At 56.6% G+C, this 55,983-nt stretch carries 54 protein-coding genes and 1 tRNA gene (2 of these 55 running past the window's edge); 20 read left to right on the forward strand and 35 right to left on the reverse strand.

Features of this window, described 5'->3' with window-relative positions:
* On the forward strand, positions 1-323 hold the end of the coding sequence (locus EYC82_RS13260; RefSeq protein WP_279250019.1) for a DUF1330 domain-containing protein. Its footprint begins 1,303 nt before the window's first position; the window shows 323 of its 1,626 coding nt (coding positions 1,304-1,626); its start codon lies off the left edge, out of view; the stop codon is at positions 321-323.
* A 302-nt stretch (positions 324-625) separates the two neighbouring features.
* Here the strand turns inward: EYC82_RS13260 and EYC82_RS13265 are convergent.
* The 3 genes from EYC82_RS13265 to mutY all read right to left on the reverse strand — a co-directional run bounded on the left by EYC82_RS13265 (position 626) and on the right by mutY (position 2,212).
* Positions 626-701 (reverse strand) — tRNA-Phe (locus EYC82_RS13265).
* 150 nt (positions 702-851) lie between these two features.
* Positions 852-1,124, reverse strand: coding sequence for an oxidative damage protection protein (locus EYC82_RS13270; RefSeq protein ID WP_279250020.1), 273 nt, complete (start codon positions 1,122-1,124; stop codon positions 852-854).
* A 5-nt stretch (positions 1,125-1,129) separates the two neighbouring features.
* Complete coding sequence (gene mutY / locus EYC82_RS13275; protein WP_279250021.1) at positions 1,130-2,212, reverse strand: A/G-specific adenine glycosylase; 1,083 nt, start codon at positions 2,210-2,212, stop codon at positions 1,130-1,132.
* 161 nt (positions 2,213-2,373) lie between these two features.
* Here mutY and hisB point away from each other — a divergent pair, with 161 nt between their 5' ends.
* The 4 genes from hisB to hisF are packed head-to-tail and all read left to right on the forward strand — an operon-like array spanning position 2,374 to position 5,132.
* On the forward strand, positions 2,374-2,964 hold the full coding sequence (gene hisB, locus EYC82_RS13280; RefSeq protein ID WP_279250022.1) for an imidazoleglycerol-phosphate dehydratase HisB: 591 nt from the start codon (positions 2,374-2,376) through the stop codon (positions 2,962-2,964).
* Between the two features lie 16 nt (positions 2,965-2,980).
* On the forward strand, positions 2,981-3,631 hold the full coding sequence (gene hisH / locus EYC82_RS13285; protein ID WP_279250023.1) for an imidazole glycerol phosphate synthase subunit HisH: 651 nt from the start codon (positions 2,981-2,983) through the stop codon (positions 3,629-3,631).
* Complete coding sequence (gene hisA / locus EYC82_RS13290; protein ID WP_279250024.1) at positions 3,625-4,362, forward strand: 1-(5-phosphoribosyl)-5-[(5-phosphoribosylamino)methylideneamino]imidazole-4-carboxamide isomerase; 738 nt, start codon at positions 3,625-3,627, stop codon at positions 4,360-4,362. The genes hisH and hisA overlap by 7 nt, the downstream gene beginning before the upstream one ends.
* Positions 4,359-5,132: an imidazole glycerol phosphate synthase subunit HisF gene (gene hisF / locus EYC82_RS13295; protein ID WP_279250025.1), complete on the forward strand. Its 774-nt coding sequence runs from the start codon at positions 4,359-4,361 to the stop codon at positions 5,130-5,132. The genes hisA and hisF overlap by 4 nt, the downstream gene beginning before the upstream one ends.
* Before the next feature lie 24 nt (positions 5,133-5,156).
* On the opposite strand, the gene EYC82_RS13300 is transcribed toward hisF, so the two are convergent.
* The 3 genes from EYC82_RS13300 to gpmI all read right to left on the reverse strand — a co-directional run bounded on the left by EYC82_RS13300 (position 5,157) and on the right by gpmI (position 9,316).
* Positions 5,157-6,470: a S41 family peptidase gene (locus tag EYC82_RS13300; RefSeq protein ID WP_279250026.1), complete on the reverse strand. Its 1,314-nt coding sequence runs from the start codon at positions 6,468-6,470 to the stop codon at positions 5,157-5,159.
* 95 nt (positions 6,471-6,565) lie between these two features.
* Positions 6,566-7,723 carry a murein hydrolase activator EnvC family protein gene (locus tag EYC82_RS13305; RefSeq protein WP_279250027.1) on the reverse strand — a complete coding sequence of 386 codons (1,158 nt, stop codon included), beginning with the start codon at positions 7,721-7,723 and terminating at the stop codon, positions 6,566-6,568.
* Positions 7,724-7,756: 33 nt separating this feature from the next.
* A complete protein-coding gene (gene gpmI / locus EYC82_RS13310) occupies positions 7,757-9,316 on the reverse strand; it encodes a 2,3-bisphosphoglycerate-independent phosphoglycerate mutase (protein ID WP_279250700.1) in 1,560 nt (519 codons plus the stop codon).
* A 228-nt stretch (positions 9,317-9,544) separates the two neighbouring features.
* Between gpmI and EYC82_RS13315 the strand changes: the two genes are divergently transcribed.
* Genes EYC82_RS13315 through secB form a run of 3 tightly spaced genes read left to right on the forward strand, consistent with a single transcriptional unit; the run spans position 9,545 to position 10,778 of the window.
* Positions 9,545-9,958, forward strand: coding sequence for a rhodanese-like domain-containing protein (locus EYC82_RS13315; RefSeq protein WP_279250028.1), 414 nt, complete (start codon positions 9,545-9,547; stop codon positions 9,956-9,958).
* A 37-nt stretch (positions 9,959-9,995) separates the two neighbouring features.
* Entirely contained in the window at positions 9,996-10,265 is a 270-nt protein-coding gene (grxC, locus tag EYC82_RS13320) for a glutaredoxin 3 (protein ID WP_279250029.1), read from the forward strand.
* 27 nt (positions 10,266-10,292) lie between these two features.
* On the forward strand, positions 10,293-10,778 hold the full coding sequence (gene secB / locus EYC82_RS13325; protein WP_279250030.1) for a protein-export chaperone SecB: 486 nt from the start codon (positions 10,293-10,295) through the stop codon (positions 10,776-10,778).
* Positions 10,779-10,821: 43 nt separating this feature from the next.
* Here secB and EYC82_RS13330 read toward each other — a convergent pair whose 3' ends face one another.
* The 5 genes from EYC82_RS13330 to glnA form a co-directional block, all read right to left on the reverse strand.
* Positions 10,822-11,286, reverse strand: coding sequence for a tRNA (cytidine(34)-2'-O)-methyltransferase (locus EYC82_RS13330; RefSeq protein WP_279250031.1), 465 nt, complete (start codon positions 11,284-11,286; stop codon positions 10,822-10,824).
* Positions 11,287-11,379: 93 nt separating this feature from the next.
* Entirely contained in the window at positions 11,380-12,786 is a 1,407-nt protein-coding gene (ntrC, locus tag EYC82_RS13335; protein ID WP_279250032.1) for a nitrogen regulation protein NR(I), read from the reverse strand.
* On the reverse strand, positions 12,770-13,837 hold the full coding sequence (gene glnL, locus EYC82_RS13340) for a nitrogen regulation protein NR(II) (RefSeq protein WP_279250033.1): 1,068 nt from the start codon (positions 13,835-13,837) through the stop codon (positions 12,770-12,772). Before glnL ends, ntrC begins: the two co-directional genes overlap by 17 nt.
* A gap of 293 nt (positions 13,838-14,130) precedes the next feature.
* Positions 14,131-14,661: a DUF4124 domain-containing protein gene (locus EYC82_RS13345; protein ID WP_279250034.1), complete on the reverse strand. Its 531-nt coding sequence runs from the start codon at positions 14,659-14,661 to the stop codon at positions 14,131-14,133.
* Positions 14,662-14,812: 151 nt separating this feature from the next.
* Entirely contained in the window at positions 14,813-16,219 is a 1,407-nt protein-coding gene (gene glnA / locus EYC82_RS13350) for a glutamate--ammonia ligase (protein ID WP_279250035.1), read from the reverse strand.
* Between the two features lie 760 nt (positions 16,220-16,979).
* On the opposite strand from glnA, the gene typA reads away from it, so the two are divergent.
* Both typA and dtd read left to right on the forward strand, forming a co-directional pair.
* Positions 16,980-18,791 carry a translational GTPase TypA gene (typA, locus tag EYC82_RS13355; RefSeq protein WP_279250036.1) on the forward strand — a complete coding sequence of 604 codons (1,812 nt, stop codon included), beginning with the start codon at positions 16,980-16,982 and terminating at the stop codon, positions 18,789-18,791.
* 4 nt (positions 18,792-18,795) lie between these two features.
* Positions 18,796-19,242 (forward strand): D-aminoacyl-tRNA deacylase, encoded by a 447-nt coding sequence (dtd, locus tag EYC82_RS13360; RefSeq protein WP_279250037.1) that lies wholly within the window; start codon positions 18,796-18,798, stop codon positions 19,240-19,242.
* A 12-nt stretch (positions 19,243-19,254) separates the two neighbouring features.
* Here the strand turns inward: dtd and EYC82_RS13365 are convergent, their stop codons facing one another.
* Positions 19,255-19,704 carry a GNAT family N-acetyltransferase gene (locus EYC82_RS13365; protein ID WP_279250038.1) on the reverse strand — a complete coding sequence of 150 codons (450 nt, stop codon included), beginning with the start codon at positions 19,702-19,704 and terminating at the stop codon, positions 19,255-19,257.
* A gap of 191 nt (positions 19,705-19,895) precedes the next feature.
* Here EYC82_RS13365 and EYC82_RS13370 point away from each other — a divergent pair, with 191 nt between their 5' ends.
* Positions 19,896-20,720 (forward strand): cyclic nucleotide-binding domain-containing protein, encoded by an 825-nt coding sequence (locus EYC82_RS13370; RefSeq protein ID WP_279250039.1) that lies wholly within the window; start codon positions 19,896-19,898, stop codon positions 20,718-20,720.
* A 67-nt stretch (positions 20,721-20,787) separates the two neighbouring features.
* On the forward strand, positions 20,788-23,043 hold the full coding sequence (gene parC / locus EYC82_RS13375; protein WP_279250040.1) for a DNA topoisomerase IV subunit A: 2,256 nt from the start codon (positions 20,788-20,790) through the stop codon (positions 23,041-23,043).
* 16 nt (positions 23,044-23,059) lie between these two features.
* Here parC and EYC82_RS13380 read toward each other — a convergent pair whose 3' ends face one another.
* Entirely contained in the window at positions 23,060-24,310 is a 1,251-nt protein-coding gene (locus EYC82_RS13380) for a hypothetical protein (RefSeq protein WP_279250041.1), read from the reverse strand.
* 165 nt (positions 24,311-24,475) lie between these two features.
* Between EYC82_RS13380 and serB the strand changes: the two genes are divergently transcribed.
* On the forward strand, positions 24,476-25,690 hold the full coding sequence (serB, locus tag EYC82_RS13385) for a phosphoserine phosphatase SerB (protein WP_279250042.1): 1,215 nt from the start codon (positions 24,476-24,478) through the stop codon (positions 25,688-25,690).
* 6 nt (positions 25,691-25,696) lie between these two features.
* On the opposite strand, the gene EYC82_RS13390 is transcribed toward serB, so the two are convergent.
* Positions 25,697-27,511: a hypothetical protein gene (locus EYC82_RS13390; protein ID WP_279250043.1), complete on the reverse strand. Its 1,815-nt coding sequence runs from the start codon at positions 27,509-27,511 to the stop codon at positions 25,697-25,699.
* Positions 27,512-27,657: 146 nt separating this feature from the next.
* Between EYC82_RS13390 and efp the strand changes: the two genes are divergently transcribed.
* A complete protein-coding gene (gene efp, locus EYC82_RS13395; protein WP_279250044.1) occupies positions 27,658-28,230 on the forward strand; it encodes an elongation factor P in 573 nt (190 codons plus the stop codon).
* On the forward strand, positions 28,175-29,182 hold the full coding sequence (epmA, locus tag EYC82_RS13400) for an EF-P lysine aminoacylase EpmA (protein ID WP_279250045.1): 1,008 nt from the start codon (positions 28,175-28,177) through the stop codon (positions 29,180-29,182). Before efp ends, epmA begins: the two co-directional genes overlap by 56 nt.
* A gap of 62 nt (positions 29,183-29,244) precedes the next feature.
* Here epmA and EYC82_RS13405 read toward each other — a convergent pair whose 3' ends face one another.
* From EYC82_RS13405 to EYC82_RS13425, 5 genes are all read right to left on the reverse strand, one after another.
* Positions 29,245-30,597: an NAD(P)(+) transhydrogenase (Re/Si-specific) subunit beta gene (locus tag EYC82_RS13405; protein WP_279250046.1), complete on the reverse strand. Its 1,353-nt coding sequence runs from the start codon at positions 30,595-30,597 to the stop codon at positions 29,245-29,247.
* A gap of 6 nt (positions 30,598-30,603) precedes the next feature.
* A complete protein-coding gene (locus tag EYC82_RS13410; protein ID WP_279250047.1) occupies positions 30,604-30,924 on the reverse strand; it encodes an NAD(P) transhydrogenase subunit alpha part 2 in 321 nt (106 codons plus the stop codon).
* Positions 30,925-30,926: 2 nt separating this feature from the next.
* A complete protein-coding gene (locus EYC82_RS13415; protein WP_279250048.1) occupies positions 30,927-32,069 on the reverse strand; it encodes a Re/Si-specific NAD(P)(+) transhydrogenase subunit alpha in 1,143 nt (380 codons plus the stop codon).
* Between the two features lie 308 nt (positions 32,070-32,377).
* Positions 32,378-34,669, reverse strand: a complete 2,292-nt coding sequence (locus EYC82_RS13420; RefSeq protein WP_279250049.1) for an ATP-dependent DNA helicase — start codon at positions 34,667-34,669, stop codon at positions 32,378-32,380.
* Positions 34,662-36,323 carry a VRR-NUC domain-containing protein gene (locus EYC82_RS13425; protein WP_279250050.1) on the reverse strand — a complete coding sequence of 554 codons (1,662 nt, stop codon included), beginning with the start codon at positions 36,321-36,323 and terminating at the stop codon, positions 34,662-34,664. Before EYC82_RS13425 ends, EYC82_RS13420 begins: the two co-directional genes overlap by 8 nt.
* A 339-nt stretch (positions 36,324-36,662) precedes the next feature.
* Here EYC82_RS13425 and EYC82_RS13430 point away from each other — a divergent pair, with 339 nt between their 5' ends.
* Together EYC82_RS13430 and EYC82_RS13435 are read left to right on the forward strand one after the other, a co-directional pair.
* Positions 36,663-37,163 (forward strand): acyl-CoA thioesterase, encoded by a 501-nt coding sequence (locus tag EYC82_RS13430; RefSeq protein ID WP_279250051.1) that lies wholly within the window; start codon positions 36,663-36,665, stop codon positions 37,161-37,163.
* Positions 37,164-37,333: 170 nt separating this feature from the next.
* Positions 37,334-38,263, forward strand: a complete 930-nt coding sequence (locus EYC82_RS13435) for a hemerythrin domain-containing protein (RefSeq protein WP_279250052.1) — start codon at positions 37,334-37,336, stop codon at positions 38,261-38,263.
* Here the strand turns inward: EYC82_RS13435 and EYC82_RS13440 are convergent.
* On the reverse strand, positions 38,208-40,025 hold the full coding sequence (locus EYC82_RS13440; RefSeq protein WP_279250053.1) for an ABC transporter transmembrane domain-containing protein: 1,818 nt from the start codon (positions 40,023-40,025) through the stop codon (positions 38,208-38,210). The two genes, EYC82_RS13435 and EYC82_RS13440, sit on opposite strands and share 56 nt — an antisense overlap.
* Positions 40,026-40,210: 185 nt before the next feature.
* Here EYC82_RS13440 and EYC82_RS13445 point away from each other — a divergent pair, with 185 nt between their 5' ends.
* Positions 40,211-40,969, forward strand: a complete 759-nt coding sequence (locus EYC82_RS13445) for an SDR family NAD(P)-dependent oxidoreductase (protein ID WP_279250054.1) — start codon at positions 40,211-40,213, stop codon at positions 40,967-40,969.
* A gap of 41 nt (positions 40,970-41,010) precedes the next feature.
* Here the strand turns inward: EYC82_RS13445 and tatC are convergent, their stop codons facing one another.
* From tatC to EYC82_RS13515, 14 genes are all read right to left on the reverse strand, one after another.
* Entirely contained in the window at positions 41,011-41,775 is a 765-nt protein-coding gene (tatC, locus tag EYC82_RS13450) for a twin-arginine translocase subunit TatC (protein WP_279250055.1), read from the reverse strand.
* The gene (tatB, locus tag EYC82_RS13455; protein WP_279250056.1) at positions 41,772-42,104 is read right to left on the reverse strand and encodes a Sec-independent protein translocase protein TatB; all 333 of its coding nucleotides are present in this window, start codon (positions 42,102-42,104) and stop codon (positions 41,772-41,774) included. Before tatB ends, tatC begins: the two co-directional genes overlap by 4 nt.
* Before the next feature lie 7 nt (positions 42,105-42,111).
* A complete protein-coding gene (gene tatA / locus EYC82_RS13460; RefSeq protein WP_279250057.1) occupies positions 42,112-42,333 on the reverse strand; it encodes a twin-arginine translocase TatA/TatE family subunit in 222 nt (73 codons plus the stop codon).
* Between the two features lie 28 nt (positions 42,334-42,361).
* On the reverse strand, positions 42,362-42,700 hold the full coding sequence (locus tag EYC82_RS13465) for a phosphoribosyl-ATP diphosphatase (protein WP_279250058.1): 339 nt from the start codon (positions 42,698-42,700) through the stop codon (positions 42,362-42,364).
* Entirely contained in the window at positions 42,697-43,098 is a 402-nt protein-coding gene (gene hisI, locus EYC82_RS13470) for a phosphoribosyl-AMP cyclohydrolase (RefSeq protein WP_279250059.1), read from the reverse strand. The genes EYC82_RS13465 and hisI overlap by 4 nt, the downstream gene beginning before the upstream one ends.
* 53 nt (positions 43,099-43,151) lie before the next feature.
* The gene (ubiB, locus tag EYC82_RS13475) at positions 43,152-44,765 is read right to left on the reverse strand and encodes a ubiquinone biosynthesis regulatory protein kinase UbiB (RefSeq protein WP_279250060.1); all 1,614 of its coding nucleotides are present in this window, start codon (positions 44,763-44,765) and stop codon (positions 43,152-43,154) included.
* Between the two features lie 3 nt (positions 44,766-44,768).
* On the reverse strand, positions 44,769-45,395 hold the full coding sequence (locus EYC82_RS13480; RefSeq protein ID WP_279250061.1) for a ubiquinone biosynthesis accessory factor UbiJ: 627 nt from the start codon (positions 45,393-45,395) through the stop codon (positions 44,769-44,771).
* 1 nt (position 45,396) lies between these two features.
* Positions 45,397-46,146 carry a bifunctional demethylmenaquinone methyltransferase/2-methoxy-6-polyprenyl-1,4-benzoquinol methylase UbiE gene (gene ubiE / locus EYC82_RS13485; protein WP_279250062.1) on the reverse strand — a complete coding sequence of 250 codons (750 nt, stop codon included), beginning with the start codon at positions 46,144-46,146 and terminating at the stop codon, positions 45,397-45,399.
* Positions 46,147-46,271: 125 nt separating this feature from the next.
* On the reverse strand, positions 46,272-46,661 hold the full coding sequence (locus tag EYC82_RS13490; protein WP_279250063.1) for a gamma-butyrobetaine hydroxylase family protein: 390 nt from the start codon (positions 46,659-46,661) through the stop codon (positions 46,272-46,274).
* A gap of 6 nt (positions 46,662-46,667) precedes the next feature.
* Complete coding sequence (gene hslU, locus EYC82_RS13495) at positions 46,668-47,990, reverse strand: ATP-dependent protease ATPase subunit HslU (protein WP_279250064.1); 1,323 nt, start codon at positions 47,988-47,990, stop codon at positions 46,668-46,670.
* Between the two features lie 8 nt (positions 47,991-47,998).
* Positions 47,999-48,538 (reverse strand): ATP-dependent protease subunit HslV, encoded by a 540-nt coding sequence (gene hslV / locus EYC82_RS13500; protein ID WP_279250065.1) that lies wholly within the window; start codon positions 48,536-48,538, stop codon positions 47,999-48,001.
* A 95-nt stretch (positions 48,539-48,633) separates the two neighbouring features.
* The gene (locus EYC82_RS13505; RefSeq protein ID WP_279250066.1) at positions 48,634-49,218 is read right to left on the reverse strand and encodes an SPOR domain-containing protein; all 585 of its coding nucleotides are present in this window, start codon (positions 49,216-49,218) and stop codon (positions 48,634-48,636) included.
* Positions 49,219-49,221: 3 nt separating this feature from the next.
* Entirely contained in the window at positions 49,222-50,907 is a 1,686-nt protein-coding gene (gene argS, locus EYC82_RS13510) for an arginine--tRNA ligase (protein ID WP_279250067.1), read from the reverse strand.
* Between the two features lie 120 nt (positions 50,908-51,027).
* Positions 51,028-53,223: a primosomal protein N' gene (locus EYC82_RS13515; RefSeq protein WP_279250068.1), complete on the reverse strand. Its 2,196-nt coding sequence runs from the start codon at positions 53,221-53,223 to the stop codon at positions 51,028-51,030.
* 201 nt (positions 53,224-53,424) lie between these two features.
* Here EYC82_RS13515 and rpmE point away from each other — a divergent pair, with 201 nt between their 5' ends.
* Together rpmE and EYC82_RS13525 are read left to right on the forward strand one after the other, a co-directional pair.
* The gene (gene rpmE / locus EYC82_RS13520; protein ID WP_279250069.1) at positions 53,425-53,640 is read left to right on the forward strand and encodes a 50S ribosomal protein L31; all 216 of its coding nucleotides are present in this window, start codon (positions 53,425-53,427) and stop codon (positions 53,638-53,640) included.
* Positions 53,641-53,805: 165 nt separating this feature from the next.
* A complete protein-coding gene (locus tag EYC82_RS13525) occupies positions 53,806-55,053 on the forward strand; it encodes a malic enzyme-like NAD(P)-binding protein (protein WP_279250070.1) in 1,248 nt (415 codons plus the stop codon).
* On the opposite strand, the gene EYC82_RS13530 is transcribed toward EYC82_RS13525, so the two are convergent.
* Positions 55,050-55,983 carry the 3' end of a penicillin-binding protein 1A gene (locus EYC82_RS13530; protein ID WP_279250071.1) on the reverse strand. Its footprint extends 1,505 nt past the window's final position, so only the last 934 of its 2,439 coding nucleotides appear in the window; its start codon lies off the right edge, out of view; the stop codon is at positions 55,050-55,052. The two genes, EYC82_RS13525 and EYC82_RS13530, sit on opposite strands and share 4 nt — an antisense overlap.

The raw sequence follows: 55,983 nt of genomic DNA on the forward strand, positions 1-55,983 counted from the left end.
CCGGATCTGGGCTAAATGGCGCGGCACCCTATGAGGGAAACTTTGTCAGCCGCAATACGGTATGGCACTACGTGGCCGGGCGACAGGTTTACGAGCTTGAAAACCCCGACGGTGTCCGCTATCGCATGCAGTCTTTCACCCGGGGTCAGGACCCCGACCAGCAGCTCGTGGACCTGCAGCGATTGGAACAAAAACTCGAGCTGCCAATGGGTTGGTCATTTCATGTGCGCCTGCTGGAGGAAGACTCTGAGCTACTCACGGTGGAGGGCATCGCCGAGGTCATCGTTGATGATCTTGGTAACACTTACCAGCGGGTGCCCTGATCGCCATACGGTTCCCGCTGGAGTTTGATGCAGTGCAGGAGTCTGGCGCGACCTGATTGCGCGTTCCGGGGTCGACACCTGTGGCGGCATTGAGGAAGCGGTGCCCAGAGACAGAATAGATCCGGCCGGCGTTCCGGGGTCGACACCTGTGGCGGCATTGAGAAAGTGGTGCCCAGGGACAGAATAGATCCGGCCGGCGTTCCGGGGTCGACACCTGTGGCGGCATTGAGAAAGTGGTGCCCAGAGACAGAATAGATCCGGCCGGCGTTCCGGGGTCGACACCTGTGGCGGCATTGAGAAAGTGGTGCCCAGAGACAGAATCGAACTGCCGACACGGGGATTTTCAATCCCCTGCTCTACCGACTGAGCTATCTGGGCGTGAACTGGAAAAGCCGCGGAATACCGCGTGGCGCGTATTAAACCCGTCCAGACGTTGCGAGTCAAGTTGGGCCCCGAGTGTTGTGGAATCGCACTCCAGGTGGGCATAAGCCCGGCACCCAACACCTGTAAATGCCCCCTGAGGCGCGCTTATTCCGAGGGAGGTACGTACCCCTCAGCCTTGTCGTAGTCCTCCCCGGCGAAGTACTTGTCCATCTCGCCCTGCAGGTATTTCCGCGCTTCGGGATCAACGAGGCTCAGGTGCTTCTCATTGATCAGCATGGTTTGGTGTGCCTGCCAATCCTGCCAAGCCTGTTTGGAGACGTTGTCGAACACGTCCTGCCCCTTGATGCCCGGGTAAGGGGGCTTGTCGAGCCCTGCCATCTCCTTCTGGTACTTCTTGCAAAACACTGTCCGTGACATAGGTGTTACTCCGCGTCGCTAGTGAGTGGACGGTTGATCGACCCCAGTTTTGATAATAGTTCGGCTACGGGGGCCGCCAGCCCGACCTGCGGTGGTCGCTGCAGGTTATACCAGAGCTGCCCTGTCGCTTCCATAACGGCGTCTGGGTCTTTGCCAAGCTCGATGAACACGGGCGTGATATCCAGATGATAGTGACTGAAAGTATGGCGGAATGGTTCACCTGTCTCGATGTTCTCCGCTGCCAGGCCCCACAGGCCGAGCGTGCGGGTGGTGTGATCGTCCGGCTGGTCGATTTCGGGAAAACACCACAATCCGCCCCAGATGCCGCGCCCTGGTCTTTTTTCCAGCCAGACATCGCCGCTCCGGTTGCGCGCTATGAGGAAGCAGGTCGTTTTCACCGGCAGGCTTTTTTTCGGCTTTTTGCCCGGGTACTGTGTCTGATCGCCGTACAAGCGCGCTTCGCAGTCGCGGCGAACGGGGCAGTCTTCGCAGGCGGGAGCACTGCGAGTGCATAGCGTGGCGCCCAGATCCATCATGGCCTGTGAGTAGTCTGCACAGCGCTCCGCGGGGGTGTACTGTTCGGCAATATCCCACAGACTTTGGTGAACTGCCGATCGGCCCGGCCAGCCCTCAACCCGGTGGTATCGAGCCAACACGCGTTTCACGTTACCGTCGAGAATGCTGGCGCGCTGGCCGAGGGCGATGCTGAGAATTGCGCCGGCAGTGGAGCGCCCTATCCCAGGCAGATCACATAAACCTGCCAGTGTCGTGGGAAACTGTCCGTCCAGCTCGTGGGCCACCCGCTGAGCGCTGCGATGCAGGTTACGTGCCCGGGCGTAGTAGCCCAGCCCGGCCCACAGGTGTAAAACCTTGTCCTCTGGCGCCTCTGCCAGTGCCTGTACCTGCGGTAGGGCGGCCATAAAGCGCTCGAAATAGGGAATAACCGTTTTGACCTGAGTCTGCTGCAGCATGATCTCTGATACCCAGACTCGATAGGGGGTGGTATCCCGCTGCCAGGGCAGATCCTTGCGGCCGTGCTGGTCAAACCACTCGAGTACGCGCGCGGCAAAGGTTTCGGGGGTTGGCATCAGGCGTTTCGAGTTGTTCAACGGCCCGACAGGGTAATACGCGGCTCCTCTCGGTTCCAGTCAAAGTGCCAGCGTTTGAGCCTGAATTTAGCGCCCTCTTACCCTATACTAGGCGCCTTTTCCGGGCTCCTAAGGGCCCGAATGGATTAATGGAGATTCCCATGGCGCGCAAGGCTACCGTATCGCGCGATACGTTGGAGACCCAGATTACCGCAGAGGTAGACCTGGATGGCTCTGGCACGGTCGAGTTCGATACCGGCATTCCTTTCCTCGAACACATGCTGGATCAGGTGGCGCGCCACGGTATGATCGATTTACGTATCAAAGCCGTGGGCGACCTGCACATTGATGACCACCACACGGTTGAGGACATTGGTATAACCCTGGGCCAGGCGGTGGCCAAGGCAGCGGGCAGCAAGACGGGTATCTTTCGCTACGGCCACGCCTATGTGCCGCTGGATGAAGCCCTTTCGCGGGTGGTGGTCGATTTTTCCGGTCGCCCGGGACTAACCTATCAGGTGCCGTTTACGCGGGCATCTATCGGGGGGTTTGACGTTGATCTTTTTCTCGAGTTTTTTCAGGGCTTCGTCAATCATGCATTGGTTACGCTGCATGTGGATAACCTGCGCGGCGACAACAGCCATCACCAGGCCGAAACCGTGTTCAAGGCATTTGGTCGTGCCATGCGAATGGCGCTCACCACCGATCCGCGTATGGCGGGCATAATGCCGTCCACCAAGGGTGTGCTGTAGGCCGGGAACAGAGTTTATGAGTGGTCTTGTCGCCGTTATTGATTACGGTATGGGTAACCTTCACTCGGTCGCCAGTGCCCTGCACCATGTGGGCGCTGACGAGGTGGTGGTGACTCATGATGCTGAACTGATCCGCAAGGCGGATCGTGTTGTGTTTCCGGGCGTGGGTGCAATCCGCGATTGCATGGGTGAAATCAAGCGCTTGCAGTGTGATGAGCTGCTGACGCAAGCGCTTACTGAGCAGCGTGTTCCCGTGCTGGCGATTTGTGTCGGTCTGCAGGCCATGATGAGTTGCTCGCAAGAAAATGGTGGCGTCGATTGCCTCGATATTATTCCCGGGGAAGTCCGCTATTTTGGCAATCCACTTTCGGATGCAGAGGGCAATCGGCTCAAGGTCCCCCACATGGGCTGGAACGCCGTATGCCAGAAAAGACAGCACCCTCTGTGGCAGGGTATTGCCGACATGACCCGCTTCTATTTCGTACACAGTTATTATGTGCACGCCGAAGACCGCAGCCTGCTGGCGGCCAGCGTTGAGTACGGTGTCAGTGCCGATGCAGCGCTGGCCCGCGATAATCTTTTCGCCGTGCAGTTTCACCCGGAGAAGAGTGCAGGCGCGGGCCTGCAATTATTACGTAACTTTATAGGGTGGAACGGTACATGCTGATTATTCCCGCGATCGACCTCAAGGATGGTCAGTGTGTGCGCCTGCGCCAGGGGATGATGGACGACAGCACGGTGTTTTCCGATGATCCAGTGGCGGTGGCAGCCCGCTGGGTAGACGCCGGTTGTCGCCGCTTGCACCTGGTGGATCTCAACGGTGCTTTTGCCGGTGAGCCTGTCAATGGTGATGTTGTTACAGCCATAGCCGCTGCTTACCCGAACTTACCGATACAGATTGGCGGGGGTATCCGCAATCTCGATACTATCGAGCACTATGTTCGCGCCGGTGTCAGTTACGTCATCATAGGAACCAAAGCCGTGAAAGAACCTGCCTTTGTGGCAGAGGCCTGCGCAGCGTTCCCCGGAAGGGTGATCGTTGGTCTCGACGCAAAAGAGGGCTTGGTTGCGACAGATGGTTGGGCGGAGGTTTCAGACGTCAAAGCCACTGATCTGGCCAAGCGGTTCGAGGCAGACGGTGTCAGTGCGATCGTTTATACAGATATTGCCCGCGACGGCATGATGCAGGGTGTCAATGTCGATGCCACCGTCATGATGGCTGAGGCATCCAGTATCCCCGTGATTGCCTCAGGCGGAATTACCAATATCAAAGATATCAAGGCGCTCAGTGCTGTGGCCAGCGCCGGCATCTGTGGTGCAATTACTGGCCGAGCGATTTACGAGGGTACGCTTGATGTGGCCGAGGCGCAGCGGCTCTGTGATGAGGCAACAGGGTGAGTCTCGCCAAGCGCATTATTCCCTGCCTTGACGTTGACGGCGGTCGCGTTGTGAAGGGCGTGAACTTTGTTGGTATCCGTGATGCGGGTGATCCGGTCGAAATCGCCATGCGGTACAACGAGCAGGGGGCAGATGAGATTACCTTTCTCGATATTACGGCAAGTCATGAAGGCCGAGACACCACCGTACACACCGTGGAGCAAATCGCAGAGCACGTATTCATTCCACTGACGGTGGGGGGCGGCATTCGCTCTGTAGAGGATATTCGCACCATGCTGAATGCGGGCGCTGACAAGGTTAGTATTAATACCGCGGCAATACACAATCCCGAGCTTGTGCGTGAATCCGCGGAGAAGTTTGGTTCGCAGTGCATCGTTGTGGCTATTGATGCGAAGCGAGTCGATGATGTCGATGGAAAACCCCGCTGGGAAATTTTTACCCACGGTGGGCGCAAACCTACGGGTATTGATGCAGTCGAATGGGCGCAGAAAATGGCTGACCTGGGTGCAGGTGAAATTCTCCTGACCAGCATGGATCGGGATGGTACCAAGAACGGTTTTGAACTGGGCGTGACGCGTGCGATTAGCGAAGCAGTAGAAATTCCGGTCATCGCATCAGGCGGTGTGGGCAACCTGGATCACTTGGTAGATGGCATTATTGAGGGTGGCGCAGACGCGGTTCTGGCGGCGAGTATATTCCACTTCGGTGAGTACAGCGTGCCGCAGGCGAAGGCACACATGGCTGCCCGAGGTATTGAAGTGCGTCTCTGAGGGCCGCAACGAATGCGCCGTCGCTCAGGATTCTCCCGCTACTGCTGAGGCATTACTGTCGCGGCGCATACCGAGAATATTGATGCCTTTCAATAGGGCGAGTGCCTCGTACAGCTGGTTGTCGCTGGATAATAATCCGCTGCTGGCCCTGCGGACATCGTCCCTGTTTTTCTGGTTGGCGTTATCGAGATGGCCGGACAGGTCTGCTTCTTTCACTTGCCGCCGAGTGTTTAGGGCGGTAACAGTCGCCCTTTCAACCAGAATGTCTGGCACGATGCCCTCGGCCTGAATGGAGCGGCCATTAGGTGTGAAATACAGGGCGGTGGTGAGCTTGATCGCCCGTGAATCTGATAGCGGTAGAACAGTTTGCACCGAACCCTTACCAAAGCTTTCGGTTCCCATAATGACAGCCCGACTGTGGTCCTGCAGCGCGCCGGCGACAATTTCGGAGGCACTCGCGGAACCCTGGTTGATCAGTACCACTATGGGTATGCCATCCGTAATATCTAGCGGGTCTGCACTGTAGGACACGTCTGCGTCTTCCACCCGTCCCTCGGTATAGACCACGGTGCCCCCGTTGAGAAACAGGCTGGCTACGTCGACACTGGAGCGCAAAATGCCGCCAGGATTATTGCGTAGATCCAGTACGAGGCCTTTCAGCTTTTCCTCTGACTGCAGCTTTTGCAAAGCCTCTCTTACATCAGTGCCGGTGCGGCGCTGAAATTGCGCTACCCGGATATAGCCATAGCCGTTTTCTAGCCAGCGCTCGCGCACACTGGCGACCTTGATGGTGTCTCGCACCAGCTTCACTTCAAACGGTTGGCTTTGACCCGTTCGTCCGATAGTCAGGTCTATATTGCTCCCTTTGGGGCCGCGCATGATATCGATCGCTTCGTTCAGCGACATGCCCTTGGCTGGCACGTTATCAAGCTTGAGTATGATGTCGCCGCTTTGCAGACCTGCTGCCTCTGCGGGTGAGCCATCGATGGGAGAGATGACTTTGACGTAGCCGTTCTCCATGCCCACCTCAATGCCCAGACCACTGAACTCCCCCTTGGTGGTGTCCTGCAAGCTCTTGAAGGCGTCTCGGGTCATGTACATGGAATGTGGGTCCAGCCCCATCAGCATCCCCTGTATGGCGTACTCCAACAAGGTGCTGTCATCGATTTCCTCGACATAGCCCTCACGAATCTGGTTGTATACTTCGGCGAAAGTGCGCAGTTCATCTAACGGTATGGCGCCCTGCTCCTTGGCCAGCGCAGTGGATGTTACAACGACGAGAGTGATTGCGGCGAGAAGGCCAGCCAGCGGTTGGTAAAGCGGGGAAAGACGGCGCATGGGGGCCCTTAAACCAGTCAAATAAAGAATGGCAAGTGTAACCTATTTCCCACGATGTGCGTCAAATAGGTATTTTCACTGGCGGGGGCAGGTGTTTACTTGCACCACTTCGCCGGATCCACAGGTTTGCCCTCGTGTCTCACCTCGAAGTAAAGGGCGGGGTCCTCTGCACCGCCACTGTTGCCGACTGTACTGACGGACGAGCCTGCCGACACCCATTCCCCAACGTTTCTGGTCAGGCTTTCATTGTGGGCGTACAGGCTCATGTACCCCTCCCCGTGATCGATGATCAACAGCAGGCCGGAACCTCGTAACCAGTCGGCGTACACCACTCTGCCCTGATGAATCGCCCGCACGACGGTGCCCTGTTGGGCGGGGATGGTCACGCCCTGCCAGCGCATCTTGCCCTGGTTACGGGGCTGATTGAAGCGGTTGCTTGTGTTGCCAGTCACCGGCCAGACCATTTTGCCGCGGGCACTCCGGAACGCTTTGTAGTTTTCGGGTACCGCGAGCTCCGTGACCGCCTCACGAATGGCGCTCAATAATTCTTCCAGTTGCTTGCGGTCCTGTCGCTTCGCCTCGAGCTTCGCGTTTTTGCCGATGATACTTTGCGCCAATGCCTGCGTTGCTCTTTTGCGCTGTGCCTGTGCAGCGATGAGCTCGGTCTGCTGTTTTTGCAGTGCGTAGCCGCGTTGCTCCAGTGCGGTGAGACTGAGATCGATGCGAGCTTGTAATGCTTGAAGTTTGTGCAGTGCGCTCCGGTAGTCTTCCAGCAGTGTATTTCTTGCTGTCAATAAATAACGGTAGTAGGCCAGCGAGCGTGCCATAGCGTGCGGGTTTTCCTGATTAAGGAGAATTTTGAGTTGTCCCTGACGACCCATTTTCCAGGCACTTCGAATCTCTTGCGCGATGCGATCTCTCTGTTTATCCAGCGCCGCCTGCTGTTCCGAGCGATCTCTCTCCAGGGCCGACAGTGCTTCTTGCTCTGCTGTCAGCTCGGCTTTGTTCCGATTGACATCCCGGCTCAGTGCGCCCAGATCGACTTCCGCATCACGTAACTGCTTTAGCAGATTATTTTGTCGGTTGGTGGCGCTGGAAAGCTCCTCGCTTATTTGCGTAATCTCAATTTCCAGTTGTTCGAGTTGCTTTCGCGTGTCATTTTCGGACTGGCCCAGCGCTTCGTGTGCCGAGAATAAAAGTGCGAGGACAGGCAGAATTGCGTGACAAAGCTGTTTGCAATGGGTTTCAGGCATTACCTTGTCCCCCTGAATAATCGCACTGGCAGCTTAGACGTGCTCGTCAAGCAGGCTGTTGCCTGTCATCTCATCGGGCTGTCGCATTTCCATCATGCTCAGCAGGGTGGGCGCAATATCAGCGAGAATGCCGCCGCTGGATTTGAGGGTGCGTTGCTTTGATCCAACATAGATCAGGGGCACCAGATCGGTCGTATGCTGGGTGTGCCGCTGACCAGATTCGTAATCCAGCATTTGTTCACAGTTGCCGTGATCTGCAGTAATCAAAGCTTGGCCGCCGGCTTCATGAAGCGCATGTTCTACCCTTCCCAGGCAAGTATCCAGTGTTTCCACAGCCTTGATTGCGGCCTCGTACACGCCAGTGTGCCCGACCATGTCGCCGTTGGCGTAGTTACAAACGATCAGGTCATATTGTTTGGAGCCGATCGCACGAACCAGTTCGTCGGTCAGTTCCACTGCACTCATTTCGGGCTGAAGGTCATAGGTGGCGACGTCTGGCGAGGGGATCAACTTGCGGTCTTCCCCTGCGAATTCCTTTTCGCGCCCGCCACTGAAAAAAAACGTCACGTGAGCGTATTTTTCTGTCTCGGCAATGCGGAGCTGCGTCATACCGCGCTGTGCTAAATAGTCACCTAACACATTATCCAGTTTCTGCGGTCCGTAGGCACAGTTGGCGTCGATGTCATCGGCGTAGGCCGTTGTCATAACAAAGTCGGTAAGCTCGGGCGCCGCGGTTCGCGTGAAACCGCTGAAAGAGGAGTCAGTGAATGCTTGGGTGAGTTGCCGCGCCCTATCGGCGCGGAAATTCATGAAGAGCACGGCATCGCCATCGCTCACTTTTGCGGGGGTTTGTGTTTCGTCAGCTATAACGGTGGGCAGAACGAACTCATCGGTCTCGTCTCTGTTGTAGGCGGACGCAAGCGCGTCGGTTGCGTTCGCGCTGCGGTGTTCGGCCGTGCCCTCGGCAAGGAGTCGGTAAGCTAGTTCTATTCGCTCCCAGCGCTTGTCACGGTCCATGGCGTAATAGCGTCCGCATAGAGAGGCGACACGACCGCAGCCCAGCTCTTTGAACAGTGTGTCAGCTTTTTGCAGTGAGTCACCGGCACTGCGCGGCGGTGTGTCGCGACCGTCCAGGAACGCGTGGAGGTAGACTTTTTTAGCGCCGCGGTCGGCGGCGAGCCGGATGGCGGCAAAAACCTGCTGCTCGTGACTGTGCACTCCGCCCGGTGAGAGTAGTCCGAAAATATGAACTGCGCCGCCGGTCGCAACCGCGTTGTCGATAGCGCGATTGTAGGCCGGGTTTTCGTTAAAGCTGCCATCGCGAATGGCCTGATCGATGCGCGAAATATTCTGGTAGACAACACGGCCAGCGCCGAGACTCATATGGCCGACCTCTGAATTGCCCATTTGCCCGCCGGGCAGGCCTACGTCTTCTCCTGAGGCGGATATGAGTGTGTGCGAGGTGTCGCGCCACAGCCGGTCCCACACCGGGGTATCGGCGTTGGCGATGGCGTTGTCACGGCGATCTTCGCGGTGTCCCCAGCCATCGAGGATGACCAGTACAGTGGGTGTTTTTTTGTTGGCGTGATTCATGGCTTGATGATCGGTCTGAAGGCCTGAGTAATTGCTACAGTGCGTCATTTTACCCTGTCTTGGGCGACTGCGCATTGCTGCTTGTATGACGTTCGGGCGGGACTGGCTGCACCCCGGTATAGCCTGTATACTGGGGTTCCGGCGACTGGTCTTAAGCAGGAACAGCGCCCGCGGCCCGCCGCCTCGCGACGACAACCTTACTTATCCGCAGGAATTAAGCGCAACAGCATGGCACTATTTCTAGAATTTCTGGCACAACAGTGGATCCAGGTCGCTGCTCTGTTGGCATTGGTCGCAATGCTGGTCTTTCATGAGTCGCGCAAGGGAGGGGCGTCAGTTTCGCCGCAACAGGCCATAAACCAGGTGAACGCCGAGGACGGTATATTCCTCGATTTGCGTGACGCTGCAGAATTTAACAAAGGACATATTGTAGACGCGGTCAACATCCCTGCTACTAAGCTGCCCGAGCGCATGGTAGAGCTGGAGAAGTACAAGGAAAAACCCGTGGTACTGGTGTGTAAGATGGGGCAGCAATCCGGCGCTGCAGGCAAGCAGCTGCGAGCCGCGGGTTACACCCGTGTGTCGAGGATGGCAGGCGGCATGATGGAGTGGGGCAACCTGCAACTGCCGGTGGTTTCATGAGCACGCCGTATTTTAGTCCTGACCTGCCGAGCGTGGCATGACTGCGCCGATAACGCTTTACACGACGCAGCGCTGCCCTTACTGCCTGCGCGCAAGAGCGCTGTTGGATAATAAGGGCGCTGCCTACCGTGATATCGCGGTGGATGGTGCTCCTGAACTGCGGCGTGAAATGATGGAACGCAGCGGTCGCCGCACCGTGCCGCAGATCTGGATAGGCGAGCAGCATATTGGCGGATTCGATGACCTGTACCGGCTGGAAATTGCCGGTCAACTGGATTTACTTCTCGGGCCGGACAGCGGTTCCTGATTCATTTAATTACCGGAGGATGGCTTGATGGCTGAAGAACAGGCAGGCGGTGCGCAACAGCGACCAGAGCAGCAGTTTACCATGCAGAAAATCTACACCAAGGACCTGTCCTTTGAATCGCCTGCTACTCCTGCGATTTTCACCAAACAGTGGCAGCCCACGCTCTCGGTGGATCTCAATACCCGCAGCGGATCGATCGATGAAGAGGGAAATTTTGAAGTTGTTCTGTCCATCACTGTCACTGCGAAGATGGATGAAGAAACCGGCTTCCTGATCGAAGTGCATCAGGCCGGCGTTTTCCTGGTTCGCGGATTCCAGCCTGACGAATTGAAACGTATTCTGGGAACCGCGGCGCCGAATGTCCTGTTTCCTTACGCCCGCGAAGCGATTGACGCGTTTTGTATCAAAGGTGGTTTCCCGCCACTGATGCTTGCGCCCGTTAACTTTGAGGCCGTTTACCAGCAGGCCCAGGCGCAGGCGCAAGCCGGCGCGGGAGAAACTGCTTCCCACTAGGCCATGGGCACGTTTCTTCTCGCCCGACCCTGTGGGTTGTGAGCTATTCCAGCCCGGGAAAGTTTACCTGTCGCAGGGCTTCATAGAGCACCAGTGCAGCGGCATTACTTAGGTTCAGGCTGCGACTGTCACTGCGCATGGGGATGCGCAGTGTGCCGCTCGGGCCCAGTTCGTCGAGAATGGATGTGGGTAGTCCGCGGGTCTCAGGACCGAAAAGCAGCGCGTCTCCTTCGCGGTAGTCAATCCGATGATACGCGGTGCCACCCCTTGTCGAGGCGGCGAACACTCGCGGGTTGCCAGTCTCCCGACGAAAATGAGCCAGGTTGGGGTGAACCTTTACCTGCGCGAATTCACGGTAGTCCAGCCCCGCCCGGCGCAGTTTCTTGTCTTCCAGGTCAAAACCGAGGGGCTCGATCAGATGCAGGGCACAGCCGGTATTGGCACACAGGCGGATGATGTTCCCCGTATTGGGCGGGATCTCGGGTTCAAACAGTACGATTTTGAACATAGGGTATCGCATACAGGGAAGCCAGCGCCCTTTTTCTCAGATTTTGGGCCCTGAGCAAAGCTTATTTGAGCCGTAAATGTACGCTGTGTCCTGTCACATATTCAGGTCTTTCATTTTTCGTGTCAGCGTATTGCGCCCCCAGCCCAGTAACTCGGCTGCGTCCCGCTTGCGGCCCTTGGAGTGTTGCAGGGCCACCTCGATCATAGCCCGTTCAAACGTAGGCACGGCGTCCTGCAGGATTTGCTGCTTGCCTTGTACCAGTTCGTTGCGGGCCCAGTTAAACAGTAGTTCGGGCCAGCCCGCCTGCTCCTTGGATTCTTTGGTGGGTGCAGCCTGTCCCAATTCCGGCGGTAGGTCGCTCAGGTGTACCTCGCGGCCCGAGGCCATCACCGTTATCCAGCGGCAGCAGTTCTCCAGCTGTCTGACGTTGCCTGGCCATTCCAGGCTGGTGAGAAAGGAGTTTGCCTCCGGTAGTAGGACCTTGGTCTCTGCACCAAGCTCTTGTGCCGCCTGCTGGAGGAAATACTTCATTAGCGCGGGGATGTCCTCTCGCCGTTCTGAAAGCTTGGGAATGTGTATGCGAATTACGTTCAGGCGATGGAACAGGTCTTCACGGAAGGTGCCCTGTTCAACCAGGTTTTCCAGATTCTGGTGCGTGGCGGCGATGATACGCACGTCTACCTTGACCGGGACATGGCCGCCCACCCGATAGAACTCGCCGTCAGCCAGTACGCGCAATAGGCGAGTCTGTGTATCGGCCAGCATATCGCCTATCTCGTCGAGGAACAGGGTGCCCCCATCCGCTTGCTCAAACCGCCCCTCTCGTTTCGCGTTGGCGCCGGTAAAAGCGCCTTTTTCGTGACCAAACAGTTCAGATTCCATTAAGTCCTTGGGTATGGCCGCCATGTTGAGAGCGATAAACGGGGCGCTGGCTCGGGGACTGTGGCGATGCAGGGCTCGGGCAACCAGCTCTTTACCCGTGCCGGACTCGCCGTTGATCAACACAGTGATATTGCTGTGCGCCAGCCTCCCAATGGCTCGAAACACCTCCTGCATGGCGGGCGCTTCACCGATGATCTCGGTTTGCTGCGGCACGTCCTCCTGTGGCGGGGCGCTGCCCCGGGCTTCCAGTGCGTGGGCGAGCGCACGCTGGGTGACGGCGACCACCTCGTCGAGGTCAAAGGGCTTGGGTAAGTACTCAAAAGCCCCTTTTTGATAGGAGGTGACCGCACTGTCGAGATCCGAGTGTGCGGTGGTAATGATGACGGGGACGTCCGGGTACCCACTCTTGATCAAGGAGAGCAACTCAAGGCCATCGGTGCCGGGCATACGGATATCGCTAATAATGACATCCGGTTGCCCGGTCTCAATTTGCTGGAGCAGTTCGTCGGCATCTGCGAAACTTCGGTTGGCGATGCCTGCCTGATTCAGAGCGCGTTCCAGCACCCAGCGAATGGAGCTGTCATCGTCGACTACCCAGACTTTAGTGTGGCTGTTCATGAATTTTTTCCATAGGTAAATACAAGGTAAAGCGCGTTTCTCCGGGGCGGCTGTCGCACTCGATCGTGCCGTCGTGCATGTGAGCGATGGATTGCGCGATAGAGAGCCCCAGTCCGGTGCCATGGGCTCGACCGGTGACCATGGGGGCGAATATGGAGGGCATTATGTCCGGGGCAATCCCGGGCCCGTTATCGATGATCTCAATGCCGCACGCCAGCCTGTGCAGCGTGCCGCCGATAGTGAATTGCCGCTGAGCGCGGCTGCGCAGCATGATATTGCAGGATCGCAGGCTCTCTGCTGCCTGTATGGCGTTGCGCATGATGTTCAGCACCACCTGAATCAACTGTGCCCGGTCAAATTCGAACTCCGGTAGGCTGGGATCGTAATCCCGCACAATCGTGACCCGGTTTTCGGACTCGGCGTTGATGAGATTGCGCACGTGCTCCAGTACCTCGTGAATATTGAGTTTTTGCTTGTTTAACTCCCGGGTGGGGCCCAATAGACGGTCGACGAGGTCGCGCAGGCGATCCGCTTCGCGAATAATGACGTTGGTGTATTCGGCCAGCTCTTCGTTCGGCAGCTCTCTTGCGAGTAGCTGAGCAGCACCCCTGACGCCACCCAGCGGGTTCTTGATCTCATGGGCCAAGCCGCGGATGACGGCCCGGCTGGTCTCTTGCGTGCGGTGGTGATTACCCTCCCGACTGATTCTCAGCAGGCGGTCCACAGCTGTCAGCTCTACCAGCAGGCTAAAAGGTGCCTCTTCGGTCACGGGAGTAATCACGAGATCTACCAGAATTTTATGGCCGGAGTGCAGGCAGAGCGTGAAGCTGCGGCTCGCCCGAGTGGTTTTACTTGCCGCCGCCTGCTGCAGGTGTTCCAGCCACTCACTCGACTCCAAAAGTAACAGCCTCGCGTGCAGACCGATACAGCGGGCTTTTGACGTCTCCAGCAGTGCTTCGCCGGCCGAATTGAGTGCTGTGACCTGCAGCGCATCATCGAGCGCAATCACGCCGGTGCTCATGCTGTCCAGTAATTCCAGGTCGTGTTCCATTCCTGCCTCTTGGTAAAGCCCGACGGGTTGTCCGTTCTGCTCGCAGCAGGGGGCACGTGACGCCGTTATTAAGTATTAGCAAAAATGGAGCCAAAACAGCGGCTTGAGCGGATTAATTTCTGTAAATGCCAGAAATTTGTGCAACCGGGGTGCACACAAGCCCGGCAGCAGGCACGGGTTTGATTAATGTGGGCCCGAGAGGCTCCAGGCAGCCGGGTGAGAAGACTGTGCACAGGCCTTCAGCGCACCATTATGGTGCATTAAGAGGGGGGCCCTGTCCAGTACAGCGGGCTTTATTTGCGGAAATTGATGGAGGGCCGGTGGACGTAAACCCGCACAGGGTCTGACAGAGCGATGGTGTTACCGCTGCGGTCGATTGCGCCGACGGTGATGTCGTGGGCCCCGCGAAACACGTTGGTAAGATCCCAGATCATGCTGGCCTGGGCACTGCCGCTGGGTTCGTCATCCATAAATAACTGCAGGCTTTCATACTTCTTCAGGGCGGGTTGAATAGCCACCGTGACGGTGAAGTTGCCATGACCCCGCGGGATGGAGGTTTCATCGGCAGGACTGGTTATGGCGATCGTATAGGACGTCTGATTCACCGCCGGGGTGTCTGTCGGAGACTTCAGTGCAGGGATAATAGCCCGTGGTGGAGAGGTCGTATTGGTGGGTTGCAGGCCTACCGGCTCCGCTGCGCGACTGTTGGCGGAGGGTGCGTCGGTGAAGACCACGTTGCCGACTTCGTCAGTCGTGCGGTAGATGGATTGTGCCGCGGCCGCCGGCGCCAGCAGTACAAGGGCAAATGCGATAATTCTGAGCATGCGGTTTTCCTCCCCTGAATGACGACAGTAACAGAAGTGGCGTGGATATATGAACATCCCGTCCGGTCGTCTTGCTGCAGCAGGCAGAAAAAAGGCCCGCCGGAGCGAGCCTTTTTCCCAAGGGCACAAAAACGGCCCCTGACAGGAAGGTCTACAAGGAGTAGTACATGTCGAACTCGACAGGGTGAGTGGTCATATCGAGGGTTTCGACCTCCTCCTGCTTGAGGTCGATGTAAGCGTCGATCATGTCGTCGGTGAATACGCCGCCAGCCGTGAGAAAGCTGCGATCCGCGTCGAGGGCTTCGAGGGCCTGGCTCAGGCTGGAAGCAACCGTCGGAATCGATTCCGCTTCTTCTGCGGGCAGGTCGTACAAATCCTTGTCGGCTGCGTCGCCGGGGTGGATCTTGTTCTGAATACCATCGATACCTGCCATTAGCATCGCTGCAAAGGCCAGATAGGGGTTGCCAGTCGGATCCGGAAAGCGAACCTCGATGCGCTTGCCCCGAGGGCTTGGCTCATAGGGAATACGGATGGACGCAGATCGGTTGCGGGCCGAGTAGGCCAGCATGACAGGCGCTTCGAACCCCGGCACCAGTCGCTTGTAGCTGTTGGTAGACGCATTGGTAAATGCGTTCAGTGCACGGGCGTGCTTGATGATGCCGCCGATGTAATACAGTGCTTCTTCAGACAGGCCGGCATAGCTGTCGCCAGCAAACACGTTTTCCTTGCCCTTGGCGATGGACTGGTGGCAGTGCATGCCAGAACCGTTGTCGCCGACCAGCGGCTTGGGCATGAAGGTGGCCGTTTTGCCATAGGCGTGGGCTACATTGTGCACGCAGTACTTGAGGATTTGCGTTTCATCTGCCTTGGTAACCAGCGTGTTGAACCGCACGCCAATTTCACATTGGCCGGCGGTGCCTACCTCGTGGTGATGCACTTCGATGTCCAGGCCCATCTGCTCCATGGCCGCGCACATTGCCGCACGAATATCATGCAGTGAGTCAACAGGCGGTACCGGGAAGTAGCCACCCTTCACGCCGGGGCGGTGCCCGATGTTGCCTTCATCGAACGAGTGGTTGGACGCCCACGCTGCTTCTTCGGAGCCAATGGTATAGCCTGCACCTGACATGTCGGCGTGCCACTTGACGTCATCGAAGACGAAAAATTCGGGCTCGTTACCGAAAAAAGCCGTGTCGCCAAGACCGGTAGACTTGAGGAATTCCTCGGCACGTTTGGCAACGGAACGGGGGTCACGTTCGTAGCCCTGCATGGTGGTGGGCTCGACGATGTCGCAGCGCAGGATAACGGTCGCTTCATCGGTAAAGGGGTCGAGTATCGAGGTAGAGTCGTCGGGCATGAGAATCATGTCCGATTCGTTAATGCCCTTCCAGCCTGCGATGGACGAGCCATCGAACATCTTGCCGCCTTCGAAGAAGTCTTCGCTGACCTCTTTGGAAGGTATGGTGACGTGCTGTTCTTTACCGCGGGTATCGGTGAAGCGCAGGTCGACCCAGCGTGCCTCGTTGTCTTTGATCAGCTTCAGGGTTTCGTTGGACATTGTTTGTTCTCCAGTTGGGCATTAATCAGGTCGGGTGCGCCGGCCTATCGACATTTCCTGACGCCGGACAGTGCGGGCGACACAGGTATTCATCAGTGGTGTCAGAGGTAGCAAAAGCTGTGCCACAATGGCGCTGACAGCAACCCTTTGAAATTCCGAAGTTTTCCACCATTCATCGCTCAGGGCTGATGAGACATGCACCATATTAGCACACGCATGCACCAATATGGTGCGGGACGTGTCGGGGCAGGGTCAGCGTGCGGTCCGAGCAATCGTCAGGGTGGTCTTTAGTGCAGCCATCCTGATCAGACGCAGTGGTTATGGCCCCAATGCTGTTCGTTGTCAAGTATTTCCCCAAATCACCATGGTGACCCAGCCGTTGCGACAGCAACTCAAGCGCCATTGGCCCCGCCATGGATATTTACTGTTGCTGGGGCAGGCTGTGGTTGGAAACCGCCCCTGTCGGGCCGGCGATAACATGCTTGGGTGCTGCGCAGCGGGTGCGCTGCAATTGCCAGACATGCCCGCCCGGATCAGCTGTGGGCCTGACAAAAAAATTCGATCTGACCCTGCCGTCCTAGGCCGCAGCCCTGTGCGCTTGCTGCGGTGGTGCGGGCATGACTCGCGGGATACCGTGCGCAAAGGCATCTTGGTTGAAGCACCAAGTCAGAAATAGACTGCCAAGATAACGCCCCGTCACCCCGGGATAGTGTATACTCCGCGCGCTTTTTGCCCTCCGGCTATCCTAGAGGTACCTCCCTTGATTGAACAACTGCGCAATATCGCCATCATCGCCCATGTTGACCATGGTAAGACCACTTTGGTGGACTGCCTGCTGCAACAGTCTGGCACACTGGATCGTCGCAGCGAGGGCGCCGAGCGGGTGATGGATTCCAGCGACCAGGAGCGTGAGCGCGGGATTACCATCCTGGCGAAGAATACAGCGATCGAGTGGGATGGCTACCACATCAACATTGTTGACACGCCGGGGCACGCGGATTTTGGTGGCGAGGTAGAGCGGGTGCTATCCATGGTCGATTCGGTGTTGCTGTTGGTGGATGCAGTAGATGGCCCGATGCCACAGACACGCTTTGTGACTGCCAAGGCCTTCGAGCAGGGGTTGAACCCGATCGTCGTGGTGAACAAGGTGGACCGTGATGGCGCCCGACCGGACTGGGTGGTCGACCAGGTCTTTGACCTGTTTGACCGTCTCGGCGCAACAGAGGAGCAACTGGATTTCCCCGTGGTCTACACCTCCGCGATCGAAGGTGTGGCGGGCCTCGATCACGAGGAGATGGGGACGGACATGAAGAGCCTGTTCCACACCATAATAGAGCGCGTGCCCGCGCCTCAGGTGAATTCCGAGGGGCCGCTGCAAATGCAGATCAGTGCACTGGATTACTCCAGCTACGTCGGCGTCATCGGCGTGGGTCGAATAACCCGTGGCAGACTGACACCCAACTCACCGGTTGTGGTTGTCGACCGGGAAGGGGAGACGCTGAAGGGACGGGTGCTGCAGGTGATGGGTTACCTCGGGCTGGAGCGGGTGGATGTCGAATCAGCCCAGGCGGGTGATATTGTCTGTGTGACGGGTATAGACGGCCTCAATATTTCCGACACGCTTTGCGACCCCGAGACGCCTGAGGCGCTGCCGGCCCTTTCTGTTGATGAGCCGACGGTTAGCATGACATTTCAGGTTAATGATTCGCCCTTCGCGGGCAAAGAGGGAAAATATGTCACCTCCCGCAATATCAAGGAGCGGTTGGAGCGCGAGCTGATACACAACGTGGCCCTGCGAGTAGAGCCCGGTGATACCCCCGACAAGTTCAAGGTGTCAGGGCGTGGCGAGCTGCACCTGTCAGTGCTGATTGAATCTATGCGACGGGAAGGTTTCGAACTTGGGGTTTCCCGCCCGGAGGTCATCCGGCGTGAAGTGGATGGTGAAATCCAGGAGCCTTACGAGCAGCTGGTGATCGACTGTGAGGAGCAGCATCAGGGGGCGGTGATGGAAGAGATCGGCCAGCGCCGCGGCGAACTCGAAGATATGGTGCCCGATGGCAAGGGACGTCTGCGACTGGCCTTTATTATTCCTGCCCGGGGATTGATCGGCTTTCGCTCGCTGTTTCTGACCATGACATCGGGCAGTGGCATCATGACATCTGTTTTTGACCATTACGGTCCGGTAAAAGAAGCAGAGATCATTCACCGCAGCAATGGTGTTCTGGTCTCGATGGTGCAAGGCAAAACGCTCGCCTATGCCATTTACAATTTGCAGGATCGCGGCCGTATGTTTATCGATCCAAACATTGATATCTACGAAGGGCAGATCGTCGGTTTGCACAGTCGAGGCAACGACCTTCCGGTCAATCCCACCAAGGCGAAGCAGCTCACCAACGTACGCGCGTCCGGCACAGACGAAGCGCTCACACTCACCCCGCCCGTGAGGCGCTCGCTGGAGCAGGCCCTCGAATTTATTGAAGATGACGAACTGGTGGAGGTCACGCCTGACAGCATTCGGCTGCGCAAGAAGCTTTTGAAAGAACACGAGCGCAGGCGGGCGTCTCGCGCCTAATCCCATGCGTGCACTTCTGCAGCGTGTTAGCAGAGCGGCGGTGAACGTGGCGGGTGTGGATGTCGGCCGGATCGACCATGGCCTGCTGGTGCTTCTCGGTCTTGATAAGCATGACAACCGCGATGTCGCTGACCGAATGATCGATAAACTACTGGCTTATCGCCTGTTTGCCGATGCCGAGGGAAGGCTGAATCGGAACGTGGCCGACGTGGCTGGTGGCGTTTTGCTGGTGTCCCAGTTCACCCTCTCTGCCGATACTCGCAAGGGCCTGCGGCCCTCCTTTTCCTCTGCCATGCCACCGGCCCGGGCCAGGGAACTCTATGATTACACGCTGGATGCTTTGCACCGGCGATACTCGCCGGTGGAGTCAGGACAGTTCGGGGCGGATATGCAGGTCGCCCTGATAAACGACGGCCCCGTCACGTTTCTGCTAGAGGTTCACGGCGACTGAAGCGTTGTTCATTCAGTGGCTGGCCGTGCAGTACATTTGCCGGTGGGGAATACCGTCTTCGAGATAGACGTCTCCCCGCGGAACAAATCCCGCGGACTCGTAGAACGCTTGCAGGTGAGCCTGTGCGCTGATGCGCACGTCGTTATCGGGCCAGCGCGAGAGGTTGTGCTCTATGCCTCGTTTCACCAGCTCCCGGCCCAGTTGACGGCCACGGTTTTCGGGTGACACCACGACCCTGCCCAGGATGCTGTCCGGGCACCGAGCGTCGGGAGAAATACAGCGCTGGTAGGCCAGTAACTGGCTACCTTCCGTGGCCAGCATGTGCAGAGCCTGCTGGTCCCTGTCGTCTGTATCGAGGTAGATGCAGGCCTGCTCCACTACGAATACAGCCTGGCGCAGTCGCAGTACTGAGTAGAGTTTTTGTGGGCCCAGCTCGTCGAATGTCAGTGTTTGCCACAGCATGATATACCTCACAGATTTTTATTAATTGCCCCACCCGCATTATCGTGTGTGACGTTCTCGGGGCTGTCATAAGTTGTTACTATAACGAAATATGAAGGCTGCTCGCTCGGTGAAAGCCGTGTCGATAGTGAGCCGCGTCGAAGCGGGGTACCTTGGCCCGCTGGCGAACAGAGCAAAATAGGGACAGGCAGATGTTTGTCAATATTGATGCACAGGACATTGCAGCGTTGAGTCAGCAGTTCGGTACCCTGGTTGGCGAGTTGCTGGAGGTCGTGAACATGCGCGGCCAGCTTCACGATATCGAAATCACGCCGGCGGGTAATTTCCGCGGGTTCGACGATCGTCAGTTTTACGTGATCCTTGACGGTTCTGTTAGTGCGCGGTACCAGGGCAAGAGCATCTACACCCTGGAGACCGGCGATATGCTGTTACCCGATGTGACCGGTGGCCTGGACACCGCTATTGCAGTGGAGTACGCCAGTGATACTGGCGCCAGCTTGCGAAGCTACCCCGCACTGGAGTTTATGCAGCGTGTTTTTGATGAGCCCGTTGCTATTCGGTTATGGACCCGACTGCTGGTAACCTACGCCGGGCTGGTAACGCGGATTGCCGCTGCAGGCGTCAATGAACCGCCCGCAACGCCGGGATTCGAGTCCTACAGCGAGGGGCAGATAATTATTCGGCAGGGCGACGAGGCAGACTATGTCTACTATATGCGTTCTGGCGAGGCGGAGGTGCTGGTGAGTGGCGTGAACGTAGCAATAATTGGTGAGGGTGAGATTTTCGGCGCAATGGCTGTGCTCACCTGCACCAGTCGCAGTGCTACGGTGCGGGCCCGAACGGCATGTGCTGTAGACAAGGTGCCCAAGGATCAGTTCACCGAACTGATCAAGAGCAACCCTGCCACGATAAACAGTCTTATGGTTGATATGGCAAACTCTATCGTGAATTTAAACGAGCAGCTGGCGGGCTCTCGCGTCAAGGCTCGCGAAGAGCGTCGGCAAGACAAGCAGTGATCGCAGCAATAGTATGGGGTTTGCCGATTCGCGCCCCCTTAAACAATTTTTAACAGGCCGGTAAAAAATGTCTGACATCCAACAGATGGACAGTGGTGGCACCGAGCAGGTGTCAATGAAAACCTATGCGGAGAAGGCTTACCTGGATTATTCCATGTACGTGATTCTCGACCGTGCCTTGCCCAACGTGGCAGATGGCCTGAAACCGGTGCAACGCCGTATCATCTATGCAATGAGTGAGCTGGGACTGAAGTCGTCTGCCAAATTCAAGAAGTCCGCGCGAACTGTCGGCGACGTGATTGGTAAGTTTCATCCCCACGGTGACAGCGCTGCCTATGAAGCCATGGTGCTCATGGCGCAGGACTTCAGTTACCGCTACCCGTTGGTGGATGGACAGGGCAACTGGGGATCACCGGATGATCCCAAGTCCTTCGCGGCAATGCGCTATACGGAATCGCGACTGACGTCATACGCCGATGTTCTGCTTGCAGAGCTGGGCCAGGGCACGGTTGACTGGGTGCCTAATTTCGACAGCACCATGGATGAACCCGCAGTGCTGCCAGCGCAGGTGCCCAATATACTACTAAACGGCACTACGGGAATTGCAGTGGGCATGGCGACCGACATTCCTCCGCATAACCTGCGAGAGGTCGTTGCGGCGACGATCAAGTTACTGGGATCGCCGAAGGCCACCGTGGCGGATTTGTGTGAGCACGTGCAGGGCCCAGACTTTCCGACTAATGCGGAGATTATTACGCCACGGGATGAGATCGTTGCCCTGTACGAGACGGGCCGCGGTGGTTTGCGTATGCGAGCGGTTTGGGACACGGAAGGCGGAGATATTGTCATTACCGCCCTGCCCCACCAGGTGTCCGGATCTCGCTTGCTGGAGCAGGTCGCACAGCAGATGCAGGCGAAAAAACTGCCTATGGTGTCTGACTTGCGGGATGAATCAGACCATGAAAACCCGACGAGACTGATAATCGTTCCGCGCTCGAACCGTGTTGATCTTGAAGCCCTGATGAGTCACCTCTTCGCTACCACAGATTTGGAGCGCACCTACAGGGTGAACATCAATGTAATTGGCATCGACGGTCGTCCTGCGGTGAAACCGTTGAACCAGCTGCTCAAGGAGTGGCTCAAGTTCCGCACTGCTACTGTGCGTCGTCGCTTGGAAAACCGTTTGACGAAGGTGGAGAGGCGGCTCGAAATCCTCGAGGGTTATCTCGTCGCTTTCCTCAATATTGATGAAGTGATTCATATCATCCGCACCGAGGATAAGCCCAAGCCGGCATTGATGAAGCGGTTCAAAATTTCGGATACTCAGGCCGAGGCAATTCTCGAGTTGAAACTGCGCAACCTCGCCAAGCTGGAAGAAATGAATATCAAAACAGAGCAGAAAGATTTAGGGAAAGAACGCGATGCTCTAAAGAAAACGCTGGGCAGTGATGCACGGCTGAAAACACTGATTAAGAAAGAGCTGATCGAGGTGGCGGAGAAATACGGTGATGATCGGCGCTCACCCTTGGTCGGGCGCGAAGAGGCCAAGGCATTTAGCGAATTAGAACTTGTCGCGGCGGATCCGATTACCGTAGTGATGTCGGAAAAAGGCTGGATAAGGGCGGCCAAGGGCCATGATATTGACCCAACCAGCCTGAGCTACAAATCCGGCGATAGCTATAAGATGAGCGCCACCGGGCGCAGCAACCAGCCCGCCGTTATTATCGATTCAACGGGTCGGGCGTATACCGTGGCCTCACATAACCTGCCCTCTGCCCGCGGTCAGGGTGAGCCGGTTACCGGCCGTATCAACCCCCCGTCTGGCGCCACCTTCGAGGGCCTTATGATGGGAGACGAGAGCGTGCTTTTCCTGCTGGCAAGCGATGCCGGTTATGGGTTCGTGGCGCGCCTGGGTGATCTGCAAAGTAAGAACCGCGCAGGAAAGGCGGCGCTTACCCTGCCTAAGGGAGGGCGCGTGCTGCAGGCCGCGGCGATATCTGTAATGGACGATGCCATGGTTGCCGCAGTCTCCAACGAGGGGCGACTTCTCATATTCCCTCTGGCGGACCTTCCGCAAATGTCGCGTGGCAAGGGCAACAAGATCATCGGAATCCCCGCGGCGCGGGTCAAGGAGCGAGAGGAATTCGTTATATCGGTCCAGGTGATCACGCCTGGGGATAGCCTCGTAATTCATTCCGGCAAGCGTCACCACAGCATTAAATTCAGCGATCTCGAGCACTATCGGGGTGAGCGTGGACGTCGGGGCAATAAGCTGCCCCGCGGTTTTCAAAAGGTAGACAGGATGGAAGTCGCTGCAGGTTAGTTCAGCGATTCGCGCCCTATCTTATGCCCGGATCGGTCAGGCGCTTTAGTACCAGGCGCAGTTGCCGTTCCAGCAGATCTTGGAACTGGCCAGCAAATTCCTCAATCACAGCGTAGTCCATTACCTCCGTGGGGCGACATTCGAGACGTGTTGAGATGTCAGTATCCTCTACTGCGGCGGGTGCCAGTAGAATATTCGGCGGCATGCTCGTGCAGACTGACTGCAATTCGTCGAGAGTATGCTGCGTGTAGAGCCCCGGATAAATATCATCGCCACCGCCCGCGCCCAACTCACTTTGTGATATCGCCATTGACAGGGACAGGGATAGCGTCATGTCCTTCTCCAGTGACTGGCACACTGTCTTGATTAGCCAGGCGCAGGAGGCCGCTCTGAATGCGGCACTGCCTGCGCTGTTGTTGCCACTGAAATAAACCGCTAGCCCGAACTGTCGCGCGACCTGCAGATTTCCCGCATAAAACCCGGATGCAGCGTAAACGATCTGGTGAATGCGTGCGATATAAGCGTGGAGGGAATGCTCATCCAGCGTATCCACATAGTTAGCTAGACTGGTCAGTTGCAGATACAGAACGGCGGTAGCCTGATAGTTTTCTTCCTGAGGCCCCGGTTCACTGCGTGCTTGCAGCAGGTCCATCGGCAGTGCATCAATGCGCTTTTGCAACAGGGATAGCTCGTTGGTCGGCAGCGGCATTCCAGTATCTTCTTCCAGCGCAACCTTGCGAGCGAGCGCGGACATGCGCCCACCGAGGCGTTGGCCAAAATGACGACCCACGCCATAAACCGCAAGGCTGAGAAGTACTGCGAGACCGAGCATACTTATCACAAGGCGTTGCTGGGCTGCGCGGTCGTTGTCGGCACTAATAGTGATAATCACGTGGCCGGCGATATCTGATTCGATACGCACAGGCTCGCTGTATTCGTACAGGTATCTACCCTGGCTTGTCCCCGCCAGGCCCAGAACCTTGCCCTCTACATCATTAACGGCAATTACGGCGGCGGAGGAGTGGTTGATGATGCGGCGCAAAGAGGCGGAGACGCTGAGCAGGTCGCCGCTTTCAAGGGCTGTGCCGACGCGCGCAGCGACCAGCCGGGCGAGAGCGGCACCATACTCCTCCCGCAGTAGTGATTGCATGTGAGAAGTAGATATAGCACCCAGCGCGATAAGGGCGAGACTTACAAGGAGGCACAAGCCTGCGGTAAGGACAGCAAACTGTTGACCGATACTGGATTGACGGAGACGTTTGTTCACAGTTTTTGAATGTTTAGCGAGTTTGCCCGTGACACAAGTATAAACCAGTCGCATCCTGAAGTAATGGCCCGCGCAGTGGTCGGCATTTTTGGGCGGGAAGTGCTATCTTTTAGCGCCTGACGTGAACGGTTAGAATGTCTGATCTGAACAAGAATGGAATCCTGAGTGAATCATATATTACTCATAACGCTATCCGGAGACGACCAATCCGGCGTCACCGCCGGATTGACGTCAATCCTGGCTCGGCACTCCGTCAATATTCTCGATATTGGCCAGGCGGTGATCCATTCGACGCTCACGCTGGGGTTGTTGGTAGAATTACCCGTTGACACTCCCTCAGAAGAAGTCGTTGCTGCGATAAAAGCGTTCGCTGCCGCCCGTGGACTGCGCGTGATCACAGATAAAGTGTCCGGAGATAGCTACAACCACTGGGTCGACGCACAGGGCATGGAGCGTTACATCATTACGCTGTTGGCGCGCAAGATTACCTCGGACCAGATCGCTCGAGTTACCTCTGTGATATCCGCTCACGGCCTGAATATTCAAGGCATTAACAGGCTTTCTGGCCGCATACCTATGGGTAAACTGCCGGACCAGAGTAAAGCCTGCGTAGAATTCTCTGCGCGCGGTTCGCTGCCGGCTGCGGCAGAGTTCCGCCGCGAATTGCTTGAAGTAGCGGGAGCCCTGGATGTCGATCTCGCTTACCAGCAAGACAACATGTATCGGCGTAATCGCCGTCTGGTTGTGTTTGACATGGACTCTACCCTGATAGAGGCGGAAGTTATTGATGAGCTGGCGAAGGTAGCGGGCGTGGGTGATGAGGTCAGTGCAATTACCGAGCGAGCGATGCGTGGAGAGATCGATTTTTCCGAGAGTTTTCGTAAGCGAGTTGCGCTGCTTTGTGGCTTGAAAGAGAGCGCTCTGAGGCGAGTGGCGGATGAGTTGAAGATCACGGAGGGAGCCGAGCATCTGATATCGACACTGCGCGCCCTGGGTTTCAAGACAGCAATTTTGTCAGGGGGGTTTACCTATTTCGCACGCCATTTACAGGAGCGGCTGGGTATAGACTACGTATATGCCAACGAACTGGATATCGACGATGGCATCGTGACAGGCAAGGTTTCAGGCACTATCGTAGACGGTGCGCGAAAGGCAGAACTGCTGCGTCAGTTGGCTCGGGAAGAGGGTATTGACCTGCAGCAGGTTATCGCTGTGGGCGATGGGGCCAACGATCTGCCTATGCTCAGCATTGCGGGTCTGGGAATCGCGTTCAGGGCTAAACCGCTGGTAAAGAAAACTGCCGAGCAGTCAATATCGACTCTAGGCCTCGATGCAATTCTTTACCTGCTGGGAATTTCCGACAAGCACCAACGGCCCTGACTGTCGCTAGATATTGCTCCATAGCGAGTCAAATTCACCCTTACCTGGCTTTTTACCATGATTTGTCAGGACGTCGCCTAGCTCCTGAATATAGCGGAATTCGAACTGTTCGAAGCCTCCGGTTGAGTTCAGTTGCCGCACTAACTGGATGCTTTGCACTCCCAGGTTGTTTTGCAGGATGAGCTTCTGCCGCTCTTTAAAGCTGGCCCGTGGCGTGATCAGGGTGTGGGGCTGTCCTACAATCTTGATTTCGGGCAGCAGCAACACTCTCTGCGGTGGAGAATCCTCCAATCCGTTGCGGCGGATATTAGCGCCGCAGGCAATGGCCCGAGGACTCAATAGTTCAAGGCCTATGAGAGTTTTAGCATCCGGCAGTCTGCTCAGCCAGCGTATGACCGCGATTGCCCAGTCGTTTTTTTCCCTGTCTTCCTTGACCCCCACGATGTCACCCACACGGGCATCACCTGGAGATTCATCTATCCATTCGAGACAGTAACCGTTTGCACTGGTGTCAGCCAACTGCGCCTCGAAAACAGACAGTTTTTCGGGTGTTGATGCCGCTGCGCTTTCCTCTTCCATCACTTTGGTTCTGGTTACGGTATCGAGCTCGACATGAATTTCCTGCTCAACTTTTGTTTGCTGCTTACTGCCGTCCGCGGAACTCTCGTTTCTCCAGATATTTGCCTTGTCCAGACCTTTTGAGAATGGATTTCCCTGATTGTTGAAAGGGTCATGACCGGCATTGCCTTGCGACTGTTTGTGTTTGAGCATTTGCTGCCGGGACACTTGCTTGTGCGTATTATTAAGTCCGAGGCAAATCCACAGGGGACTGTTGGAAGCGGTGCGCTTGAAATTCCGCATCAGCCTGCTGCCCAGCGCTGTAATGACATGTTGTAGCAGGTTGGCAGAGATGCCGGTGTCCTTGTCGAAGATTGCTTTCTCACTGTCCAGTCGCTGCTGCAGCGCGTTGAGCTCGCTCAGTAATGGCTCGCAATCCAGAGTGCGGCAGCCCGCCGTGGGCTGTTCCCGGTGGAGCGCCCGGTACTGTGGCGGTTTATCGCTTTCCAGATCGGCCAGATACAATTCCTCTCCTGTCTCCCGCTTGTTCAGGCTAATTTTTTCGCCCCAGTTGCGGGAATTGCGGTGCAAAGTCGTCAGGTCACTTTGGCGCAGTTGGTTGGGTTTGCAGCAGCTGAGTAACAGGGCCTGCACATAAGCCGCTTTTATGGTGGCACCGCCAGAGAGCGGTTCTGGTACCGGTAGCCCGGTGAGTCCCTGGTATTCTGCCAAAGCATAGAGTTGGTGCTGCATTTCCCAGCACCCCTCCTCCACCGGCATATGCAACTGCAGCATGTAAAGAATCTTGCGCGAGTTAAATAGAAGCGCTCTCTGAATGGCCTGGCAAGCGAGGCGAGCTGGGTTAGTGTCCTGTATCGAGTCCCGCTGCTGAATGGCGTGCATTGCGGCAAGCGCATAGCCCGCGGTAGTGAGCGTGCATAGCCGGTTGCCGATAGCGGCCATTGACTTCGGTTCCGAGGACATAATCAGAGGCTGATTGAGAAAGCGTTTACACAGATTGGCCAGTGCCATATCGATATTTGGATAAAGCGCGTCTAGCAGGTTGTAGCGTGTCTTTGGGGGCAAGCTTGTCCGGTTCAGATCATCAAGTGCCTGCAGCAGCATGTTTACCAATCGGGGGGTGTCCATTATCGGTAGTGCATCGATCCATGCCCGCACACCGTCTTCGCTGGCCGCGAACAGGCTGAGCTCGGATTTGTCTTGGCGGGGTAGCTTCAAAGTGCTTGAGCTGAGGTCTTGCATAGCACGCAATCCATAACGTTCGAGGAATGACACCCTGGACGATAAGAATAGCCCAATATGCAGTGGTGTCGCCACCCGACACCTGCCAATGCATCGTCTCGTGAGGTATTATGGCGCCCACCGCACAACGTACATAGGCGATTCCCATGGCGAACCACTCCACAAATGAATTCCGGTCCGGCTTGAAGGTCATGCTCGACGGTGACCCCTGCAGTATTTTGGAGAATGAATTTGTGAAACCGGGGAAGGGACAAGCCTTCAACCGCGTAAGAATGCGCAACCTCAAGACAGGTCGTGTCTGGGATAGAACCTTCAAGTCTGGTGAGACGCTGGAGGGGGCGGACGTTATCGATCGCACCATGGAGTACCTCTACACTGACGGCGAGTTCTGGTTTTTCATGGAGCCTGAGACCTTCGAGCAGTTCCAGGCAGATGCCGCAGCTGTTGGTGAAAGCCACTTGTGGTTGAAGGAACAGGAAAGGTGTGAGGTGACGCTATACAATGGCAATCCCCTGAGTATTGCGCCACCCAACTTTGTTGAACTGGAAATCGTTGAGACTGACCCGGGCCTGAAGGGTGACACGGCTACTGGTGGCACTAAACCTGCAAAGCTGAGTACAGGTGCAACTGTGAAGGTGCCCCTGTTTCTGAGTGAGGGTGAGTATGTCAGAGTCGATACCCGCACGGGCGAATATCAGAACCGCGCTAACAAGCCTTAACCATACGATGCAGTGGCGTCCGACCGCGAGCTTGCCAGTCCTGCGGAAACGAGCGCAACTTCTGTCAAACCTCAGGGAATTCTTTCTTGCACGCGATGTGCTAGAGGTCGAGACGCCGCTGCTCTGTAGCGCCGGGATAACCGATCCGTCAATAGAGCCCTACACGGTCGTCACACCGACAGCGATGCGCTTTCTGCAAACTTCCCCGGAGTATGCGATGAAGCGGCTGCTGGCTGCTTTCGGTGAACCTGTTTTTCAGGTGAGCAAGGCGTTTCGGCAAGGTGAGCAGGGCTCACGCCACAATCCAGAGTTCACATTGCTCGAGTGGTACCGCCCCGGCTTCGACTACCACAGGCTTATGGATGAGGTAACACAGCTGCTGACTTCCTGCCTGCCACAAAGGCCGGTTAGAAAAATCACTTATCGCAGCCTGTTTCTCGAGCAACTCGACACAGATCCTTTTACCGCAAGCGCTAACGAACTGAAGGCACTGGCCCATAAACACCTGGATCCAGGCGACCTGTCAGGAGATAAAGATTGCTGGCTGGACCTGCTGATGAGCCACGTGCTGGAGCCCAATTTAGGTCGAGAAACCTTTTGTTTTGTCTACGATTATCCGGCGTCTCAGGCTGCGCTGGCCCGTATCGAGACGGAGGACGGTGTGGCTGTTGGCAGGCGCTTTGAGTTATACGTCGACGGTCTCGAATTGGCCAATGGCTATTGGGAACTGGCGGATGCGGCGGAGCAGCGTCGCCGTTTTGAGGCCGATAATGTGCGTTGCTCAGAACAAGGGCTGCCAGATCGTCCAGTCGACGAGCATCTGCTTGCGGCACTGGAACATGGCATGCCCGCCAGTAGCGGGGTAGCACTGGGTATCGATCGCCTTATGATGCTGATTGTGGGTGCCCGCGAGATCCGCGATGTATTGGCGTTTGACTGGGAACGAGCCTAGGCTTTGCCAGCCCATAAAAAAGCCGGCGCAAGGCCGGCATTCTCGATTCAACAAAAGACTAATCAACCACTGAATTCGCGCACCAGCCCACCGATAGATTCTTTGGCGTCACCAAACAGCATGCGGGTATTTTCCTTGTAGAATAGCGGGTTTTCGATACCGGCAAATCCTGATGCCATGGAGCGCTTCAGCACAAACACTGTGCGCGCGCTGTCCACGTTAATTACCGGCATACCATAGATGGGCGAAGACTCTATTTCCCGCGCTGCCGGGTTAACTACATCGTTGGCGCCGATAACGATCGCCACGTCAACGGTTTCCATACGAGGGTTAATCTCGTCCATTTCCAGCAGCTGGTCGTAGGGTACGTCCGCTTCTGCCAGCAGTACGTTCATATGGCCGGGCATGCGTCCTGCTACCGGGTGAATGCCAAAGCTCACTTCCGCGCCATTTTTCTCCATCATCTCGGTCAGCTCTTTTACCACGTGCTGAGCCTGAGCGACGGCCATGCCATAGCCAGGCACAATAGCAACATTGCTGGCGGCTTCCAGCACGTAGAACGCATCTTCAACGGAGATGGGCTTGATCTCGCCCTCCACTTTGGTGGTTTCCGTTTTGCCGGAACCGAATCCCGAGAACAGTACATTGCTCAGGGAGCGGTTCATCGCCTTGCACATTATTTGAGTCAGAATAATGCCGGCTGAGCCCACCAAAGAACCAGCCACGATGAGAATATTATTGTCCACCGCGAATCCCGCGGCACAGGCAGCGAGGCCCGAGTAGGAGTTTAGCAGGGAGATCACGACGGGCATGTCCGCGCCGCCAATAGGGATTACCGCCATCACGCCGAACACCAGTGACAGTCCAATGACCAGGAGTAGCCACATACTGTTGTCGGGGTTCATGCAGAACATAACGGCGCTGCCTAGAATGCTGGCTACGATCGCACCGTTGACGAGTTGCTGGGCACTAAACAACAGCGGTGCCGAAGAGATTTTTTCGCTGAGCTTGCCGTAGGCAACCAGTGAGCCGGTGAAGGTAAGACCGCCGATCAGGATAGACAGGACAATGGTCACCAGAGTAAATGTGTCCGAGTCTGGCGCGAGTGCAGCGGCGCCCACCAGCAGGCTGGCCATGCCGCCGAACCCGTTGAACAGGGCCACCATTTCCGGCATTGAGGTCATCTGCACCAGACGTGCAGCAGCGGCGCCGATCGAGCCGCCAATGGCTACGCCGATCAGAATCCAAGTGTAATCAATACCTTGGCTGAGGAGTGCCGCAACAACCGCTACCAGCATGCCCAGCGATGAAATCAGGTTGCCCCGGCGCGCGGTGGCGGGTGAGCCCAGTTGCTTCAGCCCAAAAATAAACAGTATGGCTGCGGCAACGTAAGCGAATTGAATGAAGTTATCCATGGTGCCTTAGCTCTCCTTTTTCTTGAACATGGCGAGCATGCGGTCGGTTACCAGGTAGCCACCCACCACATTGATGGACGCGAGTGCCACGGCGCCCACTGCCAGCCACTTGGACAGGTCGGGGTCGCCGGTGTTGCTGACCAGACTGACGGCACCGACCAGGGTGATACCGGAGATCGCGTTAGCACCCGACATGAGGGGCGTGTGCAGGGTAGCAGGCACTTTGTTGATCAGCTCAAAGCCCAAAAAAATCGAGAGCATCAGAATGAAAGTCAGAAAAACCTCTATTGGCACCGGCGAACTTGCTTCAATAATTTCGACAATCATTACTATGCCTCCCCTTCAATAACGTTCTTGATGGTCTCGTTGGTGATTTCACCACCGTGGGTAATAATGCAGCCAGGCAGGATGTCGTGTTCGAAGTCGATCACGAAGGCTTTCGTTTCCTCGTCCCAACTGTCATCGACAAGACTGTATAGATTGGAGGAGTACATCTGGCTGGCATCTCTCGCCACTTCTCCAGCCAGGTTGCCCATCCCGATAATAGTAACGCCACCAACATGCACAGTCTCGTTGGGCACCGAGCCTTCCACGTTGCCCCCGGTCTCCGCTGCCATATCAACGATAACGGAGCCGGGCGCCATGCCGTCGACCATGTCTTTCGTGACTAGCACGGGAGGTTTACGGCCAAATACTTGTGCAGTAGTGATGAGGACATCGGATTTGGCGATGACCTCTTTTTGCGCCTGACGCTGTTTCTCAACCTGCTCGGGCGTTAACTCCTTGGCATAGCCATCAGCGGTTTCGCCGGTCTCTCCCAGATCAATTTCGAGAAATTTACCACCCAGGGATTGTACTTGTTCTGCCACAACGGGCCGCGTATCAAAGGCGGTGACCTTGGCGCCAAGACGCTTCGCTGTGGCAATGGCCTGTAATCCGGCAACTCCGGCGCCGATAACGAATACGTTGGCGGGCTTTAACGTGCCTGCGGGTGTCATCATCATCGGAAAGATTCGCGGCAAATGAGCGGCAGCCTGAATCACCATAACGTAACCCGCGAGGTTGGCCTGGGAGCTCAGCGCATCCATTTTCTGGCTGCGAGTGGTGCGGGGAATCATTTCCATGCTGATGGCGGTGATGCCGGCCTCTTTGAACGCGCGGACCAACTCGTGTTCGTTGAATGGGTCCAGATAACTGATATGAATAGCGCCCTTTTTAATTTTATGGATATCTTCGAGCTCGGGTTTGCGCAGTCGCAGTACGATATCGGCACTGCCTAATAGCTCGTCTCGATTGCTCGAGAGCGTGGCGCCAGCCTCGATGTATTCGTGATCGACGAAGCCGGAAGCGGCCCCCATGCCTGCCTCCACCACGACCTCTGCGCCGGCGCGTACCAGCTTCTTGGTATCGCTCGGGGTGAGGGGTATACGGTTCTCCCCTGTGTGAGTTTCTTTGGGAATTGCGATGCGCATGCGTTAGGTTCTCCCTGAACCAGTGTTATGTTTGGTGTCGGCTGAACCTGGGTCGGTTAGTCACCTTTCTGGCTCTGCGGCCTCCGGATCAGCGCTACGCTGGTGTGTTTTCGCACCCGCGATTGCAGAGCAGGCGCCGAGATTAGCACAGGCGTCCCCTCGGTAAAACAATGGCGTACATTGACTCCCGCAGCCGCACACCGCCCTGAGGCGGCTATCCAGCCCGTCGGAGGGGCGCAGAACGCACAATTTAGGGGATTTTTGGGTAGAGACGAAGCCAGTACACTAGAAAAGTGAGACCCGAAAGGTCATTGCGGGCGCTGTGGCGGCCACTGCCGATAGGTCCACCACGGCGGCAGAAGCTGGCGGTACGGGGGTTGACGATAGCGGGTGTCGATCAGCAGGGCATTCCCCTTGTCTCGGGCGCTTCTCACCACGCGTCCCAGCGCCTGGTCGACCTTCTGCAGGCCGGGATAAATAAAAGTGTACTGAAAGCCAGCGCCGGTGCGCTGTTCGTACCACTCTTGCAATTCACGGGTATCCTGGTTGACCTGGGGCATGCCGACACCCACCACGGCTACGCTGGCGAGGGCATCTCCGGGCAGGTCAATGCCCTCGCTGAATATGCCCCCCAGAATACAGAACGCGACTATGTCCCGTTTTTCCTGCAACAGGCTCAGCAGCTCCGCCCGTCTTTCTTCTCCCTCTTGAGGCGCCTGCACCCAAAGTGTGCGACGCGGTTCGAGGTCATCGAGCAGGCGCAGGCAACTGTGCATGTAACGGTACGAGGGGAAGTAGACGATCCCATTGCCGGGCATGGCTTCCAGCCATTCTCTTAGTAGACTCGCCAGCCGCTGCAGGGTGTCCTCGCGGTGTCGGTAGCGGGTATCCAGATCGGTGACCAGCCAGACGGCCAGTTGCTCTGTGGCAAATGGAGAGGTGGCTCGGTGGAAGACAGTATGACTGTCCAGACCCAGGCGCTCACGCGTCCACTCTGGCGGAGATAAGGTGGCGGAGAAGGCGGTTACCGAGTAGGCGCGAGCCTGTCGCTCGGCCAGCAGTCTGGCAGGATCGAGGCAATTTAGTACCACCAACAGGCTCTGCGGTTCTGTGTCACGTGTATAAACACAGCGATATTCGTCCCCCCACTGCTGCGCCACTCGAATAAAATGCAGGCTATCGAAGTAGAACTCAGCGAGCACCGGGTGCTGTGACAGAAGCTCAGGATGTGTGGCACAGTCTGCGGATACTTCAGCGGTAAAATCGATAAGGCCACCTAGCAGCTTCTGTGGCAGAGTATGTTCTGAATGATAGTGTTCGGATTGCCAGTCTTGTTTCTGCAGAGCAAGCAGTTTGCGATTGACTCGCTCCAGGGCGGGAACGATGCGGGCAGGAGCCTCCCGTCTCGCGCGCATCAGTGCGTTCTTGGACAAACGGGCGCTGTACATTTTTCGCGCCCGACCAGGGAGGTTGTGGGCCTCGTCCAGCAGCACGCTCCAGCGTGCGCCGCTGGTACTCATCAGGCTCCCCAGTGCGCCATAAAGACTATAAACATAATGCTGATCGCCGATCACCGTATCTACCCACGGCAGCAGATCACCCGCCAGCTCATAGGGACATACCTCAAACTGCCGGGCGAGTGATTCCAGATGGACCCTCGTTAACGCGGGCTCTTTCATGGCGGCATGCAGTGCGTTTGGCAGTTTTTCGTAGTAACCCTTTGCGTACGGGCAATCTTCTCCATGGCAGGCCTTGCCGGGTGACAGGCAGACCGCTTCCTTTGCGGACAGACTCAGGGCTGTGCCGCGGTAACCGGCAGCGCGAAAATGTGCAAGGGTTTGCTCTGCGCTGCGTCGACCAATCGTTTTAGCAGTAACGAAGGCGATACGCTCATGCTTGCCTGTCATCAGCGCCTTTAGCGCGGGGAAAAGAACTGCGGCCGTCTTGCCAATGCCGGTAGGTGCCTCCATCAGGAGGTGGCGGCCACCAGCGATACATCTATAGGTGGTCTCCGCGATGTCGCGTTGTCCGGCACGAAATTCCCCGTAGGGAAACGCCAGTGTCGCAAGGCTGGCGTCACGCTGTTTTCGCAGTATGGAAATAAGCTGCAGCCAGCTGGCAAAGCGGGAAAGGGTATCCTGCAGGAAAGCGCGCAGGGCAGCAGCTGGATAGATTTCTTCCCGATAGTGCTCTTCCTCGTTATCGATATTCAGCCACGTGACTCTCACGCGCAGTGTGGACAGGTTTTCTTTATCGGCAATCAGGGCGGCATAGATAAGACCTTGCGACAAGTGCAGTTTCGCGATGGCAGGCGGGATACTGTCTGGCTCTACACGGCAGGTCTTGATTTCTTCTACCAGTCCTGCCTCAGCGTCGTAGCCATCTGCGCGGCCTTTCAAATGCAGTGTGATGCCGTCCAGCTCGTATCGGGACTCGACCGGATACTCCCGGCGATAACTTTCAGGGCGGCGGCTGTACAGGCGCTGGTGTCCGGCGATCCCCTCTGGACCACTCGGGGACGGATTGAAGCGCTGATCGATATCGCCGTGTCGATGACAGAAGCGGGCGAGATCGGTGACGCTCACGGAGAACTCAGTCATCAGCCCAGTTCACCCAGAGAACCTCTGCCGGTATGCCTAGTCGGTCAAAGTAGCGCAACCAGCGCTTCTGCCCGTCTTGCAGAGCATCCCCGGGGCCCTTTACTTCAATCAGGCGATAATCGCCGGGCTGCTTGCCCAATGCGATCAGGTCAGGGAAGCCGCTGCGATTCTCCCGGGGGTCAAACAGGAGGCGTTCGAAAATGGCCACCAAGTGCGCATTGGGAATGAGTTGGCAGCTGTCTCTTACCATTTGCTCATCGATATGTCGCCAGTCCGTCCAGTGACAAAAATTGGACTGGTAGCGGCGGTAAGCCTGCGGCAGTAAATCGGACAGACTGCCGTTGAGCAATATGTCGACCCTCGCCTCAATCGCGGCCGCACGCCGTTCGCGAAAACCCTGCTCAAAGATATCTGCAGGCCCTCCCTGATAGGGGTGATGAAACACCCCCGGCAGGGGCATAAAAATTTCTTCCCAGAACGCGAGGCCAAACAGCATATTCATCAACCGATTTTCTACGTAATGCACTGTATGCCAGTTCTGTGAAAGTGATTGCGCAGCCAGTCTCTCCACTGAGCTGTCGCCCCTTGGTATCGACAGGGCGCAAGTGTTGAACTGATCCCGTCGACGCGTTGTAGCACTGCCCCCGAGCTTGCGTTCTATCCGCGGCAGGATGCGACCCGCGGCCTCTTGCTCCGCCTCACACCAGGGCGCTTCAATAATCTGCAGGCATAGGCCTTTCGCTTTTCTCCAGTCGCCGCGTTTCTCCAGAATGCGCGCCTGCCGCTCGCGTGCCGGATGACGCTCACTGTGCCGATAAAGAGAGAGCGCAACGCCGAACTCCTCCATGCGTTCCAGATCTCTCGCCAGTCGATTACACAGACTATGGTAGCGTCGCAGGCTGGAACTGTGTTGTACATCAAGCTTGGCCAGTCTGCGGCCTAACCGGGGCAGTGCATCCCAGTCTTCCACCGCTAGCGCATCGTAGTGCTCGTCGGCGAATACTGCGCATAGCTGATACTCTTCGACTGCCGCACGATTTTTGAACAGCCTTTCCTTGCGATTCAGGGAGTAGGGAAAGTATCGCGTGATGCCAATATCCGCGAGCACAAACTCGGTGAGGCTCTGATGGCGGTTGCCAAAAAACAGCAACTGCAGCAATTCAATGAATTCAAAATGCAGGGGAGTGAGTATGCGGCCGGGCTCGCTTCTGGCGAGGTTTTTTTGCGACGCAGCGGGTGTTAGGTCAAGCGCTTCAATAGCGGCTATCAGCTCAGCTTTGCTGCCGTATTTATCGTTAGGCAATTGTGCTGCGAAGGCGCTTTGCAACTCCGCGCGTGTGAAAAGTGCACTCAGCTCTTCGGGATCAAGTTCCTCGGCCAGCATGGCCATGTTGCTCTCAAGCAGCTCGTCGATGGGCGCGCCGAGCGAACCTATCTCGCTGTATTGAAGCTTGCTCTCGCGAAACCACGGGCCCGTGCGCGAGATTAAACGGGTATAAAGACACTGACTTCCAAAAGAGAGTGTATAAAAGCACTCCAGCACGGCCTGTTCGTCACCAGTGAGAAGATCGCCATAGCGCGCTTCGACCGTTCTGCACAGCCTTAAAAAATTATCGAGGTAGTAGTGTGCCGCCAGTTCGACTGTTTGCTTCATCGTCGGTCATCTGTGTTCACAGGGTGGATTAAGTCGCCCCTGCAGCGGATGCTACGCGAACTACTGCAGATTGTCAGACCTGTGTCAGGGTCCTATGCCGTCTTTTCAGGCAGGTATACGGATTGATTTGGGCCGGCGTAACTCTCAGCAGGCGTAGCCAGCAGTAGGTGCCGAGGCTAGAATGGCGCGTTGCGAAAGAGAAATACAGAGCGTTTATTGCGAAACGATGCGCGGCGCCACGGATGCCGACGCTCGCAGTGACCGACGACAGTATGGGGTTTCATAGCTTACCCTCAAACCGAATGAGGGCGCATAAGTGGTTACGCGGAGAAAAGCGCGATGAATGAGGAAGCAGTGAAGGGGCCTTTCGATTTTCGCGATCCCTACACACTCAATATGCAGGTACAGCCGCAAGATATCGACGGCCTCTATCACACCAATAACGGTGTCTATGTCGACTGGTGTCAAAAAGTTGCCTGGGCGCATTCAGTCTCACTTGGCCTCGATCTGGAGCGGTATCGGGCATTGGACAGGGCGATGGTGATTATTCGCAGCGAATTTGATTACCTGCAGTCCTCCCGGGAGGGCGAAGAGGTGCTGCTGGCCACCTGGATAACCGAATGGGACGAGAGAATTACCATGCGTCGCGCCTTTCAGGTGATCCGCCCGGCGGACGGCGCCACCCTGCTGCGGGCTCGGATGAATTTCGCTTGCATCGAGATATCCAGTGGCAAGCCCCGCCGCATGCCGACTGAGTTTATCGAGGGTTATGGTCCGGCTGTCCTCGGCGGAGCGGTTGCACCGGATGACGCGACAGATGTTTCAGGCTCGGCAGGATAGAGCATCGCGGACGAGTCTAATTTCTCCTCGCCTGTGGCTTGCGGTAAAAGTGCTTCAGAGGTCTCTGTTATAGTATTAGGCGACGTATCAGATCCTTGCATTCAGGCTCAAGACTGGGCGGTTGCAAAGGCTAAAGCAACTAGAGAGAAGAAGCTTTCAGGAAGGCATACATGGGTGAGAGAGTAATGGCCGAGGACGATAACCAAAACGCCCCTCCCGGCAGGTCATCTCAGCCGCTGATGAAAACGCTGCACGCGGAGCATGCGCATATGTCCATGGTCATGCAGGTGTTTAAGGAGCAGCTGGGTGCAATCGAATGCGGTGAGGTGGTTGATACGCACGTTGTCTATGAGGTCATGGATTATATGGTCACCTGGCCCGACCGTTTTCATCACCCTCGCGAGGACTTGATCTATGCCCGTGTTGCGGAGATTGATCCCGGTGCTCTGGGTGATGTGGACACGCTGCAGCGCGACCATGACAACACGGCACAGGTTGGGCGGCAACTGCTAAAGCTGATCGAAAACTGGCGCTTGGGAGAGGCCGCTGGGTCGGAGGTGGTAACGCGCGGTCGCGAGTATATCAGTCATATTTATGAGCATATGAATGTCGAGGAAAAATTGATTTTTCCAAAAGTGGAGGCAACTCTGACCCCGCGCGACTGGTTCGAACTGTCCGAAGATGACCAGTTGCAAGGTGTTTCAGATTCCGTATTCGGGCCGCAAGTACAAAGAGAGTTTCGCAATATGGCGCGTAAATTACGCAGAGGTGTGCGCCGGTCAGTAGAACGCGGCACCATGGTAGAGTGGATCGGCCTGGATGCATTTATGGAGTCTTTTGAGGTGGTGTCTATTGCCTATGATTCGGCCCGTAGCACCGCAGAGACCCACATGCGAGACGCATTGAATGACGCTTTTGGTTACTTCCGGAAAGCGCCCTTGTCTGCTCCGGTGCGCTGTGCCGCTAACAACACGCGGCTAACTTTTCGTCTGCTTGGAGACATCGCTGAAATCTCCCTCGAGACACTTGATGACCTGTCGCGTGTCAACCAGGCACGTAAGGACCGGATGCGTCTGCTGAGCCGGGAAGCTCGCCGTTAGTGAGTCCGGGCTCTCGAAACTGGAGGTTGGCAAGCCTTGCATAGAGCGTGCACTCCTCCAGCAGCTGCGAGTGGCTGCCGGTGGCGACCAGTTGCCCAACGTCAAGCACGGCAATTTTGTCTGCGTGGAGTATGGTAGACAGGCGGTGGGCGATAATCACCGTGGTGCGGTTCTGCATCAGCTCCTGCAGTGCGAGCTGCACCTGATATTCACTCTCCGTATCCAGCGCGCTGGTAGCTTCATCCAGCAGTAAAATCTTTGGATCGTTGAGAATGGCACGCGCGAGGGCGATGCGTTGGCGCTGGCCACCGGACAGGCGCACACCCATTTCTCCGAGATGGCTCTGGTAGCCGTCGGGTAGTGCGGTGATAAAGTCGTGGGCATGCGCAGCACGTGCCGCAGCCTGTATTTCGTCGTCTGATGCGTCGGGGTTTCCGTAGGCGATGTTGTAGCGGACGTCCCCGGTGAAGAGCGCCGGCTGCTGCGGCACCAGCGCGACGTTTTCTCGAAGCTGCTGTAAGCTGAAATCTCTGATGTCCTGACCATCCAGCAGTATGCGCCCTATCCCGGGGTCGTAGAAGCGCAACAGCAACTCGAAAACCGTGGATTTCCCCGCGCCTGAGGGCCCGACGAGGGCGAGACTTTTGCCCGCCTCTATACTCAAACTGAAATTCTCCAGCGCGGCCTGCTCCGGGCGAGTGGGATAGCAGAACGTCACCCGGTCTATTCGCAGCTCTGGTTGCTCGCTACTGGTCGCGGTTACGTCCCCCTCAGGATCATTTATCAGACTCTCTGTATGGATGAGCTCAACCAGCCTCTCGGCAGCGCCGGCTGCACGTTGCAGGTCACCCCAAACCTCTGAGATTGTGGTGACGCCCGTGCCAACCATGATGGCGTAGAACACGAAGGCTCCGAGTTCGCCACCGCTCATTTGCCCGGTGATGACGTCCTGCCCCCCCTCCCACAACATGCCGGACATGCCGGCAAACAGTAACAATATGGCACCACAAACAAGCATAGAGCGTTGCCATATTCGTCTCTGCGCTATGCTAAAGGCGCGTTCCACCTCATGATTGAAAGCGTCAGACTCAAATGCTTCACGGGTATAACTTTGTACCACACGAATATTTTGTATGACCTCTCCTGCGTAGCTGCCGACACTCGCGATGCTGTCCTGGCTCTGGTTGGATAGTCTCCTGACTCGCCGCCCGAACACCAGAATGGGCAACAGCACCAGCGGTACGCCCAGCGCGATAATCATGCTTAGCTTCAGGTTTGTGATAAACATCATGACCAAGGCGCCTGTGGTGGTCAGACCCGAGCGCAGCGCCATACTAAAGGATGAGCCTATGATAGTTTGCAGCAAGGTCGTGTCGGTTGTAATGCGCGACATGATTTCCAAACTGCGGTTGGTTTCAAAAAATCCCGGGTGGAGCCGCACAATATTGTCGAACACTTGTTTACGTATATCGGCACTCACCCTTTCACCCAGCCAGGAAACGAGATAGAAGCGGATAAAGGTACCAAAGGCCATGGCGGCAGCAATCACGAAAAAGAGAGCAATGGCGCCCTTGAGGCTGTCGTTAGAGCCGCCCCCAAAGCCCTCGTCTATGAGGACCTGTACGCCAAGCCCCATTGATAATGTCGCCGCTGCTGTAAACAGCAACGCCATACTCGCCCCGATAACACGGCGTTTGTAGTTGACCAGCAGCCCCAGTACGGGGGCCAAAGAGCGCAGACCTTCTTTCGCACGGGGCGGCATCAGGTGTTCATCGCGCGTGAATAGCTGGTGTGAAAGATACCAGTCGGCTCAAAAAAATTGACCGTCTCGGGCTTCATAGGGTAAATCCATAGAGATGTGGCGTTGTTCTGGTAGTGTAATTCCTAATCCGACCAAATCAAACGTCAGGGTGTCACAACCTTCACCCTGAAAGTGGAGAAAAGCGCATGGCTGGAAAATTCAATGACAAAGTTGTGATCGTAACTGGCGGCAGCAGGGGCTTGGGTCGGGCGATGTCGCTGGGCTTTGCTGCAGAGGGCGCTCGCGTGGTGGTCGCAAGCCGCAAGATAGCGTCGTGCGAAAACGTAGTACGCCAGATTGAAGGGCTGGGGGGGGAAGCGCTCGCTCGGTCGGCTCATATGGGAAATCTATCTGATATTGATGAGCTCATAGAAGCAGCTTACGCGCGTTTCGGTCGGGTCGATATCCTTGTGAACAACGCCGGCACCAATGTTGCTTTTGGTGCGCTGTCGGATATTTCTCCGGAGGCCTTCGACAAGATGTTGGATGTTAACCTGAAGGGGCCCTGGTATCTGGCTTCTCGTCTTGCGCCGCGCATGGGCGAGCAGGGCGGCGGTTGTGTGATTAATGTTTTGTCTGTGGCCGCCCTGTCCACGCCGGCCTACTCGGGCGTGTATGCCGCAACCAAGGCAGGTTTAAAAGCACTGACAGAGGTAATGGCGCAGGAATGGGCTGATTGGAACATACGGGTTAACGCGCTGGCGCCGGGCAGTTATCACTCAGATTTGACCGATGGGGCTATCGAGACCATCCCGGGTTATGGTGAAGGTATGGTGGCCGCGGCCCTGATTCCGCGGGTGGCAGAAACTGAGGAAATACTGAACCCCGTCTTCTACCTGGCATCTGAATCCTTCACTACCGGTATTACGCTCGTGGCTGATGGTGGCTTGATGGCGAAGCGCTAATATCGTTGCCGAGGCGTCACTCCGCCCTTTGTCCGGTAGAACTATTCAGAATCGCTTTCGCCGTCTGTACTTGATGACCGCGGCTGTGTCAGTTTACCGAAGTACACGCCCACCTCGAACAATAACCACATTGGTATTGCCAAAAGCGATTGTGAAATGATATCCGGCGGTGTGAGCAACATACCGAAAATAAAGCAGCCGACGATAATATAGGGGCGTTTCCCCGCCAGCGTTTCGGGTGTGGTGATCCCCGCCCAGATTAGCAGCACCGCTGCTATCGGAATTTCAAACGCCAGGCCGAAGGCGAAAAATAGCTTCAATACGAAATTCAGGTAGCTGTTGATGTCCGTCATGATGGTGATGTCATCAGGCGCAACACTGGTGAAAAAAGCGAAAATCAGCGGGAAAACCACAAAGTAGGCAAACGCTGCGCCGGCATAGAAAAGCACTACGCTGGATGCCAGTAGCGGCACGGCGAGGCGTTTTTCATGTCGGTACATGCCCGGTGCAATAAAACCCCACACCTGGTAAAGAACGTAAGGCATGGCCAGAAACAATGCCGACATCAGAGCGAGTTTAAATGGCGCAAAAAAAGGTGAAGCCACCTCTGTCGCGATCATGCTCGCTCCGGGTGGTAGCAGCGCCCGCAGGGGCTCTGAAACGACGAGGTAAATATCATTGGCAAACGGAAAGATGCCAATAAATATGATCAGGATTGCCAGAATGGCGCGCAGCAACTTGTCGCGCAATTCGGTCAGGTGACTGATCAGTGGCATGGGCTGGTCGTTAGACTCGGTTTTGTTCATTCCTTCGACTGTCCCATGGAATTATCTTCAGTCCCGCTGGAACCAATATGCGGCGCTTCCTTTTCAGCGATTTCCGCAGTCTTTTTGAGGTCTTGCTGAATTGCAGCAGCATCCTGTTTTAGCTCGTCACCGGTCTTGCGGAGTTCTTGCATAACGGAGTCGTTGTGTAACTCCTGTTGAACTTCCCGCTTGATATCGTTGAAGCCGCGGCGAATGCGGTTCAGCCAAAGCGAAGCCGTACGAACTGTCTCAGGCAGGCGCTCCGGGCCAATGACCAGCAGAGCGACCACACCTATAACGAGCAGCTCGGCGAAACCGATGTCGAACATTCAGGGCTTACTTGTCCTGGTTTACAGTATTCGCTGACGCATCCTGCTCACCGCTATTATCGTCAGTAGCACCGGGTGCCCCGCTATCGTCTGACATACTCTTGCGAAAGCCTTTGACCGCACTGCCCAGGTCGCTACCCAGTGTGCGGAGGCGTTTGGTGCCAAAGAGCATGATCACGATGGCCAGCACGATTAGCAGCTGCCAAATACTTATTCCTCCGAAACCCATAGCCTTCTCCTGCTACTTGAATGAATTATCATTTGTTACCTGCATCGCGTGACGCTTTTTCGTCGATACCGGACACTCCGAAACGATCCTCAAGGCACTCGAGGACGGCGCATGCATCGAGGTTCAGATGCGACAGCATAACCAGCGTATGGAACCAGAGGTCGGCGACTTCGCCGACCACAATCTTGCTGTCTGCGCCCTGATCAACGTCTCTGGCGGCCAGTATAACTTCGGTCGCCTCCTCGCCCACTTTTTCGAGAATCTTGTTCAGGCCTTTGTCATGCAGGCTGGCGACATAGGATTCTTGCGGATCACCCTCCCTGCGAGTTTTAAGTATTTCTGCGAGTTGTTGCAATACGTCGCTCATGGCTTCGAGCCATAAATATCGCGGGGATCCTTCAGGATCTCGTCCGTAATCCGCCAGGCGTTCTCCTCAAGCTTTTGGAAAAAACACGCCCGCCTTCCGGTGTGACACGCAATACCGCCGACCTGATCAACTTTCATGAGGACTGTGTCGGCGTCGCAGTCTATGCGCAGCTCTCTCAGCGATTGTACGTGACCGGACTCCTCGCCTTTGCGCCACAACGCCTGTCGCGACCGTGACCAGTATATGGCTCTGCCCTCTTCTATGGTCAGAGCCAAAGCCTCCTCATTCATCCACGCCAGCATTAACACTTCACCGGTCTGCCAGTCCTGCGCGATAGCTGGAACCAACCCCTGTTCGTTCCAATTGATGCCTTGCAGTAATTTGATGGATTCAGTCATTAACAACACCTTATAGATCCTGCAGTATGCCATAAGGCGCGATGGGACACACTTTACCGCTGGCGGGGCAACAGCAACCAGATCCCTGTGAGAGCTAGCAACCATGATGCTGCGGGGGCCTCTGCGATAATCTGTAAGCCATCGGGTGTAGCGGTAAGCGCGGCGGTCGCAAGCAGAATAACACCGAGCAGAGGTTGGCTGCTCTGCCGTTTTTGCCGTGGTGGGCTTTCTGCGAGGGCTGTTGGCTTGTGTTGGGTCTGTTGCAGTGATTCCAGCACTGCCTCTGGCAGCTGGGGCAATTGCTCAATCCAGGACGGTGCGTGATGTTGTAGCCGCTGCAATACAGCCTGAGGCGAATAGCGACGCTCGACCCAATCCTCCAGAAAGGGTTGGGCTGTATCCCAAAGGTTCAGCTCCGGATAAAGCTGTCGTCCAAGCCCTTCGATATTCAGCAGGGTTTTTTGCAGTAGCACAAGCGAGGGTTGTACTTCCATATCAAATCGGCTCGCGGTCTGGAACAGATAGATCAGCAATTGCCCAAAAGAAATCTCGCTGATAGGCCGCTCGAAAATGGGCTCGCAAACAGCGCGCATGGCAGATTCAAAATCCTGCACCCGGGTATCCGGGGGAACCCAGCCGCATTCCACATGCAGTTGGGCCACCTCGCGATAGTCTCGCCGGAAAATAGCTAGCAAGTTTCGGCCCAGGTAATACTGGTCGGCATCCGACAGGCTCCCCACGATGGCGCAATCCACTCCAATATAAGTAGGGTCCTGAGGGTCGGATGCATCCACAAAAATATTGCCCGGATGCATATCGGCGTGGAAAAAACTGTCGTTGAATACCTGGGTGAAGAAAATCTCTACACCACGCTCACCGAGCATTTTAAGGTCGGTGCCTTTTGCGCGCAGCGTCTCAATGTCTGTTACCGGAATACCGAAAATACGCTCCATGGTAAGCACGTTACTGCAGCTGTAGTCCCAGTATATCTCGGGGACATACAGCAGTTTTTTATCTTCGAAGTTGCGCCTCAGCTGGCTGGCATTAGCTGCCTCCCGTGACATATCCAGTTCATCGAGGATGACCAATTCGTAGTCTGCTACAACCTCTACCGGCCGCAGTCGGTGGCCGTCAGGATGATACCGCTCAACCAGCTTTGCCAGAGTGAACATCAATGCAATGTCTTCACGAATGATCGGCTCAATATCGGGGCGCACTACCTTTACCACAACTTGTTCGCCACCTTGCAGTGTGGCGCTATGAACCTGCGCGATCGAGGCACATGCCATGGGCGCCGGGTCAAAGCTCCCGAAAAGTTCGCCCACGGTTTTGCCGAGGGCTTCTTCGATAATGGCGACAGACTGCTGCTCCGGGAAAGGGGGCACATCGTCCTGCAGTCGGGCCAGTTCGTCGGCGATATCGCTGGGTAACAGATCGCGGCGAGTCGAGAGAGCCTGGCCGAACTTGATAAAAACGGTGCCCAGCTCTTCCAATGCGAGGCGCAGGCGAATACCCCGCGATTCCGCTGGCGGCTTCCCGTAACGCCATGGTGAGAGCCGCAGAGCCAGACGCGCGGGCAGGGGTAGCTTGCTCTCGTCTACGAATTCGTCCAGTCGGTACCGGCCCGCGGTTCGTAAAATCTTTGCAAGTCTTAGGACGCGAGACACGGTTTATGACTTCTTCAGCTTGCGGCTGATGCGTTCTGCACGCGATTGCAATCTATCCACTCGCATGACGAGATCTGCTATGTCCCGGTAGAAATCCTCCACCTCCAGTTTTGGCGGGCTGAGACGAGCCTCCTCGTGAATGAACTCTTCCACTTGTCGAGCAAGGCCGCTTGATGCTTGTCTTCCCCAGGAGAATACACTCCTCAGGATTTCTGCGATCTGGTGTCCCGCCACATCTCCCAGAGAAGACACCAGTGGTGCTTCCCAGTCGATGTCCAGATCGGAAAGAAGGTGTTGAAATTCAATCAGGGGCGCGCTGTTGCCCTCTAGTGTCAGATTGCCATTGATCAGTGTGGCCGCGGCATCATCGGAGGCAGCCAGTTCGCTGAAGTCCGAGGCGCTGCCGGTGATGCGTGCTGTAACGGCCCCCTCGTAAACGCCCGTTAGCCGGACACCGCCAGTTTCCAGGTGAAGGTAAAAATCGAGCTCCGGCGTTGTGCAGTGAAAGGCGAATACCGAGCCCGCGAGTGGTTCGAGAACGGCTGTCCCCTGCTCAGAGAGGGCCAGTGCACGGTTTGCAGCCGCCTCCAAAGCAGCCAGAGCCGCAGTGTGTAGGGTCGGATCAGGCATGTCAGGGTTTGACGCCCCGGTGCAATGCCACAATGCCTCCGGTCATATTGTGAAATTGGCATTGCGCAAAGCCCGCATCTTCAATCATGTCCAGCAGGGTTTCCTGATCGGGATGTTTGCGTATGGATTCAGCAAGATACTGGTAGCTGTCGCTATCGTTGGCAACCAGTCGACCCATAAACGGAAGTATTCGGAAGGAGTAGGTATCGTAGGCCTGGCTCAGCAATTCATTTTCGGGCTTGGAAAACTCCAGCACCAGTAAGCGCCCGCCAGGCTTCAGCACACGCAGGATGGATCGCAGGGCAAGGTCCTTATCGGTGACGTTGCGCAGGCCAAAGGCGATGGTGACACAATCAAAGCTATCGTCGGGGAAGGGCAAAAACTGGGCATCGGCCTGCACGAATTCGATATTGCCCAGACGTCCCGTGTCCAGTAATTTGTCGCGACCGACTTGCAACATGGACGCGTTGATGTCAGCCAGCACCACGCGCCCCTCGCTTCCGACCAGTTCAGCAAAACGCGCTGCAAGATCGCCGGTCCCGCCTGCGATATCCAGTACGGCATTACCCTTGCGCACCCCACTTAGTTCGATTGTGAAGCGCTTCCAGATTCGATGAATGCCTCCCGACATGAGGTCGTTCATCAGGTCGTAGCGGGCTGCAACCGAATGGAATACATCGGCTACCATGCCTGCCTTGGCGTCTTTTTTTACCTCCTTGAAGCCAAAGTGGGTGGTGTCCTTGTCGCTCATGGTGCCTCGGTACAATAAGAGATGAGTGCCCAGTATAGCGTGATGACTGCCTCGGGTCAGGTAGTGCCCATGTTCTCAGGCGCAGTTATCTGACTGGGTATTGCCGCTGTGAGTATTTTGGGGCGCTAATGCCCTAGTCTCAACACCTGAACTTCGGGATCACGATTTGCGCCGGCATCACTGAGTCGGTCGAGGTAAGCCTGCCATCGTGCACTTTGCTCGATGCAGAGCTCGTGCAGGTAGGTCCACGAATAGAGCCCGGTATCGTGGCCATCGTCGAAAATCAGTTGCAGAGCATAATTCCCCACGGGATTGATGGCGGTGATCCCGACCTTTAGCTTGCCCGTTTGCAGCACCTCCTGTCCCGGACCGTGGCCCATGACTTCGGCGGAGGGCGAGGACACGCGGAGATACTCGCAGCTAAGACGATAAGTTTTCCCGCCTTCGTAATGCAGCTCCAGTTGTCGCGAACGACTGTGTAGCTGGATGGACGTTGGTTTTGGCGGCGTATTCATCGGCGACTAGAGAATAAAGCGAGAGAGGTCATCGTCGGAGCTCAGGGCCTGCAGCTGCTTGTCGACATAGTCGGCATCGACCAGCAGTGAGCTTTTCTCCAGGCCCGCATCTGTAGCATCAAAGGAGATTTCTTCCATGAGTCTTTCCATAACGGTATGCAACCGACGAGCTCCAATGTTTTCTGTGCGTTCATTGACATGCCAGGCCGTCTCTGCGATCCGGCGTAAGCCGTCATCGCTGAACTCGACGTCCACTCCCTCGGTCGCCATCAGAGCCTGGTATTGTTCAGTGAGGGACGCGCTGGGCTCTGTCAGTATTCGTTCAAAATCATCGGGGGAAAGCGCACTCAGCTCCACGCGTATGGGCAAGCGCCCTTGCAGCTCGGGAATAAGGTCTGATGGCCGAGCCAGATGGAATGCGCCAGAGGCGATGAACAGGATGTGGTCGGTTTTGATCATGCCGTGCTTTGTGCTAACAGTAGATCCTTCGATCAACGGCAGGAGATCGCGTTGCACACCTTCTCTGGAGACGTCTGCGCCAGCACCCTCGGAGCGTTTGGCAACCTTGTCCAGCTCGTCAATGAATACGATGCCGTTCTGTTCTGCTTCTGTGACCGCGTTTTGTTTTAACTCTTCTTCGTTAATCAGCTTGGTTGCTTCCTCGTCACAAAGCGCTTCGAAGGCAGCTTTTACCGGCATTTTCCGAGTGTTACTCTGCTGCCGGCCCATGTTGGAAAACATACTTTGTAGCTGGCTGGTCATTTCTTCCATACCCGGTGGCGCCATGATTTCCATGGAGGGCATGGTGGCACTGATTTCCACTTCGATTTCTTTTTCGTCCAGGTCACCCTCTCGTAATTTTTTGCGCAGTAACTGTCGTGTGGACGAACCGGTGTCCCCTTCAGTGTCTCTTGCCGGCGGCAGCAGTATATCCAGTATGCGATCTTCCGCAGCTTCCTCGGCCCGAAACCGAACACGGGATATCTCCTGCTCTCGATACATCTTGATGGAAACGTCTACCAGGTCGCGCACTATGCCTTCGACATCGCGACCGACATAACCGACTTCCGTGAATTTGGTCGCCTCCACTTTTACAAAGGGTGCGTTGGATAGCTTGGCTAGCCGCCGGGCGATTTCTGTCTTGCCTACGCCGGTGGGACCGATCATAAGAATATTTTTTGGCGTGATCTCGTTGCGCAGTTCTTCGGGTAGCTGCATGCGCCGCCAGCGGTTGCGCAGCGCGATGGACACGGCGCGTTTAGCGGCATCCTGCCCGATGATGTGTTTGTCCAGCTCATGGACGATTTCGCGGGGGGTCATGTTGGACATACGGTGGCCTAATAATCCAGTTGCTCGATGGTCTGGTTGTGGTTGGTATAGATGCAGATATCTCCGGCGATACCCAAACCTGTTGACACTATGTTGCGCGCGTCCATTTCCGTGTGGTCAAGCAGCGCGCGGGCGGCTGATTGGGCAAAGGGTCCTCCAGAGCCGATGGCGATAAGGTTGTCCTCAGGCTCAATAACATCACCGTTGCCCGTGATCACCAGCGAGGTGTCCTTGTCAGCGACGGCCAGTAGCGCTTCCAGACGGCGCAGCGCTCTCTCTGTGCGCCAGGCCTTCGCCAGCTCCACGGCGGCTCTAACGAGATGTCCCTGGTGCTTTTCGAGCTGTGCTTCAAATAGTTCGAACAAGGTAAAGGCGTCGGCGGTGCCGCCGGCGAACCCTGCGATAACGCGTTCTTGATAAAGGCGTCGCACCTTGCGGGCATTGCCTTTCATAACGGTGTTGCCCATGGATACCTGGCCGTCGCCGCCGATAACTACGCTGTTGCCGCGGCGTACGGAAAGTATGGTTGTGCCTCGGAACTGTTCCACGGTTTGTCTCCTGTGGGAATGCTTCGCTAAAAGGGGCCGCCCCGGTTGCTTGAATATGGGGCTCCGGGGGTAAAATTCAAGGTCCAGGACCTCCTTCAGGGTTCACCGCGTTTGAGTACGAGTGTGTCTATACCCTGGCCTGCCGTCAGGCTGCGGGTTTTTGTCATGTCTTTGTGGGAACTGAAGGGCCCTAGATAGATCCGGTGCCACAGGCCAGTATCCCGATTTGATTCCTTTATTTTTGGCTCCAGCCCCAACAGCAGCAGCTCGGCCCGCCTGCGCTCGGCATCCTCACGCTGACGAAACGAGCCGGCCTGCAACAGAAATGATGCCTGAGCGGCCGTTGGAGGTGGAGAACTAATGTCTGCGGCAGGCTCCACGATATCCTCTACTTCCAGGGTTTGTTCCGGGAGCAGACGATAAAAATTAAAGCTCGGCTTGGGTGCTTTCGCGACCTCGGGCGCAGTGGCGGTGTTGTCCTGCTCCGGGCCGCTCTGTCCAGGCAGCGTAGAAAGATAGCCGATGAAGCTGACAAACACACCCGTCAGGACGCCGGCGAGATACAGGCGCAGGCCTTTGCTCCGGGTCTGACCTGCAGTGCTGCTGGTGCGCGCAGGAGTCTTGCGCTTGGTTGGCTTTCGGCTGCTGGTTTTCTTGCGTTTGGCGAAATCCTTGGACATGGGTTACATAGACTCCGGGGCAGACACCCCTAACAGGCTCAGCCCGTTGAAAATGACCTGCCCTGTTGCCTGGCTGAGTGCAATGCGGGCGTCGCGCAGTGGTTGGTCTTCCACTAGCATTTTGTGGGCGTTATACCAGGCGTGAAAGTCACCGGCGAGTTCGCGCAAGTAGTGGGCAACGAGATGGGGTTCACTGCTGTTGGCGGCACTGGCCACTATTTCCGGATATCGGCTGAGTCGCCGCAACAGGCTGGTCTCGTGGTCTTCCTGCAGTTGATCGAGGTGGGCGAGCGCGTCGGTGGCTTGCCAGACTTTTCCTTGTTCCTCCAGTTTGCGCATAACACTGCACGTGCGTGCGTGAGCGTACTGAATATAGTAAACCGGATTTTCATTGCTCTGTGACAGAGCCAGGTCGATATCGAAAGTAAGTTGCGAGCTGGCCGCCCGGGCGACCAGGAAGTAACGGGTGGCATCGCGTCCCACCTCATCGATCAGGTCGCGCAATGTGATGTAGCTGCCAGCGCGCTTGGACAGTTTTACTTCATTACCGTCGCGCATCACCGTTACCATCTGATGCAGGATATAGTCAGGCCAGTCTGCTGGAATGCCTTCTTCCAGACCCTGTAGCCCTGCCCTCACTCGAGTAATGGTGCTGTGATGGTCTGCGCCCTGCTCGTTGATAACTCGCTCGAAGCCGCGCTGCCACTTGTTCAAATGGTAGGCGACATCCGGAACAAAATAGGTGTAGCCGCCGTCGCGCTTGCGCATGACCCGGTCTTTGTCATCGCCGAAGTGGGTAGTTCGAAGCCAGAGGGCACCCTCCTTTTCGTAACAGTGGCCGCCGTCGACCAGCTTTCGCACAGCGTTTTCTACCTCACCGTTTTCGTACAATGAGGATTCGAGGAAATAGATGTCGAAGTCTACGGCGAAAGCTTTCAGGTCGAGGTCCTGTTCCCGTCGCAGATAGGCCACCGAAAATGCGCGAATATTCTCCAGGTCTCCGGGATCACCACTGCCTGCGACACCGCGGTCTTCGGCTTCAACTGTCTGTTTATCGAGGTACGCCTTGGCCAGTTCGGTAATGTAATCGCCCCGGTAGCCATCGTCAGGCCAGCCTTCGTCTTCCGGAGTGACGCCGTTGCATCGCGCCTGAACCGAGAGTGCCAGGTTGTGGATTTGTGCCCCGGCATCGTTGTAGTAAAACTCGCGTGTTACATCCCAGCCTGTAGCGGTGAGTAATCGGCAAATGCTGTCACCGACAGCGGCGCCGCGGCCGTGGCCCACGTGCAGTGGCCCAGTGGGGTTGGCGGAAACAAATTCCACCTGCACCCTGCGTTCATTGCCCTCGCTGCTACTGCCGAAAGCCCTGCCCTGTTCGAGTATGTCCCGGACAACGGCCTGGTTGCTGTCATCGGATAGGAAAAAATTGATGAACCCGGGACCGGCAATCTCGGTCCTTGCGATAAGCGCATCCTGGGGCAGTGCCTCGCAGATTAGCGCGGCCAGTTCGCGGGGCTTCTGTCCCGCCGCTTTGGCGAGCGCAAGGGCGACGTTGCTGGCGAGGTCGCCATGGCTTTTGTCTCGCGTGCGATCAATCTGGATGCGTGGCTCGACCTCCCGGGGCAGTTTGCCCTGCGCCTGTAGCGATGCCAGGGACTGCTGAATCAGCCGTGTCAGTTGTTCCTTCATTGTGGGAGAGCTTACCTAGTTCACATCAAGGGATTGTCATGCCGCATTTGGCGGAGTCCATTATCCTTCACTTGTGGCTGCTCTGGCTAGCGTTCTGCACTGAAGGCGCGTGTGTCGGGCTTAGAACACGTCCTGTGGATCAATGTCGATGGACCACTTCAGGCCCTGGCGTGCAGGCAGTGCCTCAGCGCTGGCGACCAGCAGGCCAGCGGCGTGCTGCGCATCCCGGCGGCGGCCTGCTGTCAGTAGCAACTGGCAGCGATATTTTCCCGCGCGTCGCTGCATGGGGGACGGGAGAGGCCCGATGAGTGCGACGCCCTGGGGCAGTTGCGGTGCGACCTGCTGCTTCACCTGGTGCAGGAACTGCTCACCAAACTGTGCATCGGGGCAGTCGGTCCGCATCACGGCCAGGAATCCTGCGGGTGGCAGCCCGAGGCTATGCCGCGCGTCGAGCAGTGTTGCCGCCTGTTCAGCATAACTGCTGCTCGTCAGTGCAATGACCGCCGGGTGGTCCGGATAGTGGGTCTGAAGAAGAACTCGTCCCGGGATATCTGCACGCCCTGCGCGTCCCGCGACCTGGGTCAGAAGTTGGGCCATGCGTTCCTCACCTCGAAAGTCAGCACTGAACAGCAGTGCATCCGCATCGATGATCGCAACAAGGCTGACCGCGGGAAAATGGTGGCCTTTGGCCAGCATCTGGGTGCCCAGCAGTATGCAGGGCTCTCCCCTGTTGATCTCGGCGACAAGCTCCTGCATGGCATCTCTGCCCTGCATGGAATCACTGTCCACGCGTCGTATCGAGTGCCCGCTGAAACGCTGTCGCAGAAAATCCTCTGCTTGCTCCGTGCCCAGACCCTGCGCCTCCAACTGGCTACTGTTGCATTGTGGACAGTGGGCTGGAAGAGCCGCGCTGCTGCCACAATGGTGGCAGCGCAGCTGCCGGCGGCGGCGATGGATGGTCAGGCGCGCATCACAGGCGGGGCATTCCGCAACCCAGCCGCAGTCGTGGCATTGCAGTGTTGGCGCGTAGCCTCGGCGGTTAAGGAATAATAATACTTGCTGACTGTTTTGCAGGGTGTCCTCTATGGCCTCGATCAGCGTGCCGGACAACCCCCCCTGTAGCGGCTGCCGGCGGACGTCCAATGGCGTCATTCGGGGCATCTTGCTGCTGCCGGCGCGCTGGGTAAGCCGGTGGTGCTGATAGCGGCCTGTTAGCGCGTTGTGCAGACTCTCGAGAGACGGTGTCGCGCTCCCCAGAATGACCGGGCACCCGTGGATTTGACCCCGTTTGATTGCGATATCCCTCGCGGAATAGCGAAAGCCGTCCTGTTGCTTGTACGACCCGTCGTGCTCCTCATCGACAATGATAAGCCCCGGTCTTGCGAGCGGAGTGAATACCGCAGATCGGGTGCCAATAACAATGCTGGCGCTGCCGCTGCGCGCTGCCTCCCACGCGGTGTAACGCTGGGCATCAGTGAGGGAGGAATGGAGTACCGCGATGTCGGCTTCGAACCGTTCCCGGAAGCGGGTCAATGTTTGCGGCGTCAGGCCGATTTCCGGCACCAGCACGAGCGTCTGCTTTCCCTGCGCCAGGCCATCCGTGATCAACTGCAGGTAAATCTCTGTCTTGCCGCTGCCCGTAACGCCTTCGAGAAGATGACAACAAAAGTTGTCACCAGCAGCCCTGATGCCGTTCATTGCGGCTGCCTGTTCTTCTGTCAATGACAGCCCTGGCAGGGATCTTGGGGTTTGTGAGTGCTCACTTAACATACAGCGCTCCACCAAGCCCCGATCCTCCAGGGTGCGCAGCGTGGTGCTGTTGATACCGCGTGCTTTGAGGGCTGTGGCTGACAGGGCGGCATCCTGCAGCAGCTGCAAGGCCTCTGCCTGGCGCGGTGCTCTGGACAGTGCGTCCCCGGGGAGTCCCTTACCCCGAATGCTGAGTTGCCAGCCTGCCTCTCCTGCTGCCCGGGTGGCCTTGCCCTCGCGTAACCGCTTGGGAAACAGGGCGCTGAATACCTCGCCCGGAGGATGGTGATAATAGCGAGTGGCCCACTGGCATAAGGACAGCAACTGGGGCTCAATCAACGACGTTTCATCCAGTATTTCCAGCGCCGCTTTCAGGGCGCTAGCGGCGACATCACTGCTGCTGCAAACCTCCAGCAGGTAACCGGTCACCTCGCGCCGCCCGAATGGTACCCGCAGTCTGGTACCCGGTTCGAGGGCCTGAATCGCTGCATCGGTTACCCCCACAGGTGGGAGGTAGTCAAAATGTCGGCGCAGGGGCGAGGGAATGGCCAGGCGGAGTATGGACATTACGCCCCTTTAAACAGGTGGAAACACAGAACAGTACACCAGTGTACCAAATTGGATACCTCTATTGCTTATCGTCCCGCGTCTGTTAAGATGCCCGCCTATTTTTTGAGCGGCCCCCGTCAGGGTTGGCTCATGTACCCCTAGAGCGGCGCGGTGCCCGGCATGGGTCGGGTGGCGGCGTCAAGATCAGGAGTGAGACCGATGAAAGCGGATATCCATCCCAAGTACGAGACCGTCACTGCGACCTGCAGTTGTGGCAACACCATACAGACACGTTCCACCCGCTGCGAAGATTTCCATATTGATGTGTGTTCCCAATGCCACCCCTTTTACACGGGCAAGCAGAAGATCGTCGATACCGGTGGACGCGTGGACCGCTTCAACAAGCGGTTTGGTAATCGCGGAACAAAGCGCTAGAGATCGAATCGCCAGTGTGCGGGGGCGGGAGCAGGTCTACGACTTGCCGTTCCCATTTCTCGTTCAATCGCTGATGGATTGCTCGCCGTAACTTGTGAGTGTTCTAGGTTTTCTATATTCTCGGGCTCCGTTTAAAGCCAGTGATCCGGTCAATAGAGCCATCCCATGTCCAAAGACCTGAAACGAGAAGCGCTCGCCTATCACGCTGAACCCGTGCCAGGAAAGATAGGGATCGAGTTGACGAAACCGGCCGAAACCCTGGTCGATCTCGCCCTTGCATACAGTCCTGGCGTCGCAGAGCCCTGCCTTGAAATTGCCCGAGACCCCGATCTGGCCTACCGCTACACCGGCAAGGGCAACATGGTGGCGGTGATCAGTAACGGCACTGCTGTGTTGGGACTGGGCAACTTGGGCGGCTTGGCGAGCAAGCCCGTTATGGAAGGCAAAGCGCTTCTATTTAAGCGCTTTGCTGACATCAACTCGATCGATATTGAGGTGGAAACCGAAGACTCTGAGGAGTTCATCGATACAGTGGCTCGCATAGCCGGCACCTTTGGCGGCATTAACCTGGAGGACATCCGGGCGCCTGAGTGCTTTGAGATAGAAGCTGCACTGATAGAGCGTTGCGATATTCCGGTATTCCACGATGACCAGCACGGCACAGCGATTGTGACCGCTGCAGGTCTCCTCAATGCGCTGGATATTCAAGGCAAGAGGCTGGAGGAAGCGATTATCACCTGCCTGGGTGCCGGCTCCGCTGCGATAGCGTGCATGCGCCTGCTGCTGAACCTTGGCGCCCGTCGTCAAAATATTTTCATGCTGGATCGCCGCGGCGTCATATACGCCGGGCGGGAAGGAGTGAATGCGTACAAGCAGGAGTTTGCCAATGAGACCGACAAGCGCAGCCTGAGCGATGCGATCGCCGAAGCAGATGTGTTTATCGGCTTGTCAGGTGCCGACCTGCTGACATCGGCTATGCTGGAGTCAATGGCGGAGCGACCCGTAGTGTTTGCCTGCTCCAACCCGAATCCCGAAATTAAGCCGGAGCTGGCACTGCAGACCCGCGACGATCTGATAATCGCCACGGGCCGCTCGGACTATCCCAACCAGGTCAACAACGTGCTGGGTTTTCCCTTTATTTTCCGTGGCGCGCTCGATGTTCAGGCGTCGGTGATTAATGACGAGATGAAAGTGGCTGCGGTTCGCGCGCTGAGTGCTTTGGCACGGGAACCGGTGCCGGCTGAGGTGCTGGCGGCGTCAGGGGCGAAGGAGTTGAGCTTCGGGACCGATTACATCATACCCAAGCCTGTCGATCGGCGCTTGTTGACTCATATTGCGCCCGCTGTGGCGCGTGCCGCCGTCGATAGTGGTGTCGCCCGCTTGCCCTACCCCCACAACTACCTGCAGCCCTAAAACATATTGTTGAAGTCCTTGTAGATGTCGGGGCCACCTGTCGGCTCATTGTTTCCCGGTGCGTAGTGCTGGGGCACGTTTTCTTCCAGAAAATACTCGAAGATCGCGTCTTTTGTGCCCGAACCGGCCAGTTGTCCACTTTCGGGATCGATCCTCACAGCCACAATGCCGGCGGGAACCGGACGCTGGAGCTTCGGACTCTCTGCCAGCGCCTCACGCATGTAATCAATCCATATAGGTAGCGCGGCTGTTCCCCCGAACTCGCGTCGCCCCAGTGGAGTGTAGTTATCAAACCCCACCCAGACCGTGGTGACCACATCGCGGTTATACCCCGAAAACCACCCATCCATGGGTCCGTTGGTAGTGCCTGTTTTTCCCGCGATATCATCGCGCTCCAATACCCGCGCGCGGCGGCCTGTGCCGCGTGTGATCACATCCTTTAATATGTCATTAACAATGAAATTGACACGCTCATCCATCACACGTGGCGCCAGGGGTGCGCCTCTCGCCGGGTCTTCAGCCGTTGCGAGGATATCCTCCATGGTGAGCTCTGCTGCGATCTCTGCGGTGTCGGCCGGTTTATCGCAATCGCGACAAACGCTCAAAGGTTTGGCGTCGTAGATAGTTTCGCCGTCGATGCCTTCAACGCGCTGTATAAGGAACGGCTCCACCCTGTACCCACTATTAGCCAATATCGCGTAACCTCGCGCAAGCTCCAGCGGGGTGAGTGACTGGGTGCCCAGCGCGAGGGACAGTTGCGGTGTGTAGTCACTGGTATCGAAGCCCAGTTGCTGGGCATAGTCGATCAGTGTTTTGACACCTAGCCGCTGCAGCAGGCGGATGGATACCAGGTTGCGTGACTTGGTTAGTGCCCAGCGCAGACGGGTAGGGCCATAGAATTTACCCTCGTCATTTTCTGGTCGCCAGAGA

The organism is Candidatus Marimicrobium litorale, from assembly GCF_026262645.1.
GTDB lineage: Bacteria > Pseudomonadota > Gammaproteobacteria > Pseudomonadales > Halieaceae > Marimicrobium > Marimicrobium litorale.

What these genes read in the sequence shown, in the direction of transcription:
- EYC82_RS13270 (WP_279250020.1), bottom strand. Translation starts at nt 1,124, where the DNA reads ATGTCACGGACAGTGTTTTGCAAGAAGTACCAGAAGGAGATGGCAGGG.
- mutY (WP_279250021.1), bottom strand. Translation starts at nt 2,212, where the DNA reads ATGCCAACCCCCGAAACCTTTGCCGCGCGCGTACTCGAGTGGTTTGAC.
- hisB (WP_279250022.1), top strand. Translation starts at nt 2,374, where the DNA reads ATGGCGCGCAAGGCTACCGTATCGCGCGATACGTTGGAGACCCAGATT.
- hisH (WP_279250023.1), top strand. Translation starts at nt 2,981, where the DNA reads ATGAGTGGTCTTGTCGCCGTTATTGATTACGGTATGGGTAACCTTCAC.
- hisA (WP_279250024.1), top strand. Translation starts at nt 3,625, where the DNA reads ATGCTGATTATTCCCGCGATCGACCTCAAGGATGGTCAGTGTGTGCGC.
- EYC82_RS13300 (WP_279250026.1), bottom strand. Translation starts at nt 6,470, where the DNA reads ATGCGCCGTCTTTCCCCGCTTTACCAACCGCTGGCTGGCCTTCTCGCC.
- EYC82_RS13305 (WP_279250027.1), bottom strand. Translation starts at nt 7,723, where the DNA reads ATGCCTGAAACCCATTGCAAACAGCTTTGTCACGCAATTCTGCCTGTC.
- gpmI (WP_279250700.1), bottom strand. Translation starts at nt 9,316, where the DNA reads ATGAATCACGCCAACAAAAAAACACCCACTGTACTGGTCATCCTCGAT.
- EYC82_RS13315 (WP_279250028.1), top strand. Translation starts at nt 9,545, where the DNA reads ATGGCACTATTTCTAGAATTTCTGGCACAACAGTGGATCCAGGTCGCT.
- grxC (WP_279250029.1), top strand. Translation starts at nt 9,996, where the DNA reads ATGACTGCGCCGATAACGCTTTACACGACGCAGCGCTGCCCTTACTGC.
- secB (WP_279250030.1), top strand. Translation starts at nt 10,293, where the DNA reads ATGGCTGAAGAACAGGCAGGCGGTGCGCAACAGCGACCAGAGCAGCAG.
- EYC82_RS13330 (WP_279250031.1), bottom strand. Translation starts at nt 11,286, where the DNA reads ATGTTCAAAATCGTACTGTTTGAACCCGAGATCCCGCCCAATACGGGG.
- ntrC (WP_279250032.1), bottom strand. Translation starts at nt 12,786, where the DNA reads ATGAACAGCCACACTAAAGTCTGGGTAGTCGACGATGACAGCTCCATT.
- glnL (WP_279250033.1), bottom strand. Translation starts at nt 13,837, where the DNA reads ATGGAACACGACCTGGAATTACTGGACAGCATGAGCACCGGCGTGATT.
- EYC82_RS13345 (WP_279250034.1), bottom strand. Translation starts at nt 14,661, where the DNA reads ATGCTCAGAATTATCGCATTTGCCCTTGTACTGCTGGCGCCGGCGGCC.
- glnA (WP_279250035.1), bottom strand. Translation starts at nt 16,219, where the DNA reads ATGTCCAACGAAACCCTGAAGCTGATCAAAGACAACGAGGCACGCTGG.
- dtd (WP_279250037.1), top strand. Translation starts at nt 18,796, where the DNA reads ATGCGTGCACTTCTGCAGCGTGTTAGCAGAGCGGCGGTGAACGTGGCG.
- EYC82_RS13365 (WP_279250038.1), bottom strand. Translation starts at nt 19,704, where the DNA reads ATGCTGTGGCAAACACTGACATTCGACGAGCTGGGCCCACAAAAACTC.
- EYC82_RS13370 (WP_279250039.1), top strand. Translation starts at nt 19,896, where the DNA reads ATGTTTGTCAATATTGATGCACAGGACATTGCAGCGTTGAGTCAGCAG.
- parC (WP_279250040.1), top strand. Translation starts at nt 20,788, where the DNA reads ATGTCTGACATCCAACAGATGGACAGTGGTGGCACCGAGCAGGTGTCA.
- EYC82_RS13390 (WP_279250043.1), bottom strand. Translation starts at nt 27,511, where the DNA reads ATGCAAGACCTCAGCTCAAGCACTTTGAAGCTACCCCGCCAAGACAAA.
- efp (WP_279250044.1), top strand. Translation starts at nt 27,658, where the DNA reads ATGGCGAACCACTCCACAAATGAATTCCGGTCCGGCTTGAAGGTCATG.
- epmA (WP_279250045.1), top strand. Translation starts at nt 28,175, where the DNA reads ATGTCAGAGTCGATACCCGCACGGGCGAATATCAGAACCGCGCTAACA.
- EYC82_RS13405 (WP_279250046.1), bottom strand. Translation starts at nt 30,597, where the DNA reads ATGGATAACTTCATTCAATTCGCTTACGTTGCCGCAGCCATACTGTTT.
- EYC82_RS13410 (WP_279250047.1), bottom strand. Translation starts at nt 30,924, where the DNA reads ATGATTGTCGAAATTATTGAAGCAAGTTCGCCGGTGCCAATAGAGGTT.
- EYC82_RS13415 (WP_279250048.1), bottom strand. Translation starts at nt 32,069, where the DNA reads ATGCGCATCGCAATTCCCAAAGAAACTCACACAGGGGAGAACCGTATA.
- EYC82_RS13420 (WP_279250049.1), bottom strand. Translation starts at nt 34,669, where the DNA reads ATGACTGAGTTCTCCGTGAGCGTCACCGATCTCGCCCGCTTCTGTCAT.
- EYC82_RS13425 (WP_279250050.1), bottom strand. Translation starts at nt 36,323, where the DNA reads ATGAAGCAAACAGTCGAACTGGCGGCACACTACTACCTCGATAATTTT.
- EYC82_RS13430 (WP_279250051.1), top strand. Translation starts at nt 36,663, where the DNA reads ATGAATGAGGAAGCAGTGAAGGGGCCTTTCGATTTTCGCGATCCCTAC.
- EYC82_RS13435 (WP_279250052.1), top strand. Translation starts at nt 37,334, where the DNA reads ATGGGTGAGAGAGTAATGGCCGAGGACGATAACCAAAACGCCCCTCCC.
- EYC82_RS13440 (WP_279250053.1), bottom strand. Translation starts at nt 40,025, where the DNA reads ATGCCGCCCCGTGCGAAAGAAGGTCTGCGCTCTTTGGCCCCCGTACTG.
- EYC82_RS13445 (WP_279250054.1), top strand. Translation starts at nt 40,211, where the DNA reads ATGGCTGGAAAATTCAATGACAAAGTTGTGATCGTAACTGGCGGCAGC.
- tatC (WP_279250055.1), bottom strand. Translation starts at nt 41,775, where the DNA reads ATGAACAAAACCGAGTCTAACGACCAGCCCATGCCACTGATCAGTCAC.
- tatB (WP_279250056.1), bottom strand. Translation starts at nt 42,104, where the DNA reads ATGTTCGACATCGGTTTCGCCGAGCTGCTCGTTATAGGTGTGGTCGCT.
- tatA (WP_279250057.1), bottom strand. Translation starts at nt 42,333, where the DNA reads ATGGGTTTCGGAGGAATAAGTATTTGGCAGCTGCTAATCGTGCTGGCC.
- EYC82_RS13465 (WP_279250058.1), bottom strand. Translation starts at nt 42,700, where the DNA reads ATGAGCGACGTATTGCAACAACTCGCAGAAATACTTAAAACTCGCAGG.
- hisI (WP_279250059.1), bottom strand. Translation starts at nt 43,098, where the DNA reads ATGACTGAATCCATCAAATTACTGCAAGGCATCAATTGGAACGAACAG.
- EYC82_RS13480 (WP_279250061.1), bottom strand. Translation starts at nt 45,395, where the DNA reads ATGCCTGATCCGACCCTACACACTGCGGCTCTGGCTGCTTTGGAGGCG.
- ubiE (WP_279250062.1), bottom strand. Translation starts at nt 46,146, where the DNA reads ATGAGCGACAAGGACACCACCCACTTTGGCTTCAAGGAGGTAAAAAAA.
- EYC82_RS13490 (WP_279250063.1), bottom strand. Translation starts at nt 46,661, where the DNA reads ATGAATACGCCGCCAAAACCAACGTCCATCCAGCTACACAGTCGTTCG.
- hslU (WP_279250064.1), bottom strand. Translation starts at nt 47,990, where the DNA reads ATGTCCAACATGACCCCCCGCGAAATCGTCCATGAGCTGGACAAACAC.
- EYC82_RS13505 (WP_279250066.1), bottom strand. Translation starts at nt 49,218, where the DNA reads ATGTCCAAGGATTTCGCCAAACGCAAGAAAACCAGCAGCCGAAAGCCA.
- argS (WP_279250067.1), bottom strand. Translation starts at nt 50,907, where the DNA reads ATGAAGGAACAACTGACACGGCTGATTCAGCAGTCCCTGGCATCGCTA.
- EYC82_RS13515 (WP_279250068.1), bottom strand. Translation starts at nt 53,223, where the DNA reads ATGTCCATACTCCGCCTGGCCATTCCCTCGCCCCTGCGCCGACATTTT.
- rpmE (WP_279250069.1), top strand. Translation starts at nt 53,425, where the DNA reads ATGAAAGCGGATATCCATCCCAAGTACGAGACCGTCACTGCGACCTGC.
- EYC82_RS13525 (WP_279250070.1), top strand. Translation starts at nt 53,806, where the DNA reads ATGTCCAAAGACCTGAAACGAGAAGCGCTCGCCTATCACGCTGAACCC.